Source organism: Ruegeria sp. YKSF070 (assembly GCF_059612725.1).
Genome location: NZ_JBXWRD010000028.1, coordinates 1 through 54,141, shown reverse-complemented (window position 1 = coordinate 54,141; position 54,141 = coordinate 1). Strand labels below are relative to the sequence as shown.

At 64.1% G+C, this 54,141-nt stretch carries 58 protein-coding genes (1 of these 58 only partly in view); 28 read left to right on the top strand and 30 right to left on the bottom strand.

All coding sequences use genetic code 11. The annotated features are described in order from the left end of the window. Both AC2FL1_RS14545 and AC2FL1_RS14540 read left to right on the top strand, forming a co-directional pair. On the top strand, nucleotides 1-565 hold the 3' portion of the coding sequence (locus AC2FL1_RS14545; RefSeq protein WP_496877423.1) for a PhzF family phenazine biosynthesis protein. The gene continues 314 nt to the left of window position 1, outside the view; 565 of the gene's 879 nt are visible here — the last part of the coding sequence; its start codon lies beyond the left edge, outside the window; it ends in the stop codon at nucleotides 563-565. A gap of 4 nt (nucleotides 566-569) precedes the next feature. After that, entirely contained in the window at nucleotides 570-1,430 is an 861-nt protein-coding gene (locus AC2FL1_RS14540) for a hypothetical protein (protein WP_496877422.1), read from the top strand. Between the two features lie 59 nt (nucleotides 1,431-1,489). Here AC2FL1_RS14540 and AC2FL1_RS14535 read toward each other — a convergent pair whose 3' ends face one another. The 4 genes from AC2FL1_RS14535 to trxB form a co-directional block, all read right to left on the bottom strand. After that, nucleotides 1,490-3,199: a bifunctional sulfate adenylyltransferase/adenylylsulfate kinase gene (locus AC2FL1_RS14535; protein ID WP_496877421.1), complete on the bottom strand. Its 1,710-nt coding sequence runs from the start codon at nucleotides 3,197-3,199 to the stop codon at nucleotides 1,490-1,492. Nucleotides 3,200-3,396: 197 nt separating this feature from the next. Then, a complete protein-coding gene (locus AC2FL1_RS14530) occupies nucleotides 3,397-5,088 on the bottom strand; it encodes an adenylate/guanylate cyclase domain-containing protein (RefSeq protein WP_496877420.1) in 1,692 nt (563 codons plus the stop codon). A gap of 59 nt (nucleotides 5,089-5,147) precedes the next feature. Further along, a complete protein-coding gene (locus tag AC2FL1_RS14525) occupies nucleotides 5,148-5,612 on the bottom strand; it encodes an RES family NAD+ phosphorylase (protein ID WP_496877419.1) in 465 nt (154 codons plus the stop codon). A gap of 4 nt (nucleotides 5,613-5,616) precedes the next feature. After that, complete coding sequence (gene trxB, locus AC2FL1_RS14520; protein WP_496877418.1) at nucleotides 5,617-6,558, bottom strand: thioredoxin-disulfide reductase; 942 nt, start codon at nucleotides 6,556-6,558, stop codon at nucleotides 5,617-5,619. 216 nt (nucleotides 6,559-6,774) lie between these two features. On the opposite strand from trxB, the gene AC2FL1_RS14515 reads away from it, so the two are divergent. Further along, complete coding sequence (locus tag AC2FL1_RS14515) at nucleotides 6,775-7,275, top strand: Lrp/AsnC family transcriptional regulator (RefSeq protein WP_234139334.1); 501 nt, start codon at nucleotides 6,775-6,777, stop codon at nucleotides 7,273-7,275. A 98-nt stretch (nucleotides 7,276-7,373) separates the two neighbouring features. On the opposite strand, the gene AC2FL1_RS14510 is transcribed toward AC2FL1_RS14515, so the two are convergent. The 5 genes from AC2FL1_RS14510 to lgt all read right to left on the bottom strand — a co-directional run bounded on the left by AC2FL1_RS14510 (nucleotide 7,374) and on the right by lgt (nucleotide 11,618). After that, entirely contained in the window at nucleotides 7,374-8,159 is a 786-nt protein-coding gene (locus tag AC2FL1_RS14510) for a Hint domain-containing protein (protein WP_496829564.1), read from the bottom strand. 343 nt (nucleotides 8,160-8,502) lie between these two features. Further along, nucleotides 8,503-8,643, bottom strand: a complete 141-nt coding sequence (locus tag AC2FL1_RS14505) for a hypothetical protein (protein ID WP_234143166.1) — start codon at nucleotides 8,641-8,643, stop codon at nucleotides 8,503-8,505. A gap of 271 nt (nucleotides 8,644-8,914) precedes the next feature. After that, nucleotides 8,915-9,670 (bottom strand): peptidoglycan editing factor PgeF, encoded by a 756-nt coding sequence (gene pgeF / locus AC2FL1_RS14500; protein WP_496829566.1) that lies wholly within the window; start codon nucleotides 9,668-9,670, stop codon nucleotides 8,915-8,917. Further along, the gene (locus tag AC2FL1_RS14495; protein ID WP_496877417.1) at nucleotides 9,667-10,734 is read right to left on the bottom strand and encodes a class I SAM-dependent methyltransferase; all 1,068 of its coding nucleotides are present in this window, start codon (nucleotides 10,732-10,734) and stop codon (nucleotides 9,667-9,669) included. Before AC2FL1_RS14495 ends, pgeF begins: the two co-directional genes overlap by 4 nt. Further along, nucleotides 10,731-11,618: a prolipoprotein diacylglyceryl transferase gene (gene lgt, locus AC2FL1_RS14490; RefSeq protein WP_496877416.1), complete on the bottom strand. Its 888-nt coding sequence runs from the start codon at nucleotides 11,616-11,618 to the stop codon at nucleotides 10,731-10,733. Before lgt ends, AC2FL1_RS14495 begins: the two co-directional genes overlap by 4 nt. A 96-nt stretch (nucleotides 11,619-11,714) precedes the next feature. On the opposite strand from lgt, the gene AC2FL1_RS14485 reads away from it, so the two are divergent. The 5 genes from AC2FL1_RS14485 to AC2FL1_RS14465 all read left to right on the top strand — a co-directional run bounded on the left by AC2FL1_RS14485 (nucleotide 11,715) and on the right by AC2FL1_RS14465 (nucleotide 14,924). Next, a complete protein-coding gene (locus AC2FL1_RS14485; RefSeq protein WP_011046658.1) occupies nucleotides 11,715-11,963 on the top strand; it encodes an accessory factor UbiK family protein in 249 nt (82 codons plus the stop codon). Nucleotides 11,964-12,284: 321 nt separating this feature from the next. Then, entirely contained in the window at nucleotides 12,285-12,785 is a 501-nt protein-coding gene (locus tag AC2FL1_RS14480; protein ID WP_496877415.1) for a type III secretion system chaperone family protein, read from the top strand. Between the two features lie 39 nt (nucleotides 12,786-12,824). Continuing rightward, nucleotides 12,825-13,640 carry a pyrroline-5-carboxylate reductase gene (proC, locus tag AC2FL1_RS14475; RefSeq protein ID WP_496877414.1) on the top strand — a complete coding sequence of 272 codons (816 nt, stop codon included), beginning with the start codon at nucleotides 12,825-12,827 and terminating at the stop codon, nucleotides 13,638-13,640. Continuing rightward, complete coding sequence (locus tag AC2FL1_RS14470) at nucleotides 13,633-13,971, top strand: tRNA-binding protein (RefSeq protein WP_496877413.1); 339 nt, start codon at nucleotides 13,633-13,635, stop codon at nucleotides 13,969-13,971. The genes proC and AC2FL1_RS14470 overlap by 8 nt, the downstream gene beginning before the upstream one ends. Nucleotides 13,972-13,994: 23 nt before the next feature. Further along, nucleotides 13,995-14,924: a 2-hydroxyacid dehydrogenase gene (locus AC2FL1_RS14465; RefSeq protein WP_496877426.1), complete on the top strand. Its 930-nt coding sequence runs from the start codon at nucleotides 13,995-13,997 to the stop codon at nucleotides 14,922-14,924. Between the two features lie 127 nt (nucleotides 14,925-15,051). On the opposite strand, the gene AC2FL1_RS14460 is transcribed toward AC2FL1_RS14465, so the two are convergent. Continuing rightward, complete coding sequence (locus tag AC2FL1_RS14460) at nucleotides 15,052-15,648, bottom strand: thymidine kinase (protein ID WP_496829578.1); 597 nt, start codon at nucleotides 15,646-15,648, stop codon at nucleotides 15,052-15,054. A gap of 370 nt (nucleotides 15,649-16,018) precedes the next feature. Between AC2FL1_RS14460 and AC2FL1_RS14455 the strand changes: the two genes are divergently transcribed. After that, the gene (locus AC2FL1_RS14455) at nucleotides 16,019-16,483 is read left to right on the top strand and encodes a hypothetical protein (protein WP_496829580.1); all 465 of its coding nucleotides are present in this window, start codon (nucleotides 16,019-16,021) and stop codon (nucleotides 16,481-16,483) included. A gap of 179 nt (nucleotides 16,484-16,662) precedes the next feature. On the opposite strand, the gene AC2FL1_RS14450 is transcribed toward AC2FL1_RS14455, so the two are convergent. Together AC2FL1_RS14450 and AC2FL1_RS14445 are read right to left on the bottom strand one after the other, a co-directional pair. After that, nucleotides 16,663-17,292: an MSMEG_1061 family FMN-dependent PPOX-type flavoprotein gene (locus AC2FL1_RS14450; RefSeq protein WP_496877412.1), complete on the bottom strand. Its 630-nt coding sequence runs from the start codon at nucleotides 17,290-17,292 to the stop codon at nucleotides 16,663-16,665. A gap of 166 nt (nucleotides 17,293-17,458) precedes the next feature. Then, on the bottom strand, nucleotides 17,459-18,586 hold the full coding sequence (locus tag AC2FL1_RS14445) for a beta-ketoacyl-ACP synthase III (RefSeq protein ID WP_496877411.1): 1,128 nt from the start codon (nucleotides 18,584-18,586) through the stop codon (nucleotides 17,459-17,461). 165 nt (nucleotides 18,587-18,751) lie between these two features. On the opposite strand from AC2FL1_RS14445, the gene AC2FL1_RS14440 reads away from it, so the two are divergent. From AC2FL1_RS14440 to AC2FL1_RS14430, 3 genes are read left to right on the top strand one after another with little or no spacing between them, the layout of a single operon-like run. Then, nucleotides 18,752-19,225, top strand: a complete 474-nt coding sequence (locus AC2FL1_RS14440) for a MarR family winged helix-turn-helix transcriptional regulator (RefSeq protein ID WP_234143176.1) — start codon at nucleotides 18,752-18,754, stop codon at nucleotides 19,223-19,225. Next, nucleotides 19,222-20,259 carry an efflux RND transporter periplasmic adaptor subunit gene (locus AC2FL1_RS14435; RefSeq protein WP_496877410.1) on the top strand — a complete coding sequence of 346 codons (1,038 nt, stop codon included), beginning with the start codon at nucleotides 19,222-19,224 and terminating at the stop codon, nucleotides 20,257-20,259. The genes AC2FL1_RS14440 and AC2FL1_RS14435 overlap by 4 nt, the downstream gene beginning before the upstream one ends. An 11-nt stretch (nucleotides 20,260-20,270) precedes the next feature. Beyond that, nucleotides 20,271-23,303 (top strand): efflux RND transporter permease subunit, encoded by a 3,033-nt coding sequence (locus tag AC2FL1_RS14430; protein WP_496877409.1) that lies wholly within the window; start codon nucleotides 20,271-20,273, stop codon nucleotides 23,301-23,303. 18 nt (nucleotides 23,304-23,321) lie between these two features. Here the strand turns inward: AC2FL1_RS14430 and AC2FL1_RS14425 are convergent, their stop codons facing one another. Together AC2FL1_RS14425 and carB are read right to left on the bottom strand one after the other, a co-directional pair. Further along, nucleotides 23,322-23,732: a VOC family protein gene (locus AC2FL1_RS14425; RefSeq protein ID WP_496877408.1), complete on the bottom strand. Its 411-nt coding sequence runs from the start codon at nucleotides 23,730-23,732 to the stop codon at nucleotides 23,322-23,324. A gap of 191 nt (nucleotides 23,733-23,923) precedes the next feature. Continuing rightward, complete coding sequence (gene carB, locus AC2FL1_RS14420; RefSeq protein WP_496877407.1) at nucleotides 23,924-27,277, bottom strand: carbamoyl-phosphate synthase large subunit; 3,354 nt, start codon at nucleotides 27,275-27,277, stop codon at nucleotides 23,924-23,926. Between the two features lie 194 nt (nucleotides 27,278-27,471). On the opposite strand from carB, the gene AC2FL1_RS14415 reads away from it, so the two are divergent. From AC2FL1_RS14415 to aspS, 3 genes are all read left to right on the top strand, one after another. Further along, complete coding sequence (locus tag AC2FL1_RS14415; RefSeq protein WP_496877406.1) at nucleotides 27,472-28,593, top strand: aminodeoxychorismate synthase component I; 1,122 nt, start codon at nucleotides 27,472-27,474, stop codon at nucleotides 28,591-28,593. Next, nucleotides 28,548-29,195, top strand: coding sequence for an aminotransferase class IV family protein (locus tag AC2FL1_RS14410; RefSeq protein ID WP_496829598.1), 648 nt, complete (start codon nucleotides 28,548-28,550; stop codon nucleotides 29,193-29,195). Before AC2FL1_RS14415 ends, AC2FL1_RS14410 begins: the two co-directional genes overlap by 46 nt. A gap of 196 nt (nucleotides 29,196-29,391) precedes the next feature. Then, nucleotides 29,392-31,173, top strand: coding sequence for an aspartate--tRNA ligase (aspS, locus tag AC2FL1_RS14405; RefSeq protein ID WP_496877405.1), 1,782 nt, complete (start codon nucleotides 29,392-29,394; stop codon nucleotides 31,171-31,173). Between the two features lie 7 nt (nucleotides 31,174-31,180). On the opposite strand, the gene AC2FL1_RS14400 is transcribed toward aspS, so the two are convergent. The 3 genes from AC2FL1_RS14400 to AC2FL1_RS14390 form a co-directional block, all read right to left on the bottom strand. Further along, nucleotides 31,181-31,894, bottom strand: coding sequence for a BglII/BstYI family type II restriction endonuclease (locus tag AC2FL1_RS14400; RefSeq protein ID WP_496877404.1), 714 nt, complete (start codon nucleotides 31,892-31,894; stop codon nucleotides 31,181-31,183). Nucleotide 31,895: 1 nt separating this feature from the next. After that, entirely contained in the window at nucleotides 31,896-32,528 is a 633-nt protein-coding gene (locus tag AC2FL1_RS14395) for an MT-A70 family methyltransferase (RefSeq protein WP_234170268.1), read from the bottom strand. A 305-nt stretch (nucleotides 32,529-32,833) separates the two neighbouring features. Further along, entirely contained in the window at nucleotides 32,834-33,553 is a 720-nt protein-coding gene (locus AC2FL1_RS14390; protein WP_496829604.1) for a response regulator, read from the bottom strand. A 137-nt stretch (nucleotides 33,554-33,690) separates the two neighbouring features. Between AC2FL1_RS14390 and mce the strand changes: the two genes are divergently transcribed. Further along, the gene (gene mce / locus AC2FL1_RS14385) at nucleotides 33,691-34,095 is read left to right on the top strand and encodes a methylmalonyl-CoA epimerase (protein ID WP_044029028.1); all 405 of its coding nucleotides are present in this window, start codon (nucleotides 33,691-33,693) and stop codon (nucleotides 34,093-34,095) included. Nucleotides 34,096-34,128: 33 nt separating this feature from the next. After that, nucleotides 34,129-34,404 (top strand): DUF1467 family protein, encoded by a 276-nt coding sequence (locus AC2FL1_RS14380; protein ID WP_234139361.1) that lies wholly within the window; start codon nucleotides 34,129-34,131, stop codon nucleotides 34,402-34,404. Nucleotides 34,405-34,436: 32 nt separating this feature from the next. Here the strand turns inward: AC2FL1_RS14380 and AC2FL1_RS14375 are convergent, their stop codons facing one another. Both AC2FL1_RS14375 and AC2FL1_RS14370 read right to left on the bottom strand, forming a co-directional pair. Then, nucleotides 34,437-35,132 carry an EI24 domain-containing protein gene (locus AC2FL1_RS14375; RefSeq protein ID WP_496829607.1) on the bottom strand — a complete coding sequence of 232 codons (696 nt, stop codon included), beginning with the start codon at nucleotides 35,130-35,132 and terminating at the stop codon, nucleotides 34,437-34,439. Beyond that, on the bottom strand, nucleotides 35,129-35,707 hold the full coding sequence (locus AC2FL1_RS14370; protein ID WP_496829609.1) for a nitroreductase family protein: 579 nt from the start codon (nucleotides 35,705-35,707) through the stop codon (nucleotides 35,129-35,131). Before AC2FL1_RS14370 ends, AC2FL1_RS14375 begins: the two co-directional genes overlap by 4 nt. Nucleotides 35,708-35,831: 124 nt before the next feature. Here AC2FL1_RS14370 and AC2FL1_RS14365 point away from each other — a divergent pair, with 124 nt between their 5' ends. After that, entirely contained in the window at nucleotides 35,832-36,038 is a 207-nt protein-coding gene (locus AC2FL1_RS14365) for a hypothetical protein (RefSeq protein WP_496829611.1), read from the top strand. Between the two features lie 43 nt (nucleotides 36,039-36,081). Next, a complete protein-coding gene (locus tag AC2FL1_RS14360; protein ID WP_496877403.1) occupies nucleotides 36,082-36,360 on the top strand; it encodes a DUF167 domain-containing protein in 279 nt (92 codons plus the stop codon). A 3-nt stretch (nucleotides 36,361-36,363) separates the two neighbouring features. On the opposite strand, the gene AC2FL1_RS14355 is transcribed toward AC2FL1_RS14360, so the two are convergent. Beyond that, nucleotides 36,364-36,603, bottom strand: a complete 240-nt coding sequence (locus AC2FL1_RS14355; RefSeq protein ID WP_496877402.1) for a DUF8831 family protein — start codon at nucleotides 36,601-36,603, stop codon at nucleotides 36,364-36,366. A 120-nt stretch (nucleotides 36,604-36,723) separates the two neighbouring features. Here AC2FL1_RS14355 and AC2FL1_RS14350 point away from each other — a divergent pair, with 120 nt between their 5' ends. The 4 genes from AC2FL1_RS14350 (at nucleotide 36,724) to AC2FL1_RS14335 (ending at nucleotide 38,415) form a co-directional block, all read left to right on the top strand. Then, nucleotides 36,724-37,440, top strand: coding sequence for a M48 family metallopeptidase (locus tag AC2FL1_RS14350; RefSeq protein ID WP_496829615.1), 717 nt, complete (start codon nucleotides 36,724-36,726; stop codon nucleotides 37,438-37,440). After that, the gene (locus AC2FL1_RS14345) at nucleotides 37,437-37,805 is read left to right on the top strand and encodes a YigZ family protein (RefSeq protein WP_496829617.1); all 369 of its coding nucleotides are present in this window, start codon (nucleotides 37,437-37,439) and stop codon (nucleotides 37,803-37,805) included. The genes AC2FL1_RS14350 and AC2FL1_RS14345 overlap by 4 nt, the downstream gene beginning before the upstream one ends. A 71-nt stretch (nucleotides 37,806-37,876) precedes the next feature. Further along, a complete protein-coding gene (locus tag AC2FL1_RS14340) occupies nucleotides 37,877-38,128 on the top strand; it encodes a DUF6455 family protein (protein WP_234170262.1) in 252 nt (83 codons plus the stop codon). Nucleotides 38,129-38,157: 29 nt separating this feature from the next. Next, complete coding sequence (locus AC2FL1_RS14335; RefSeq protein WP_496877401.1) at nucleotides 38,158-38,415, top strand: DUF6455 family protein; 258 nt, start codon at nucleotides 38,158-38,160, stop codon at nucleotides 38,413-38,415. Here the strand turns inward: AC2FL1_RS14335 and AC2FL1_RS14330 are convergent, their stop codons facing one another. Further along, nucleotides 38,416-38,658 (bottom strand): CDGSH iron-sulfur domain-containing protein, encoded by a 243-nt coding sequence (locus AC2FL1_RS14330; RefSeq protein WP_496829621.1) that lies wholly within the window; start codon nucleotides 38,656-38,658, stop codon nucleotides 38,416-38,418. Between the two features lie 199 nt (nucleotides 38,659-38,857). Then, nucleotides 38,858-40,249, bottom strand: coding sequence for a 30S ribosomal protein S12 methylthiotransferase RimO (gene rimO / locus AC2FL1_RS14325; protein ID WP_496877400.1), 1,392 nt, complete (start codon nucleotides 40,247-40,249; stop codon nucleotides 38,858-38,860). A gap of 97 nt (nucleotides 40,250-40,346) precedes the next feature. On the opposite strand from rimO, the gene AC2FL1_RS14320 reads away from it, so the two are divergent. Then, on the top strand, nucleotides 40,347-42,284 hold the full coding sequence (locus AC2FL1_RS14320) for an AsmA family protein (RefSeq protein WP_496877399.1): 1,938 nt from the start codon (nucleotides 40,347-40,349) through the stop codon (nucleotides 42,282-42,284). A 227-nt stretch (nucleotides 42,285-42,511) separates the two neighbouring features. Here AC2FL1_RS14320 and AC2FL1_RS14315 read toward each other — a convergent pair whose 3' ends face one another. From AC2FL1_RS14315 to AC2FL1_RS14300, 4 genes are read right to left on the bottom strand one after another with little or no spacing between them, the layout of a single operon-like run. Next, complete coding sequence (locus AC2FL1_RS14315) at nucleotides 42,512-44,008, bottom strand: phosphomannomutase/phosphoglucomutase (protein ID WP_496877398.1); 1,497 nt, start codon at nucleotides 44,006-44,008, stop codon at nucleotides 42,512-42,514. 20 nt (nucleotides 44,009-44,028) lie between these two features. After that, on the bottom strand, nucleotides 44,029-44,862 hold the full coding sequence (gene kdsA / locus AC2FL1_RS14310; protein ID WP_496829630.1) for a 3-deoxy-8-phosphooctulonate synthase: 834 nt from the start codon (nucleotides 44,860-44,862) through the stop codon (nucleotides 44,029-44,031). 4 nt (nucleotides 44,863-44,866) lie between these two features. Beyond that, on the bottom strand, nucleotides 44,867-46,582 hold the full coding sequence (locus AC2FL1_RS14305) for a KpsE/RkpR family capsule polysaccharide export protein (RefSeq protein ID WP_496877397.1): 1,716 nt from the start codon (nucleotides 46,580-46,582) through the stop codon (nucleotides 44,867-44,869). Next, nucleotides 46,560-47,219: an ABC transporter ATP-binding protein gene (locus tag AC2FL1_RS14300; RefSeq protein ID WP_234143197.1), complete on the bottom strand. Its 660-nt coding sequence runs from the start codon at nucleotides 47,217-47,219 to the stop codon at nucleotides 46,560-46,562. The genes AC2FL1_RS14305 and AC2FL1_RS14300 overlap by 23 nt, the downstream gene beginning before the upstream one ends. Before the next feature lie 261 nt (nucleotides 47,220-47,480). Between AC2FL1_RS14300 and AC2FL1_RS14295 the strand changes: the two genes are divergently transcribed. Further along, nucleotides 47,481-48,107 (top strand): uracil-DNA glycosylase family protein, encoded by a 627-nt coding sequence (locus AC2FL1_RS14295; protein ID WP_496829634.1) that lies wholly within the window; start codon nucleotides 47,481-47,483, stop codon nucleotides 48,105-48,107. After that, nucleotides 48,076-48,873 carry an SseB family protein gene (locus tag AC2FL1_RS14290; RefSeq protein ID WP_496877396.1) on the top strand — a complete coding sequence of 266 codons (798 nt, stop codon included), beginning with the start codon at nucleotides 48,076-48,078 and terminating at the stop codon, nucleotides 48,871-48,873. The genes AC2FL1_RS14295 and AC2FL1_RS14290 overlap by 32 nt, the downstream gene beginning before the upstream one ends. 15 nt (nucleotides 48,874-48,888) lie before the next feature. On the opposite strand, the gene AC2FL1_RS14285 is transcribed toward AC2FL1_RS14290, so the two are convergent. Continuing rightward, the gene (locus AC2FL1_RS14285) at nucleotides 48,889-49,896 is read right to left on the bottom strand and encodes a hypothetical protein (RefSeq protein WP_496877395.1); all 1,008 of its coding nucleotides are present in this window, start codon (nucleotides 49,894-49,896) and stop codon (nucleotides 48,889-48,891) included. Between the two features lie 261 nt (nucleotides 49,897-50,157). After that, the gene (yghU, locus tag AC2FL1_RS14280) at nucleotides 50,158-51,036 is read right to left on the bottom strand and encodes a glutathione-dependent disulfide-bond oxidoreductase (RefSeq protein WP_496877394.1); all 879 of its coding nucleotides are present in this window, start codon (nucleotides 51,034-51,036) and stop codon (nucleotides 50,158-50,160) included. 222 nt (nucleotides 51,037-51,258) lie between these two features. On the opposite strand from yghU, the gene AC2FL1_RS14275 reads away from it, so the two are divergent. Further along, nucleotides 51,259-51,783, top strand: a complete 525-nt coding sequence (locus tag AC2FL1_RS14275; protein WP_496877393.1) for a YHS domain-containing (seleno)protein — start codon at nucleotides 51,259-51,261, stop codon at nucleotides 51,781-51,783. 108 nt (nucleotides 51,784-51,891) lie between these two features. Here AC2FL1_RS14275 and AC2FL1_RS14270 read toward each other — a convergent pair whose 3' ends face one another. After that, the gene (locus tag AC2FL1_RS14270) at nucleotides 51,892-52,485 is read right to left on the bottom strand and encodes a GcrA family cell cycle regulator (protein ID WP_496859462.1); all 594 of its coding nucleotides are present in this window, start codon (nucleotides 52,483-52,485) and stop codon (nucleotides 51,892-51,894) included. A 150-nt stretch (nucleotides 52,486-52,635) separates the two neighbouring features. Here AC2FL1_RS14270 and AC2FL1_RS14265 point away from each other — a divergent pair, with 150 nt between their 5' ends. Beyond that, on the top strand, nucleotides 52,636-53,427 hold the full coding sequence (locus AC2FL1_RS14265; RefSeq protein ID WP_496829645.1) for an ABC transporter permease: 792 nt from the start codon (nucleotides 52,636-52,638) through the stop codon (nucleotides 53,425-53,427). A gap of 60 nt (nucleotides 53,428-53,487) precedes the next feature. On the opposite strand, the gene AC2FL1_RS14260 is transcribed toward AC2FL1_RS14265, so the two are convergent. Then, a partial coding sequence (locus AC2FL1_RS14260) for an MFS transporter (protein WP_496877392.1) occupies nucleotides 53,488-54,141 on the bottom strand: 654 nt, incomplete at its 5' end.

The following is a 54,141-nucleotide window of genomic DNA, read 5'->3' as shown; positions in this document are numbered from 1 at the left end:
GATCCGCATCTCGGGGGACGAGATCGAGATGACCCAGGTGGCGCCCCAATTCGGCGCGCTGGTGCCTGCCGAGCAGGTGGCAAGGGTCATCGGCCTGCCACCTGAGGCGATCGTGTCGCCGCCGCAGATGGTATCGACCGGGCTGCCCTTTTGCATCACCGTACTGCGCGACCGCGCCGCGCTCGAGGCCGCGCGGCTGGATGTGGCGGCGCTGACCCGGATGGCGGCGGGGCTTGGCTATGACGGATCGGACATGCTGGAGCCGTTTCTGGTCACGCTCGAGGGCGCGACCGAGGTGGGCGATACCTTTGCCCGGCTGCTGTTGGCGCCGCCCAGCCCGCCCGAGGATCCGTTCACGGGATCGGCGACAGGGGCCATGGCCGCATATCTGTGGCATCATGGGTTGATGCCGAAAGAGACGTTCATCGCAGAGCAGGGGCATGGCATGGGCCGCCCCGGTCAGGCGCGCGTCACGCGTCTGGGACCACCCGAGGCGATGACGGGGATCAAGGTCGCCGGGCAGGGCTATGTCCTGATGCGCGGCCAGGCCCACCTGCCGGGATAAGCGCATGTCCGATCCCTCCATTGCCGTTCTGCCCTATGGCATGAAACTTGGGCCGTCCCTGTCCGGCACACCGCTCGACCGGTTGAACTGGCCGCTGGGATGCCCCGAACGCCTGGCAGGGAAAACCGTGGGCGATCTGGGGCCAGGGGATCACCTGCTGGTCTATCCCCGCACCGGAACCCATTTCCGGCTGAACCGGGGGACGCGCGCGCGTATCTCGCTGATCATGGCGGAACCTGCGGTGATCCATGCCAAGCATTACGCGCTCTTGCGCCTCACCTGGCGGCGCTTTCACCGGGTCCTGACCTTTAACCAAGAGGCGGTGGACCGGTTGCCCAATGCGCGGCTGTTGCTCTTTGGGTCGACTTGGGTGCCCGAGTGGCGCGACCTGACACCCGAGAAGGTGGCGCAATGCTCGCTCATCGCCTCGGCCAAGCGGGACAGTACGGGCCACAAGCTGCGCCATGCGGTGGTGGATTGGGTGCGCGCCAGCGGTCAGGACGTAGCAGTGCTGGGGCGGGGCTATCAGCCCTTTGATAGCAAGGCCGACGGGCTGGCGCCCTATCGCTATTCCGTGGTGATCGAAAATGTGCAGGAGCGGAACTATTTCTCGGAGAAACTGCTGGATGCGGTGCTCTGTGAGACGGTGCCGATCTATTGGGGCTGTCCCAATATCGCTGATTTCGTCGACACCCGCGCGATGATCCTGTGTCAGGGCGAAGAGGATATTCGCCGCGCGGTCATGGCGATGAGTGCCGAGGACTACGCCGCCCGGCTGCTCGACCTGCGCGCGCTCAAGGACCAGCTTGCCCCCTATGCCGCGCATGAGACGCGGGCGGCGCAGATGATCCTGGACGACCTCTAGACAAGAATGACAAAGGCCCGGGAGCGATCCCGGGCCTTCTTGCGTTCTGGGATAGGCGTTCAGCCCGCGATCAGCCCCATGTTTTCCAGCTTCAGCAGCACCTGATGGGCGCAGTTGTCGACCTCGACATTTTCGGTCTCGACGCGCAGTTCAGGGTTCTCGGGCACGTCATAGGGGTCCGAGATGCCGGTGAATTCCTTGATCTTGCCCTCGCGGGCCAGCTTGTACAGGCCCTTGCGGTCGCGGCGCTCGCATTCCTCGATCGTGGTGGCTACATGCACCTCGACAAAGGCGCCAAACTGTTCGATGTCCTCGCGCACCGCCCGGCGGGTGGTGGCATAGGGCGCGATCGGTGCGCAGATCGCGATACCGCCATTCTTGGTGATCTCGCTGGCAACATAGCCGATTCGGCGGATGTTGAGGTCACGGTGCTCTTTCGAAAAGCCCAGTTCGGAACTGAGATTCTTGCGCACGATGTCGCCGTCCAGCAGGGTGACCGGGCGGCCGCCCATCTCCATCAGCTTGACCATCAGCGCGTTGGCGATGGTCGACTTGCCCGAGCCCGAGAAGCCGGTGAAGAACACGGTAAAGCCTTGTTTCGAACGCGGCGGCGAGGTGCGGCGCAGTTCCTTTACCACTTCGGGGAAGGAGAACCATTCGGGGATCTCCAGCCCTTCGCGCAGGCGGCGACGCAGTTCGGTACCCGAGATGTCCAGCACCGTGTCGCCCTCGGGGACTTCGGAGACGGGATAGTACTGGGCCTTCTCCTGCACATAGACCATGTGCTTGAAGTCCACCATTTCCAGGCCGATCTCGTCCTGATGCTTCTTGAACAGTTCCTGCGCGTCATAGGGGCCATAGAAGTCCTGGCCCTGGCTGTTCTTGCCGGGGCCAGCATGGTCGCGGCCAACGATGAAATGGGTGCAGCCGTGGTTCTTGCGGATCAGCCCGTGCCAGACCGCCTCGCGCGGGCCAGCCATACGCATGGCCAGGTTCAGCAGGCTCATCGAGGTGGTGGCGGCGGGGTATTTGTCCAGCACCGCCTCGTAGCAGCGCACGCGGGTGAAGTGATCGACGTCGCCCGGTTTGGTCATGCCGACAACCGGATGGATCAGCAGGTTGGCCTGGGCCTCGCGCGCGGCACGAAAGGTCAGTTCCTGATGCGCCCGGTGCAGCGGGTTGCGGGTCTGAAAGGCCACGATGCGGCGCCAGCCCACCTTGCGGAAATAGGCGCGCAGCTCGTTGGGGGTGTCGCGGCGGGCGCGGAAATCGTAATGCACCGGCTGTTGGATGCCGGTCACCGGGCCACCCAGATAGACCTTGCCCGCAACGTTGTGCAGGTAGTTGACCGCAGGGTGCGCCTGATCGTCGGCGCCAAAGACCATCTCGGCCTCGCGCGCCTTGTTGGGCATCCATTTGTCGGTCACGGTCATGGTACCGAGGATCACGCCCTCCTGGTCGCGCAGCGCGATGTCCTGGCCCAGTTCGATCCCGTCGGCGAACTCTTCCTTGACGTCCAGCGTGATGGGCATGGGCCAGAGGGTGCCGTCGGCCAGCCGCATGTTCTCGACGACATTGTCATAGTCGGCCTCGCCCAGAAATCCCTTGAGGGGCGAGAAGCCGCCGTTCATCAAGAGTTCGAGGTCGCAGATCTGGCGGGGCGTCAGGTCGTGGCTTTTCAGCTCGGCCGCCTCCATCTTCAGTTTCTGCGCCGAGTCGTAGGAGACATAGAGTTCCGGGATCGGAGCGAGGTTGCTCAGCATGGTCATGTCGATACTCTTGATCTGTAAGGTCACTGTGTTGAGGGGTCTGTGCTGGCGGTGCAATAGACCTGTGGGCCGCAGATTGTCTAGGACTGCGGCGCAACAAAGGACGAATTGTGCCATTCCGTGACAAATCAAAAGGTTTTTGCCGGATTTGACCAAAAAAGGTGAAACTTTTTCGGCTCATTCCCCGGTTTGCCGGGCTAATCGGAACGCTGTTCGTCACTGGGCTGCCCCAATGACAGCGTTGCGGCAGCGGTAACGGCCAGGGCGCTCACCGGTTGCGGCACCCCGCGCAAGGTGAATTCACTGAGCTCCAGCCCGTCTGTTTCGACCCCGGCCGCCTCCAGAACCGCATGGGAAATCAGCAGTTCAACTCCCAGCGCCTTGGTCTCCGCCTCTAGCCGGCTGGCGGCGTTCACGGTGTCGCCGATGATGGTGCGGGGGGCATGGCCCGCGGCACCGATCTCGCCCAGCACAAGATTACCCAGATGCAGCCCCATCCCGATCCGCACGGGCGGCGTACCCTCTGCGGCAAGGGTCCGGTTGAACACCTGAAGTGCGGCGCCGATACTGCGCGCGGCCTCGATCCCGGCACGGGCCGAGGTCTGGGCGTCGCGGGCCTCGAACACCGCCAGGAAGCCATCGCCCAGATACTTGTCCACCGTGCCGCCCGCGCCGACGACCGAGGGGACGATCGCATCGAAGAAGCGGTTGAGCAGGAACACCACGTCATAGGGCAACTGTCCGGTGGTGCGGGCGGTAAATCCGCGCATGTCGAGAAACAGCACCGCCAGTTGCCGTTCCTGTCCCTGGCTGGCATGGGCGCGGCTGCGGCCGCCTTCGGGGCGGAACACACGAAAGACGGTGGCCGGATCGGTCGGTCGTATCTGGCAGGCCAGCCGGGTATTGGGCGGCGCCCCGACAGCCCGCAACGAGCGCAGCTCTACCTCAGAGGGCGGGTGCAGCAGATCGGCCCCCTCCTCGATCACCACCCGGCAGGTGGTGCAGCGCCCCTTGCCGCCGCAAAGCGCGGTGTGGGGCACCCCGTGGCTGCGCGACATCTGAAGCAGGGTCAGGCCCCGCTCGGACACGATCTCGGGTCCGTCCACATAGCGGATGCGCACCGCGTTGCGCCGACGCATCAGCTTGCGCACAAGATGGATTGTCGCCGCCAGTGCCAGCAACCCCCAGAACAAGGCCAGCCCCCAGTCCTTGACCGCAAAGAGCTCGATAAAGGTCTCGGTATCGGGCCAGTTGAATGCCTCCATGTAACCGGGCCGTTGCGCATCGTCCGTGAAGATAGCGAACATCCGCCGACCCTCGGTCAGCAGCCCGGCCAGCGCGAAGGCGGGCACCAGAACCGCCAGCCCGATCATCCAGGGCACCCAGGCGCGCCACCAGCTGGTCAGTCGCAACCAGAAATGCAGACCGATGCAGCCGTGAATCCAGACCACCAGCAACAGCCCGCTTTGTTGCCAGATCGAGATATTGGGCCACATCAGGATGATGAGATAGCTCATCTCGTCATTGACGCCGTGAACCTCGTGGGCATAGCGGGTGTGGACCAGATGCGCGATCAGTTGCAGCGGGATCAGCAGGCCCAGCCCTAGCTGAATCACCTCGGCCGGCCGCATGCGCAAGGAGCGCCGCCGCGCCAGACCCGTCAGTGCCAGCCCGGCATGGATCAGCAGCGCGCCATAGAGCAGGATCGAGCCCGGCAGGCTGCGGGTGATGATCTGGCGGGCATCCTGAAACGCCGCCATCCAGACGGGGCTGATCAGGCCCAACCCGATATTGACGAAGTGAAAGAAGGCATAGGCGAACAGGATCAGCCCGGTTGCGATCCTGAGACGTGTCGCCAGACTGCCCCGCCAGAGTGCGCTTGTGCCCATGCCGCCCGTCTCTTGTGGTCCCGAACCCGAGTGTGTGGGGCCGGGGCCGGGCGGTCAAGTCAGCTGGTGGTGAGTTCGGGGCCAGGCCAGGGCAGGGGCGGCGCGCCTTCTGCCCTGACCGGGCCGTGGCCGAACAGCACGATATGGCTCAGCTCGGGACGCGAGCGCGAGGAATAGAGCAGGCCCTGCGCCCCTTCGGCACGGGCCGTGTCGGAATAGGCCCAACTGGGTGCGGGGGCGCCGGAGGCGCGGATATCCTGCCAGACCACCGAAACCTCGGGGCGGTCGCGCAGATCGGCCAGCCGGGCATCAGTCACCAAAAGCGGCACGATCGCACGGGGTGGGTCCTGTGGCCCCACATAGCGCCGGATCGCCACGCCTGCGCCCTCGGGCGTCAGCGAGGCATAAAGCGCCTTTTGGCCGGAATGATGAAACCGCCCTTCGGGCGCACGGGCCGGGGCGGTGGGCGCCCCGGCCTGATCGGCGAACAGTCTTCTCCAGACAGTGCCGGAGAAGACGATCAACGGATCACTCCTGCTCCGCCAAGAACCGTTCGGCATCAAGCGCGGCCATGCAGCCCATGCCGGCGCTGGTCACCGCCTGGCGGTATTTGTGGTCGGTCAGGTCACCGGCGGCAAAGATGCCGGGGATCGAGGTTTCGGTGGTGCCGGGTTTCACGCTGACATAGCCGCCATTGTGAAGTTCCAGCACATCCTTGACCAATTCGTTGGCGGGCGCGTGGCCGATGGCCACGAACACGCCCTTGCAGGGGATGTCGGTGATCTCGCCCGTCTTGACGTTGCGCGCCTTGACCCCTTCGACGCCCAGCGGGCTGTCGGTGCCATAGACCTCTTCCAATTGATGGAACCAGAGCGGCACGATCTTTTCGTTCTTGAACAGGCGATCCTGCAGGATCTTCTCGGCGCGCAGCTCGTCGCGGCGGTGGATCAGCGTCACCTTGGAGGCGAAATTGGTCAGAAACAGGGCCTCTTCGACCGCCGTATTGCCGCCGCCGATCACCACGATTTCCTGCCCGCGATAAAAGAACCCGTCGCAGGTGGCGCAGGCAGAGACGCCAAAGCCCTTGAATTTCTCCTCGCTCTCCATCCCCAGCCATTTGGCGCGTGCACCGGTCGCCAGAATCACCGCCTCGGCGGTATAGGTGGTGCCGCTGTCGCCCTTGGCGACAAAGGGGCGGGCCGAGGTATCGAGCGAGGTAATGATATCGCCGATGATCTCGCAGCCCATCGCCTTGGCGTGGGCCTCCATCCGCACCATCAGGTCGGGGCCCTGCACCTCGGTATCGCCGGGCCAGTTCTCGACTTCGGTGGTGGTGGTCAGCTGGCCGCCCGGTTCGATCCCCTGAACCAGGATCGGCTCCAGCATGGCGCGGCTGGCATAGACACCGGCGGTATAGCCCGCGGGCCCCGAGCCGATGATCAGAACCTTGGTGTGACGTGTCTCGGCCATGATATCCCCAATGCAGTTGGCTGGCGGCGCACCGCCCGTCGAAGAGGGGATATAGCCGTCCGGCGCGGTCTCTTAAACCCCTTTGCACATTCGCGTGTGTCGATCGGCCGGGGGCCGTGATCCGGCAAGGCACGGGAAGAAAATTGCGCATATGCGAAAGATTATTGCGCAGCCGACCGGGGCTGTTATAAGAACCGCAAAAAACGGGAGTTGTTCATGGTCGCGCACCGGCTGGACGAGATTGACCGCAAGATTCTGGCGGAGCTTCAGGCGGATGGCCGCATGACGAATGTCGAGCTGGCCAAGCGGGTCGGAATCTCGGCACCACCCTGTCTCAGGCGGGTCCGGGCGCTTGAGGATGCGGGGCTGATCCGGGGCTATCACGCCGAGGTCAATGCCCGCGAACTGGGGTTCGAGGTGCAGGTCTTTGCCATGGTGGGGCTGGAAAGTCAGGCCGAGGTAGAGCTGAGCGCGTTTGAGGCGCGCTGCCGCGAGTGGCCGCTTGTGCGTGAATGCCACATGCTGAACGGCGAGGTCGATTTCATGCTGAAATGCGTGGCCCCCGATCTGAGCAGTTTTCAGAGCTTTCTGACCGGTCAGCTGCTGACCACGCCGAACGTGGCCAGCGTCAAGACCTCGCTGGTCATTCGCGGGGCGAAGGACGAGCCGGGCGTTCCCTTCGACGTGCTCGAAGAGCGGTTGAGCCGGACAGCCTGATCCCATCGGGGGGGTGGTTCAGCCCGGACATCGGCGGCAAAAAAATTGTCGCCACGCAGCACAAACTCCAGAAAATCAATAAGCCCATTGTCCTTTCCTCAGGCTGGGATCGCGTCGATTTCACCTTCACCCGCGCGCGGAAATGCCTGCGGGCCGAAATCGGTCAATTGGTCAATGTGGTGGAACAGGTTCAAATAGAGAGACCGGATCGCCTGGCTAAGCACGCGCACGGCCTGAACGCCGGGATGATAGGTTTCGAACTGCAACCCGTCGACATTGATGACCGCATGGCGTCGCAGGCAGATGTGAAACACCTCGACCGGGGTCGGGGGGGCGGTTTCGATGATCCCCATGCCATCGACGAAATGCTGGGCCGGGGTCAGCATGGGTTGATCACCCGCCAATGCCCGCAGGTGGCCCGGTGTCGCCAGCAGACGGGCCGACGGGCCGGCGATGACGCCGGACATCGGGCGCTGCATGCCAAACGCATCGGCCATGATCCGGGTCAGCCGATAGTCACGACCGGTGGCCGAAACGCGGCCAGGCACGATCACGGTCGAGCCTTTCCAGACCACTTCCTGGGCCGATCCGTCCTGAGTGATGACCCGGTCACCGGGCAACAGGTCTTCGATCGCCATCGGGCCGCAATCGGTGTCGATGAGAGAACCGCGCGAAAAGGCGCAAAAGGCATCCTCGAACAGCGGCAGCGCCGGGGCGATATGGCGCGTCTGCACGACATTGCCGTTTTCAAGAAGGGTACTGACCTCGTAGCGGCGCATCTGTGGGCGCGGCTGCGGGCCGCGCAATGCAGCCGGATCCTGTAATAGCGGGCTGGTATGGACAGCATTTCGCGCCGCCCGGGCGAGCGAATGGGGGATAGACATGGCGATATCGGCCCTTTCCTACTTCGGGTCGCATCTGCGTCGGCCCCCACCGACGACGTCAGACGGACAAGATGTCCTTATCTGAATCGGTAGAAACATGCTGCGAAACGGTTCAAATTGTCAAAAAAAGCGACAGGAAAACCTGGTTTCCGTGACTAATGCAGCGTTCCCCTCAGAACTGTTTCCAAATGGGCGCTCAAACGCCCATACTCATTACTTTGCCCCCAAGTCCCGCCCCGCGATCAGGCGGGGCGGGCTCTTGTGCCGGGTCCGTCAGGGGCAGCATCCGGACCCGGGTCCCCGGAGAGGCAGCAAGAGGCCCTCCGCGACTAATCAAAAACCTTCAGGCCGATTTCACCTTGATATGTGGGGCATTGCGGCGGGCGATCATCGCCGTGCGGCGCGCACCACGCGCCCAGGGCATTTGAACTTCGGTCTTCGCGGCGGTTGCGATCACCGATTTGACAAAGCGGGTCTGGGTCATGGTTCATCTCCTGCCTGGGTGCCGACTTGACGGCGTCACGTTCCTGTTACTGTTTTAATTGCCAGCTGTTTGGGGCAGGTCTGCGGCGGTTCCTTGGAAAATGAGCGACATTCCGACATTGCTTAACCAGCGGTAAATTGCGCCGGGAAATCGCGTAAGCGGCTCACAAATATCGGGAAAAAATCGGGCAAGTTTCGGGTGCAACCAGAGGCTGCGCAGGGTGCGGCCAGAATGTGGCAGAACCGGCCCGTCGTTCGGCTCGTGATCGGTCTCAAAGCCGGATGACAGAGATCAGCCGCCCGTAATCGGCTTCGCCCGCGTGGGTCGCTCGCCGATAGGAATAGAAACGATCTGGATCTGAATAGGTGCAATGACGGGTCCATTCCGCGTGGCCGCAGCCCGCCGCGCGCAACCTGTGCAGCCCGTAGGCGGGCAGGTCGAACAGCATCCGGTCGTCGGCGCCATTGGCGAAGAACCGACTGTTGCCCGGGTCTTCGGCCAGGAAATCTTCCACAAACTCCGGGCCGACTTCATAGGCGCGCTGCGAGATCGACGGGCCAATGACGGCGATGGTTCCGGCGCGGGTGGCCCCCAGCGCCTCCATCGCGTCGAGCGTTGCCTCAAGCACCCCATCGCGGGCGCCGCGCCACCCGGCATGGGCGGCGCCGATCACCCCGGCGTCGGGATCGGCAAACAGCACCGGCTGGCAATCGGCGGTCAGGACCGACAGCGCCAGACCGGGCGTCGCAGTCACGATCGCATCGGCACGGGGCTTGGCCTCCAGCGGCCCGCTGATGGTCACAACGTTAGGGGAATGCACCTGGTGCACACCAATCAGGGCGTCGCTTTCGACCTCCATCGCCTGAGCCACGCGTGTGCGGTTCAATGCGACGATTTCGGTCTGGTCGCTCGATCCGTTGCCGCAGTTCAGCCCGGCGAACACGCCTGAGGACGCGCCGCCCCTGCGGGTAAAGAACCCGTGGCGGACAAAGGACAGATTGTCGGCGGTCAGGATTTCCAGCGTCATGATTCCAATCCGGGTGGCGGGGTGGCGTCGGCGGGATAGAGGCCCAGCACCTTGAACAGGTTTCCCATTTCCTCGGGATGCGTCAACCGGCGATGTGCGGCAATCAACTGATCCAGTATAAACTCGTCCGCTTGCTGCGCCAGCGCCTGCGCTCTTTGAGCGATGCCCAGACGTTCCAGAAACATGCCCTGAGTGCTCAGGCGGCTATGGGCACATCCGGTGGCGCGGGCAGCCACCGCCAGCTGTTCAAAATCCACATGGGCGGTCAGATCGGCCTGACCGGGATCCGCCAGCGGATCGGCAGAGGCATGGCCGCGCAATGCTTGAACGGTATCGCCCAGCGAACGCCAGTCGCCGTAATCCACGATCAGCGCGGCGCCGCCATGGGTGGCGATGCGGCTGGCCAGTTCGCTGAGAATGGGGGCGGCGCCGGGGCAAAGTTCGACCATGTCACCCTCGCGGGTATCCTCCAGCCGATGCGTCAGCGCCGGCTGCGGCGCTTCGGCGCCCAGCCCCCAACACAGGGCGCCATTGCGCGCGCCAACCAGACGCTCGCGCCAGCCCGCGCCCGCGCGCAGGAACTGGCGAATGGGGAGCGCATCGAAAAATTCGTTGGCGATCAGAAACAGCGGCTGTGCGGGCAGGGCGTCGACCGTGTCGCACCAATGCGGGTCGTACCCGGCCAGCGATTTCGCCTGCGCCGCGCGCAGCACCGGTGAGGCCTCGACCAGCCGGACCTGTGCCGCGGCATGGAAACCGGGCAGTGCGCGGGTCGCGCGCAGCGCATCGGCCATAAGCGTGCCGCGCCCGGGCCCAAGCTCGGCCAGGGTAAAGGGTGCGGGCCGCCCCTGATCGATCCAGGCCTGGGCCAGCGCCAGCCCGATCAGCTCGCCAAACATCTGGCTGATCTCGGGGGCGGTGGTGAAATCGCCCGCCGCGCCCAGCGGGTCGCGGGTGGTGTAATATCCGTATTCGGGATGCAACAGGCACTCGGCCATGTAATCAGCCAGGCTGAGCGGACCCTGAAGGGCGATCCGTTCCAGCAGCAGGCCGGTCAGGCTCATGCCGGTACCGCGCGGGCGCGAAGTGCGAACCACAGCCCCAGTGCGATCATCGGCAGCGACAGCAGCTGGCCCATGGTCAGCCCGTAGTCACCCAACTGCCAGGCCAGGCCCAGCGGGTTGCCGGGGGTGACGAATTGCGCGTCGGGCTGCCGAAAGAACTCGACCACGAAGCGCGACAGACCATAGCCTGCCAGAAACACACCGGTGATCAGGCCCGGCCGTTTCAGCGCCCCGCGCCGCCAGACCAGCCACAACAGCAGCGCGCCCAGCAGCAGCCCTTCGAGCGCAGCCTCGTAAAGCTGCGAAGGGTGACGGGCGCAGAGATCTACGATGCCCGGACAGTCTTGCGCCGCCTGACCCGGAAAGACCACCGCCCAAGGCAGGTCCGAGGGACGTCCCCACAGCTCGGCATTGATGAAGTTTGCCAGCCGCCCCAGCAGCAGGCCCGGCGGCACCGTATGGGTGATCAGGTCGGCCAGGCTCAGTTTCGGGATGTTGTGGCGCAGCGAATAGAGCCATGCCGCGATCACCACGCCCAGAAGGCCGCCATGAAAGGCCATGCCGCCTTGCCAGACCATCAGTATCTCGGCCGGATTGGCCAGGTAATAGGCGGGTTGATAGAACAGGACAAAACCCAGCCGCCCCCCCAGGATGACGCCAAGAATGATCCAGGTCAGCAGATCCTCGATCTGTGCGGGCGCCATCGGCGGGGTGTTTGTGGGCCAGAGCGTCGCGCGCCGGGTCGCCAACACCGCCAGCCGCCAGGCGATGATGATCCCGGCGATATAGGCAAGTGCATACCAGCGCAGCGCGAGCTCCATCCCGAACAGCGAGATCGAGAACAATTCGGGTGAAAGGTCGGGAAAATTCAGTACTGCCTGCATATGCGCCTCAATGCCCGGGGCCTGCGGCAGAAGTCAACCTTGAGCCTTGCCCCTTTGTTGCCCATATAGGGGGCAACTTCGACACGGAGAAGACAGATGCAGACCCGCAACAAGATACTGGACGACATTTCCCAGCTGATGACCAACGCGATGGGCGTGGCCCAGGGCGCGCGGGACGAGGCCGAGACCGCGATGAAATCGCTGATCGACCGCTGGCTGGCCGACCGCGACTTTGTCACGCGCGAGGAATTCGACGCCGTCCGCGCCATGGCGCAGAAAGCGCGCGAAGAGAACGAGGCGCTGGCCGCGCGGATCGCGGCGCTTGAGGCGCGTCTGAAGGACTGAAGCCCCGTTCCGGGAAAAACAATGCCGCCAGGGTGGGGTCCACCCTGGCGGCATTGCGTATTCTGAGCAGGGCCGACCGGATCGCAAGCGGAACCTGTCAGGGGCTGCCAATATTTTGCGCTGCGTGCTGCGTTTCCCACAACTTGTCGGAGCTGTCCCCAAATAATGTGGGTTTATCCCCAAATTTCCGGTTGCCAGATTGGTCGTTAGCCTCCACCATATCTAGTATGGACGCAGGGAAATCACCCGGTCTGTAGAAAAGGCGACTAGCGCTGGGGGCGCTGACAGCCCCTTGCAGCTAGACATCAGTGAGGTGGCAGCATGGCCCTTTCCGAGCAGTTCCTGGAAGACGACATCCATCCTATCGACATTGTCGAACATCTGGCCGAACACCATGATTGGGATTTCGACCGGATTGGCGATGACCAGATCGCCATGGCGGTCGAAGGACAGTGGCGGACCTATTCGCTGACGCTGGCCTGGTCGGGCTATGACGAGACGCTGCGCCTGATCTGTACCTTCGAGATGGAGCCGCCATCGGAGAAGCTGCCGCAGCTTTACGAGTTGATCAATTCGATGAACGATCAGTGCTGGGCCGGGACATTCACCTATTGGGCGGCGCAGAACCTGATGGTCTATCGCTATGGCCTCGTGCTGGCGGGCGGTCAGGTGGCGAGTGCCGAGCAGATCGACACGATGATCGGCGCCGCCGTGTTGAGCGCCGAGCGCTATTACCCGGCGATTCAGCTGATGGTCTGGGGCAACCGCAGCCCCGCCGACGCGATGCAGGTCGCCATTGCAGAGGCTTATGGCCGGGCTTAAACCTGTGCCCCGAACCGGATGACAGGAGAGGGGCATATCGTGGACATGTCTGATATCGCGCGCCGCGGGCTGGTTTTGCTGGGCTGTGGCAAGATGGGATCGGCGATGCTCGCCGGCTGGCTCGACGGCGGGCTGCCCGCAGGCTCGGTCTGGGTGATCGACCCCTATCCGTCGGATTGGGTCAAGGCGCAGGGCGTGCATGTGAACGCCGAGCTGCCCGGTGATCCGGCCATTGTCCTGATCGCGGTCAAACCGCAGATGATGGGCGATGCGCTGCCACGGATGCAGGCTTTGGGCAATGGCACGACCCTCTTTGTCTCGGTCGCTGCCGGAACCTCGATCGCCACCTACGAAGATATCCTCGGGTGCGACACGCCCATCGTGCGCGCCATGCCCAACACGCCCGCCGCCATCGGGCGCGGCATCACCGCGCTGATCGGCAACGCCCGCGCCTCTGCCGCCGATCTCGACCTGGCCGAGGCGCTGCTCAAGGCGGTGGGCCAGACCGTGCGGCTGGAGCGCGAGGAGCAGATGGATGCGGTCACGGGCGTCAGCGGCTCGGGCCCGGCCTATGTGTTCCACCTGATCGAAACGCTGGCCGCCGCTGGCACCGCCCAGGGCCTGCCCGCCGATCTGGCGATGCAACTGGCCAAGGCCACCGTCGCAGGCGCGGGCGCCCTGGCCGAGGCGGCAGCCGAGGACCCCGCCCAGCTGCGCGTCAACGTGACCTCGCCCAATGGCACCACCCAGGCGGCGCTTGAGGTGCTGATGGAACCCGAGACCGGCTTTCCCGGCCTGCTCAACCGCGCCGTTGCCGCTGCAACCAACCGATCCAGGGAGCTGTCGCGTGGTTGAGATTTCCTTTGACGACTTCCTCAAGGTCGAGATCCGCGTGGGCGAGGTGATCCGCGCCGAACCCTTCCCCGAGGCCCGCAAGCCCGCCATCAAGATGTGGATCGACTTTGGCCCCGAAATCGGCGAGCGCAAAACCTCGGCCCAGATCACCGCGCATTACGACCCGGCGACACTGGTAGGCAAACAGGTGATGGCGGTGGTGAACTTCCCCCCGCGCCAGATCGGCAAGTTCATGTCCGAGGTTCTGGTGCTGGGCCTGCCTGACGATAACGGCGAGATCGTGTTGATTGGCCCCGATGGCAAGGTGCCGCTGGGCGGGAGGATGCATTGACCCGCCTGCTTGTTGCCCGGCCCATGACGGCAGCGGTCGAGACGCGCGCGCGTGCCGAGTTCGACACCGAGATCCGGGACAGTACCGCACCGATGACCGAGGGGGAGATGCTGCGCGCCCTGCGCGAGTTCGACGTGGTGATGCCCACTCTGGGCGACATGTTCAGCGCAAGCGTCTTTGCCCAGGTACCCGAACCTCGATGCAGACTGCTTGCCAATTTCGGCGTGGGCTACAATCACATCGACGTGGCGGCGGCGCGGGGCGCAGGGGTGGCGGTGACCAACACCCCCGGCGCGGTGACTGATGCCACGGCGGATATCGCGATGACGCTGCTGCTGACGACCGCGCGCCGCGCGGGCGAGGGCGAGCGGCTGGTCCGCTCGGGGCGCTGGGAGGGTTGGCACCCGACCCAGATGCTGGGCCATCACGTGACCGGCAAACATGTGGGTATCGTCGGTCTGGGCCGAATCGGCCAGGCCATCGCCCGGCGCTGCCATTTCGGGTTCGGCATGCAGGTGTCCTATGTGGCGCGCAGCGACAAGAACGTGGATTTCCCGGCAACGCGGTTGGACAGCCTCGCGGCGCTGGCCGGGGCGGTCGATTTCCTGGTGGTGGCGGTGCCCGGCGGGGCCGAGACACGGCACCTGATCGACGCCGATGTGCTGGCCGCGATGAAGACCTCGGGCATTCTGGTCAACATCGCCCGGGGCGAGGTGGTGAACGAGGCGGCGCTGATTGCCGCGCTCTCGATGGGCCAGATTGCGGGGGCAGGGCTCGACGTCTACGAGTTCGAGCCGCAGGTGCCCGAGGCGCTGTGCGCGATGGAGCAGGTGACGCTATTGCCGCATCTGGGCACCGCCACGGAAGAGGTGCGCAGCAGCATGGGGCATATGGCGCTGGACAATGTGGCAGCCTTTGCCGCTGGGCGCGATCTGCCCAACCCAGTGGGCTGAAATTTCGAGGAACGGGTCCGTCCCGCCCGCCGTTGATACGTCCTCGCGGACGGGCCGCCTCTGGTTGGGCCCGGCAGCGCGGCCTGCGGCCGCGCTGCGGTTGCGACAGACGCGCCCCCTGTCCTGATCAAAGGGTGGTGTGGCCGGAGTCTCCGGTTGCCTCGCGCCAATGCTTTCGGCAGAGCGAGATATAGGTCTCGTTGCCGCCGATCTGCACTTGCGCGCCTTCGGTGATCGCCCGGCCCGAAGCGTCCTGGCGGATCACCATTGTCGCCTTGCGGCCGCATTTGCAGATCGTGCGCACCTCGCGCATCTCGTCGGCCAGCGCCAGCAGCGCGGCTGAGCCCGGAAACAACTTGCCCTGGAAATCGACCCGTAAACCATAGGCCAGCACCGGCACGTCCAGATCGTCCACCGCACGCGCCAGTTGCCACACTTGTTCGGGGCTGAGGAATTGCGCCTCGTCGACAAAGACGCAGGCCACCGGTCCATCGGCAAGCCTGTCGCGGATCATTGCGAACACATCGTCCCGGGGGGTAAAGACATCGGCCTCTGCCGCGATACCGATCCGGCTGGCGATCCGCCCGGCGCCTGCGCGCCCGTCGATGGCAGCGGTCAGCAGATAGGTCTGCATGCCCCGTTCGCGGTAGTTGTGCGACGCCTGCAACAGCACGGTCGACTTGCCGGCATTCATGGTGGAGTAGTTGAAATAGAGCTTGGCCATGAGGCCGGTCTAATCACTTGGCGATGGCGCGGCAAGCAGGCCCGAGCGGTCATTTACGTCGTTGCGGGACTTTGGTTGCACCGCCCCCGGTCCGATCTGTCCGAGGCGAACCTCTGGGGATGGACGTGGATCGTTCCGGTTGCGGTGCCCCTTGCCACGGTTGTGGCAGCGTGGTCGGAGATCGCGAATAATACTCTCCGAAACCTGGTAAAACCGGCAGACCTATTACCGGCAACTCGTTCAAATCCCTGAAAACCTGAGGGATAGCCAAGGTATGACATTTGACTTAGAACGGATTCATGGGAAAAACTCGATCCGTTTCCCCGACAAAAACAATGGGGCGGAAAAAGCGGTTCAGGAAAGGGTGAATATGGCCGACATTGGGGCATATCTGAAAAAACATACCGAGGCTTTGGTCAAGGATGTGGGCATCGAGGCGGCCTGCGCGCTGACTGGAAAGTCCAAGGCGACTTTAGGCCGGTATTATTCGGATAATGCTGAGCATGCCGACCGGTTCATCCCGGTGGATGCGGTCGCGCGGCTTGAGGGCGCGTCCAGCTATCCGCATGTCACCTCTGCGCTGGCGGAACTCAAGAACATCACGCTCAGCTATGACGGGCGCAACAGCGACAGCGAGACGCGCAGCGGTGGCGTCAATGCCGACGTGATCGCGCTGAGCCAGAGATTTGCGATGCTGATGACCGAATACCAGACCGCGATCGAGGATGGGATCATCACCGTAAACGAGGCCAAACGGCTGTTGAAGGAAACGGTGCAGTTGCAGCAGGTGCTGATCGACATGAAACTGCATCTGGAAGAGGAAAGCACTAACTGAGACCGGATGCATTCAGGCGCGCAGTACAGAGCATGATGGCGCGCTGGCCGCGTCATCGGTTGGCCCGGTCCCGCGGTCAATGCCTTGATTGTCTATGATCCATTGTTTCTAGGCCAGAGTTGAAGAGAGCGACAGGGCCTGCCTCGAGGCCAAGCAGGGTCAAGCGATCGAAAAATTGTTCAATAAAGCCGAGTGTTTTCGTCGTTCGTATGAATGGCCTGAACGTCTTCGACCGTTTGTTCCCTATCGATAGTTCCGACCACCCATTCCGCAAGCGTGGGCGCGGTTCCGCGTGCTGGCCAATGATCTGGATGCCAAAGGCGCGAGCGGATAAATGACTTGGAACAATGCATGAAGACTTCTTCCACATCCACGACCATGGCAAGCGTCGGGGGTTTGTCATTGACGGATAGGCGGTCGCTGATCTTCTGATCTTTCACGATACGGGCTTTGCCGGCCACACGCAGAGTGTCGCCATGTCCTGGCACGACAAAGATGAGACCAACATTCGGGTCGGTCAAAACATTCGCAAACCCATCTACGCGATGGTTGCCAAGCCGGTCGGGAATAATCAGCGTTTTTTCGTCGAACACTTCTACGAAACCCGCCGGATCCCCCTTTGGAGAGACGTCGATCAATCCCTGGGAAGCTTTGGTCGCGACGACCACAAAAGGCGATAAAGCTATAAATCTCTTTGCGACGGGATTAATATGGTCGGTCACCTTCAGAGCTGAGTTGGAGCCTTTGAACTCGGGAAGAAGCTCGCGAAGTCGTTTGATATCGGTAATTTCTTCGTCGACCTGCAACATCGTCCATTCCTTGAGTTGTATGGATCAAACCATAGAACAGGGTATTGAACCACACAACCGAGGCGCACGCTTTCGGTTGCCAGGCTATACAAGTCGCACAACCACGGTCGGTCGGCGCCGAGGTCCCGTAATTTTTGCAGCTAGCCGCCCAGATAGCGGGCTCAATTCAGGACATATGGCGCCGTAGGATGACCGAGCCCACGGAGTACCCCGCGCCGAAGGAGCAGATCAGGCCCAGATCGCCTTCGGCCAGATCGTCGGAGTTCTGTGAAAAGGCGATGATCGACCCGGCGGATGAGGTGTTGGCATAGTCCTGCAGGATGTTGGGCTGTTCGCCCGGCTCCGGCTCGCGGCCCAGCACCTTTTTGCCGATGAAATCGTTCATCGTCTTGTTGGCCTGATGCAGCCACAGCCGTTTCAGATCGGTATTGGCCACGCCCTCGGCGGCCATGTGATCGGCGATATGCTGGCTGACCATCGGCAGCACTTCCTTGAACACCTTGCGGCCGTTCTGCATGAACTGCATGTCGCGGCGGTCTTTCATCCCGTCCGGGCGCGAGCGGCGCAGGAACCCGTTGTTGTTGCGGATGTTGTTGGAAAACTGGGTGGCGCAGCGGGTCGAGAGGATCTCGAAATGCGGGCCCTTGGCGTCCTCGATGCGTTCGATCAGGGTGGCGGTGGCCACATCGCCAAAGATAAAGTGGCAATCGCGGTCGCGCCATTCCAGGTGGGCCGAGCAGATCTCGGGGTTGACCACCAGCGCCGAGCGGATCGAGCCCGAGCGGATCATGTCGGCGGCGGCCTGAATGCCGAAAGTGGCCGAGGAACAGGCCACGTTCATGTCGAAGGCGAACCCTTCGATCCCCAGCGCCTGCTGGATCTCGATCGCGACCGCCGGATAGGCGCGTTCCAGGTTCGAGGCGGCGCAGATCACCGCGTCGACATCGGCAGCCGTCTTGCCCGCCTGCGCCAGCGCCTTTTTCGCCGCATCCACTGCCATTTCGGTCATGATGCCCGGCTCGTCATCGTCGCGCTGACGCAGCAGGGGATGCATCACCGCCGGATCCAGAACGCCGGTCTTGTCCATCACATAGCGGTTCTCGATGCCGCTGGCCTTGACGATGAACTCTTCCGATGAATGCTGCATCGGTTCCATCTCGCCGGCGGCGATGGCTGGGGCATTCTCGGCATTCATCCGGTCGGCATAGGCGTTGAAGGCCGTGACCAGTTCGGCATTGGTGATGACGTTTGGCGGCGTAAAGACTCCGGTGCCGGTGATGGCGGGTCTGAACATGGCGGATTCCTTGAAATCTGGGATTTGCTCAAAATGCAGGCGATAGCGCGACCGATCAAGAGTGGATGACCCGAGGGAAAGCGGACAATCGAGTGAAATCAACCTTCACATCTTGAATGGTTCATATTTTGAAGTATATCGCGGAGCGAAACAGGGGGTTGCCCGATGACCGACCGCGATTCTTTGCCGCCAAAGACCTTTCCGCCCGAGATCGAGGCGATGATGGGGGTCTATGCGCTGTACTGGAAGCTGGAAGAGGTGATTGCCGCCGAGGTGGCCGAGACCGGTCTCAGCCGTCCCGAGGCGCATATGCTGATCAAGCTCGGGACGCCGATGCGCATGGGGGTACTGGCGCGCGAGATGCTGGCACTGCCCTCGACCATCACCGCCACGGCGGATTCGCTGGAGCGCGCGGGCTATCTGACCCGCAGCCGCGACCCCGATGACCGCCGCGCCTGGCTGTTGGAACTGACGCCCGAGGGCCGGGCGCTGCGCGCCGAGTTTGTCGCCGATGCCGGTGCGCTGTTTCACGAGGTGTCGGGGCTGGATGCCTGCGAGACCGAGGAATTTGCGCGGCTGGCGCGCAAGATCCGCCTGACCATCCTGGAAACCGGACTATCCGAAGGGTTCAAGACATGAGATTTCTTTTTGCGCTGGGCACCGTGCTGAGCCTTGCCGCGGCCCCCTTGGCGGCGGATGCGCCCGCCAAGCCGGTCAAGCTGATGCTGGTAAGCGAGGCCGCGCCCGGTTTTTCACGCCAGTTCTTTGGCCAGGTGGCGGCGCGGCGCACGGTCGAACTGGCCTTTCAGGTGGCGGGGCAGATCGTGGAATTTCCGGTGAACGAAGGCGTGTTGCTGCCCAAGGGCAGCCTGATCGCGCGGCTGGATCTGGAGCCGTTCGAGTTGCAACTGGATCGCGCCCGGCTGCAAAAGGAGCAGGCCGACCGGACGGTGGCGCGGCTGAGCCGGTTGAAGGGAACCACGGTCAGCCAGGTGTCGCTGGACGATGCGGAAACCAATGCGCAACTGGCGGCCATCGCGCTGCGCGATGCGGAATATGCGCTGGAACATGCGACGCTGACGGCGCCGTTTGACGCGCTGATCTCGCGCCGCAACGTGGCGGCCTTTACCACGGTGGCGGCGGGAACGCCGGTGGCGCGGATCCATGACATGTCGGAACTGCGGATCGAGGTGGACGTGCCCGAGATCCTGTTCCAGCGTGCGGGCGAGCCCGAGGATGTGACCATCACCGCGAAGTTTCCGGCCTCGGACCGGGAGTTTCCGTTGCAGATCCGCGAGTTCGATGCCGAGACATCGAGCGTCGGCCAGACCTTCCGCATCAATTTCGGCTTTACCCCACCGCCCGGTCTGAACGTGTTTCCTGGCTCGTCGGTGACGGTAAATGTGCGGGTGCGGGATGGCGAGCCGGGCATCGCGGTGCCGCCCTCGGCGATCATCGCCGATGCGGGCGGCGGTCCTGGCGTGATGATCTTTGAGCCCGCAGGCGCCGATGCGGGCACGGTGCGGCGGCAGGCGGTCGAGATCGCGCCGCTGCCGGATGGGTTTGTGCGGGTGCTGTCGGGGCTGGCCCAGGGCGAGGAGATCGTCAGTGTCGGCGGTGCCAGCCTGAACGACGGGCAAGCGGTGCGCCGGTTCACCGGCTTTGGCAACTGAAGGGCCGGGTCATGAACATCGCGCGCCTGTCGATTGAAAAGCCGCTTTACACCTGGCTCATCATCCTGATTTCGCTGGTTGGCGGCATCTGGGGCTTTGCCACGCTGGGCCGGCTGGAAGACCCGGCCTTTACCATCAAACAGGCGGTCATCGCCACGCAGTACCCCGGTGCTACCGCCGAACAGGTGGCGCTGGAGGTCTCCGAGCCGCTGGAATCGGCAATCCAGAAGATGGACGAGGTGGATATCATCACCTCGGTCAACCAGCCGGGCCAGTCGCTGATAGAGGTCGAGATCAAGTCCACCTATGACGGCAGCGAGCTGCCCGCGATCTGGACCAAGCTGCGCGCCCGTGTCAGCGATGCCGCGCGCGCCCTGCCTGACGGGGTCAGCGCGCCTTTTGTCGATGACAGTTTCGGCGATGTCTATGGCCTGTTCTATGCGGTGACCGCGCCCGGATACACCGACGCCGAACAGCACGAACTGGCCACCTGGCTGCGACGCGAACTACTGGCGGTGCCCGGTGTGGCAGGGGTCGAGGTGGCCGGGCTGCCCGACGAGGCGATTTTCGTCGAACCCGATCTGGCGCTGTCGGTCAACCAGAACGTACCGGTACAGGCGATTGCCAATGCCATTGCCACCGCCGATTCCGTGCGCGACGCGGGCACGTTGCGCAACATTGACGGCAAGACCGCGATCCTGCGGCCCGAAGGCTCGGACAGTGTCGATGCCATCGCGGGCCTGTCGGTCGGCACGCAGGGTAAGGTGATCAACCTGTTCGACATGGCGCAGGTGCATCGGGGGCGTCAGGCCGACCCGGACCTGATCATCCGCCATAACGGGGATGAGGCGTTCACGCTGGGCATCGCGGGGCTGGCGACCGAGAACATTGTCGAGGTGGGCCAACGGGTGGATGCCCGTCTGGCGGAACTGGACGGCGATATCCCGGCCGGTGTGACGCTGGAGCCGATCTATCAGCAGCATGTGGTGGTCGAGGAGGCGAGCAATGCTTTCCTCGTCAACCTGGCCATGTCGGTGGCCATCGTGGTGGCGGTGCTGGCGCTGTTCATGGGCTGGCGCGCGGCGGTTGTGGTGGGGGCGACCCTGCTCTTGACCGTGGTGGGCACGCTTCTCTTCATGGCGCTGTTTTCCATCGAGATGGAGCGTATCTCGCTGGGTGCGCTGATCATCGCCATGGGGATGCTGGTGGACAATGCCATCGTGGTGGCCGAGGGCATGCAGATCGCCATGCTGCGCGGCAAGCCCTCGCGCGAGGCCGCCGACGAGGCGGCAGGCAAGACGCAGATCCCGCTGTTGGGGGCCACCGTGATCGGGATCATGGCCTTTGCCGGGATCGGCCTCAGCCCTGATGCGACGGGCGAGTTCCTGTTCTCGCTCTTTGCCGTGATCGGCATTTCGCTGCTGCTCAGCTGGGTGTTGGCGCTGACGGTGACGCCGCTTTTGGGGCATTACTTCTTCAAGCAGGGCCATGCGGATGCCGCCGATGCCTATGGCGGGCCGCTGTTTCGCGCCTATGCCGCCACTTTGCGGGCCGCGTTGCGGTTGCGCTGGCTGGTGGTGCTGGGGCTGGTCGCGGTGACGGCGGCCTGTTTCGCGGGTTTTGGCCTGATGAAGCAGCAGTTCTTTCCCAATTCGAACACGCCGCTGTTCTTTGTACACTACAAGCTGCCGCAGGGTACGCCCATCGAGACCACCGCCGATGATCTGGCCGAGGTCGAAGCCTGGCTGAACAAGCGTTCGGACGTTCTGGCTTACACCACATTTGCCGGGCAAGGCGCGACGCGGTTCATGCTGACCTATTCGGCGGAAAAGCCGAACCCCTCTTATGGGCATATGATCGTGCGGACCGAAAGCATCGAGGACATCCCCGCGCTTCAGGCCGATCTGGAGGCGTTTGGCACCGCGGCCTTCCCCGAGGGCGAGTTCCGCACAAGGCGGCTGGTCTTTGGCCCCGGTGGCGGCGACCCGATCCAGGTGCGGTTCTCGGGGCCCGATCCGGCGGTGCTGCGGCAGTTGGCCGATACGGCGATGGATGAGATGCGCGCGGCCTCGGACAATATCACCGGCGTGCGGTCGAACTGGCACGAGCAGGAATTGGCGCTGCGGCCCATCTATGCCACCGAGCGGGCGCAGATCGCGGGCGTCAGCCGCGACGATATCGCCGACATGCTGCGGTTTTCCACCGATGGCATCACCAGCGGGGTGCTGCGCGAACGCGACCGGCTGATCCCGATCATTGTCCGCCGTCCCGCCGATGGGCCTTACTCCATCGTCGATCAGGTGGTCTATTCGCCGCTCTCCGAGAAATTCGTGCCGGTCGAACAGATGGTGGACGGGTTCGGGTATGAGGCGGTCAACACGCTGGTGCATCGCCGCGACCGGCTGTTGACGGTGACCGTGGGCGCCGACATTCCCGCCGACCTGACCGCGGCACAGGTGCATGCCGAGGTGCGCCCGGTCATCGAGGCAATCCCGCTGCCTCCGGGCTACCGGATGGAATGGGGCGGCGAGTTCGAGGATTCCGCCAAGGCGCAGGAAAGCCTGGGCCAGCAATTGCCGCTGAGCCTGTTGATCATGGTGCTGATCTCGATCCTCTTGTTCAACGCGATCCGGCAGCCGGTGATCATCTGGCTCTTGGTGCCGATGTCGGTGAACGGGGTGGTGATCGGCCTTCTTGGCACCGGGCTGCCGTTCACCTTTACCGCGCTTCTGGGTCTGCTCAGCCTGTCGGGGATGCTGATCAAGAACGGCATCGTGCTGGTCGAGGAGATCGACCTGGTCCGGGCCGAAGGCAAACCGCTGCGGGAAGCCATTGTCGAGGCCTCGGTGTCGCGGATCCGGCCCGTCATGCTGGCCGCTATCACCACCATTCTGGGCATGGCGCCGCTCTTGTGGGATGCGTTCTTTGTCTCGATGGCGGTGACGATCATGGGCGGGCTGGCCTTTGCCACCGTGCTGACCCTGATCGCGGCGCCGGTGTTCTATGACCTGTTCTTTGCCCGCGAGGCGCGGGCCGAGGGCTGAGCGGTTCGGGCGCGGGCGTCAGGCGCCCGCGTCCTCTGCCGCGTCGTAGTGGTAGTAAAAGCAGGAGATCTTGTTGCCATCCGGGTCGCGCAGATAGGCGACGTAGAAATCCGGCCCGTAATAGGGCCGGGTGCCCGGCGCGCCCGCATCGGTGCCGCCATGGGCAAGTCCGGCGGCGTGAAAGGCGCGCACCTGCGCGGCATTCTTGGCCGGAAAACCCACCATGGTGCCATTGCCGGTGCTGGCGGGCGAGCCATCGAACGGCGCGCAGACCCAAAAGCCGGTGCCGCTGTCGTAGTCCTGGCCCCAGCCGGCCCAGCCCTCGGGCCAATCGGGCAGGCGGGGCTGATCCAGCACCGCAAAGACCGCGTCATAGAACCGGACCGCGCGGGTCAAGTCGTTGGTGCCGAAGGTGGTGTAGATGTTCATTGGGGTGCCTCGCAGGGATCGGTTGCGCGATCATGCGTGGTGTCTGGCCCCGGCGAAAGCCTGAAAGACGAAAGTTGCGTCTGACAGAGAAAGGCCGGGGGACGCCGTCCCCCGGACCCCCTGGGAGTATTTGCAACCAGAAAGAAGCAGGAGAGACCGGGTTTTCGCTGGTTTCTCCTGGTTTTGGGGTGTCAGCCCTGAAGGCTGCGCACCTCGATATCCCCTTCGGCCTGCGCCTTGATCGCCAGCGCGGCGGCGTTGCTGCCGGCGGCGGTGGTGAAATAGGGGATCTTGTCATAGAGCGCGATCGAGCGGATCGCTTTGCTGTCGCTCACCGCCTGGGCGCCTTCGGTGGTGTTCATCACCAGATGCACCTGCCCGTCCTTCAGCATGTCGACCACATCGGGGCGGCCCTCATAGACCTTGTTCACCACTTCGCAGGGCACGCCGTGACCGGCGAGCCAGCTTTGGGTGCCGCGGGTCGCGACCAGGGTAAAGCCCTGTTCCACCAGCACCTGCGCGGCCTCGAGCATGGCGGCGCCCTTGTCGGCATCCCGGATCGAGATGAAGGCGCGGCCCTCGCTGGGCAGCACCATGCCCGCGCCCATCTGCGCCTTGAGGAAGGCGCGCGCAAAGGAGCGGTCCCAACCCATCACCTCGCCGGTGGAGCGCATTTCGGGGCCAAGGATAGTGTCGACGCCGGGGAAGCGGGCGAAGGGCAGCACCGCTTCCTTGACCGAGAACCAGGGCATGTTGGGGTCGGCCAGCGTCATCTGGTCGGCGATCTTGGTATCGTCACCCTCTTTGTAGGGGGGGCGCATCGGGAAGGCGCTGAGCTTTTCGCCCGCCATCACCCGCGCGGCGATGGAAGCGATGGCAGAGTCCGTGGCCTTGGCCACGAAGGGCACGGTGCGGCTGGCGCGAGGGTTGACCTCGATCAGGTAGATCTCGTCGTCCTTGATCGCGAATTGCACGTTCATCAGGCCGACCACGTTCAGGGCACGGGCCAGTTTGTTGGTCTGGTCCTTGATCTGCTCGATGATCTCGGGCGAGAGCGAATAGGGTGGCAGCGAACAGGCGCTGTCGCCGGAGTGCACGCCCGCCTCTTCGATATGCTGCATGATGCCGGCCACATGCACCGCCTCACCATCGCAAAGCGCGTCGACGTCCAGTTCCACCGCGCCGGACAGGTAACTGTCGAGCAGCACCGGGCTGTCGCCCGACACCACCACCGCCTCGGCGATGTAGCGGCGCAGTTGGTCCATGTCGCGCACGATTTCCATGGCGCGGCCCCCCAGCACGTAAGAGGGGCGGATCACCAGCGGGAAGCCGATATCCTCGGCGATGGCCAGTGCCTGGGCATCTGTCGAGGCAATGCCGTTCTTGGGCTGTTTCAGGCCCTGCCGGTTGACCAGATCCTGGAAGCGCTCGCGGTCCTCGGCCAGGTCGATGGCGTCGGGCGTGGTGCCCAGGATCGGGATGCCGGCCTGTTCCAGCGCATTGGCCAGTTTCAGCGGGGTCTGGCCGCCGAACTGCACGATGACGCCGTGCAGGGTGCCGTTCTGTTGCTCGACCCGCAGGATTTCCATCACATGTTCAAAGGTCAGCGGTTCGAAATAGAGCCGGTCCGAGGTGTCATAGTCGGTCGACACGGTTTCCGGGTTGCAGTTGACCATGATGGTTTCATAGCCCGCATCGGTCAGCGCGAAACAGGCGTGGCAGCAGCAATAGTCGAACTCGATCCCCTGGCCGATCCGGTTGGGACCGCCGCCCAGGATGACCACCTTTTTGCGGTCACTGGGGCGCGCCTCGCATTCCACCTCGCCCATCATCGGGGCTTCGTAGGTCGAGTACATATAGGGGGTCTGCGCCTCGAATTCGGCGGCGCAGGTGTCGATCCGCTTGAACACGGCGGTAACGCCCAGGTTGTGGCGGGCGCGGCGTACGTTGTCCTCGTCGCGGCCGGTCAGCTGGCCGAGGCGCGCATCGGTGAAGCCCAGCATCTTGAGCGCGCGCAGGCCTTCCTCGTTGGTGGGCAGGCCGGTCTTGCGCAGGGCGCGTTCCTCTTCGACGATCTCGCGGATCCGGGCGAGGAACCAGGGGTCGAATTTGGTGACGCCAAAGATCTCGTCATCCGACAGCCCGTGCCGCATCGCCTGGGCGATGGTGCGCAGCCGGTCGGGGGTCTGGCGGCTGATCGCCTTGATCACATGCGCCTTGTCGTCTGCGCCTTCGACCGCATCCCAGAGGCCGACGGAGAGGCCGGGAATGGTGACCTCGTCAAAGCCGGTCAGGCCCGATTCCATCGAGGCCAGAGCCTTTTGCATCGATTCGTGGATGGTGCGGCCGATCGACATCGCCTCGCCCACCGATTTCATCGCGGTGGTCAGATAGGGTTCCGATCCAGGGAATTTCTCGAAGGCGAATTTCGGGATCTTGGTGACGACATAGTCGATGGTCGGCTCAAAGCTGGCCGGTGTCACCTTGGTGATGTCATTGTCCAGTTCGTCGAGCGTATAGCCCACCGCCAGCTTGGCCGCGATCTTGGCAATCGGGAAACCGGTCGCCTTGGAGGCCAGTGCGGACGAGCGCGATACCCGCGGGTTCATCTCGATCACCACCATGCGGCCGTCATCCGGGTTCACCGCCCATTGCACGTTCGAGCCGCCGGTTTCCACCCCGATCTCGCGCAGTACGGCGATCGAGCCGTTGCGCATGATCTGGTATTCCTTGTCGGTCAGCGTCAGGGCGGGGGCCACGGTGATCGAGTCGCCGGTGTGGACGCCCATCGGATCGACGTTTTCGATGGAACAGACGATGATCGCGTTGTCCGCCTTGTCGCGGACAACCTCCATCTCGTATTCCTTCCAGCCCAACAGGCTCTCGTCGATCAGGATCTGCGCCACAGGCGAGGCTTCGAGGCCGGAGCGGCAGAAATGCTCGTAATCGTCACGGTTATAGGCCACGCCGCCGCCGGTGCCGCCCAGAGTGAAGGCGGGGCGAATGATCGCGGGCAGGCCGATTTCCTCGAGCGCGTCCATCGCTTGGGCCAGGCCCGCGCGGATGTCATACTTGCCCTTGTCGTTCTTGGGGGCCGACACGATGGTCGCCTTGGGGTTTTCCAGTCCGATCCGGTCCATCGCCTCGCGGAACAGCTTGCGATCTTCGGCCATTTCGATGGCATGGCGCTTGGCGCCGATCATCTCGACCCCGAACTTCTCCAGCACGCCCATTTCTTCGAGCGCCAGCGAGGTGTTGAGACCGGTCTGCCCGCCCATGGTGGGCAACAGCGCGTCGGGGCGCTCTTTCTCGATGATCTTGGCGACCACCTCGGGCGTGATTGGTTCGATATAGGTGGCATCGGCCAGGCCCGGATCGGTCATGATCGTCGCCGGGTTCGAGTTCACCAGGATCACCCGATACCCCTCTTCGCGTAGCGCCTTGCAGGCCTGCGCGCCGGAATAGTCGAATTCACAGGCCTGCCCGATGACAATCGGCCCGGCTCCAATGATCATGATCGACTGGATGTCGGTTCTCTTCGGCATGGCTGGCCCCTTTGATTTTTTGCGAGTCACGAGCGCCCGCCCAGCGCCCAAATTGTCGTGCGTTATAGGCGCCTCGGGGAAAGGTGCAAGAGGGATCGGAAAGCGGCGTGAATTTGCCGCTTTCTGCTCTTTCGCCCGTACACGAAATCTCTATACCCCAGCGGCACGCCAATTGGCAGGGGGAGCGGACCCAGATGCAGCTTCGTTTCGATCAGGGGCCTGCCGGGGCCGGAACCGGCTTCGACCGCCCGGTAAGGGTGATCCGGGCCGATACCGCCGCGCAGGTGCCCGCGGCGCTGGCCGATCTGGATGTGGCGCGGGCGGATGGCGCTTGGCTGGCGGGCTATGCCAGTTACGAGCTGGGCTATGCGCTGGAACCGCGCCTGACCCGGCTGATGCCCGAAGGGCGGCGGCTGCCGCTTCTGTGTTTCGGCGTCTATGACGGGCCAAAGGTGCTGCCGCTGCCGACCCCCGGCGGCGGGATCGACGATTTCGCCCCCCGCTGGGACAGCGCGCGCTATGGTGCGGCCTTTGACCATGTGCACCGCGCCATCGGCGCGGGAGAGTTCTATCAGGCCAACCTGACCTTTCCGGTCGATCTGCGTCTTCATGGCGCCGCGCCTGCGCTTTATGCCGCGCTTGCTGCGCGCCAACCGGTCGGACATGGCGTGCTGGTGACGCAGGACGGGCTGCCCGATATCCTCTGTCGCTCACCCGAGCTGTTCTTTCGCACCGACCCCGAAGGCTGGATCGAGACCCGCCCTATGAAGGGCACCCAGCCGCGCAGCGACGATCCGGTCGAGGATGCCCGCCGCCGCGCCTGGCTGGCGCGCGATGCCAAGAACCGCGCCGAGAACCTAATGATCGTCGATCTGTTGCGCAACGATATCAGCCGGGTGGCACTGCCCGGTTCGGTTCATGTGCCCGAACTTTTCCAGATCGAGACCTATGCCACGGTGCATCAGATGGTGTCGCGCGTCGCAGCGCGTCTGCGGGCGGATGTCACCCTTTCGGATATCCTGCGGGCGCTGTTTCCCTGCGGCTCGATCACCGGCGCGCCCAAGATCCGCGCGATGGAAACCTTGGCGCGCCTTGAACCCTGGCCGCGCGACATCTATTGCGGCACCATCGGCTGGGCGGCGCCCGATGGCGCCTGCGAATTCAACGTGGCGATCCGCACGTTGCTGGTCGATGGCGCGCGCGCCACGCTCAATGTCGGCGGCGGCGTGGTCTGGGACAGCACCGCCCGCTCGGAATACGAGGAGGCGCTATGGAAGGCCCGCTTTGCCCGCCAGATGATCCCGGCTTTCGCCTGATCGAGACGCTGGGCTGGCACCCGGACGAGGGGCCGCGCCGTGCCGCGCTGCATCTGGCGCGCATGGCCCGGTCCGCCGCCGCCCTCAGGATGCGGTTTGATCAGACCAAGGCGCAGCACCTGCTGGACCAGATCTGCGGCCCGGCGCCGCTCCGCTGCCGCCTGACCCTCGATCCCAAGGGCGTGTTGGCGCTGGAAACCGCCCCGCTTGCCGCGGCCGCGCCGCTCTGGCGTGTCGCGATCCATCCCGAACGGCTCGACGCAGATGATCCCTGGCTCCGCCACAAGACCACAAGGCGCGCGCTGTATGACCGTGCCCGCGCCATGCTGCCTGCTGGCATGGACGAGTGGCTGTTCCTCAATCGGGCGGGACAGCTTTGCGAGGGCACAATCACCACTGTCTTTGCCGCCATCCAGGACGATCTGCTGACACCCCCGCTTGCCGACGGCTTGCTGCCCGGTATCCTGCGCGCGGAGTTGCTTGCCACCGGTCAGGTGCGCGAGGCCACGCTGACCCCGACCGATCTGTGCGATGCCAGCGCACTGTATTGCGGCAACTCCCTGCGCGGGCTGATCCCCGCCCACCTTTGTTCGAACACGTGACAGCCCCCTTCATTTCGCCAAAAATACTCCGGGGGGCCGCCGTCAGGCGGTGGGGGCAGCGCCCCCTCCTGCGCAAACCCAAAGAAATCCGGGTGAATTGGCCACAAACCTCGGATGCGCGCGGCGCGGCCTTGACTTCCCCGGCCTATCGCGCTGTATCGGCGCGACGCTTTCTCCGCCCGAAGGGATATCACCGATGCACGCCTATCGCAGCCATACCTGCGCCGCCCTGACCGCCGCCAATGTCGGCGAAACCGTTCGCCTGTCCGGCTGGGTCCACCGGGTGCGCGATCATGGCGGGGTGCTGTTCATCGACCTGCGCGACCATTACGGCGTGACCCAGGTGCTGTGCGACGGCGACAGCGCCGCATTCGCGGCCCTGGAAAAGGTCCGCTCGGAATGGTGCATCCGCATCGACGGCACGGTCAAGGCGCGCGACGCGGACCTGGTCAACCCCAAGCTGCCCACCGGCGAGATCGAGGTCTATGTCCGCGAGCTTGAGGTGCTGGGCCGCGCCGAGGAACTGCCGCTGATGGTGTTCGGCGATCAGGAATACCCCGAGGAAACCCGCCTGCGCTATCGCTATCTCGACCTGCGCCGCGAGGCGATGCAGGCCAACATGACCCTGCGCTCGGACGTGGTGGCCTCGATGCGCCGCCGCATGTGGGGGCAGGGGTTCCGTGAATACCAGACCCCGATCATCACCGCCTCCAGCCCCGAGGGTGCGCGCGACTTCCTGGTGCCCTCGCGCCTGCATCCGGGCCGCTTCTATGCGCTGCCGCAGGCGCCCCAGCAGTTCAAGCAGCTGATCATGGTCTCGGGCTTTGACAAGTATTTCCAGATCGCACCCTGTTTCCGCGACGAGGACCCGCGCGCCGACCGTTCGCCCACCGATTTCTACCAGCTCGACCTGGAAATGAGCTTTGTCACCCAGCAGGATGTGTTCGACACGATCGCGCCGGTGCTGGCGGGCGTGTTCGAGGAATTCGGCGGTGGCCGCAAGGTCGATGCGCCGCAGGACTGGCCGCAGATCGCCTATGCCGATGCCGCCAAATGGTACGGCACCGACAAGCCCGACCTGCGCAACCCGATCAAGATGCAGGACTGTTCCGAGCATTTCCGCGGCTCGGGCTTTGCCATCTTCGCCAAGCTTTTGGAGCAGGAAGGCACCGAGATCCGCGCCATTCCTGCCCCCACCGGCGGCAGCCGCAAGTTCTGTGACCGGATGAACGCCTTTGCCCAGAAAGAGGGCCTGCCGGGCATGGGCTATATCTTCTGGCGCGATCAGGGTGATGGGATGGAAGCCGCCGGACCGCTCGCCAAGAACATCGGGCCCGAGCGCACCGAGGCGATCCGCCAGCAGCTGGGTCTGGGCGTGGGCGACGCCGCCTTCTTCCTGGGCGGCAAGCCCAAGTCGTTCGAAAAGGTCGCGGGCAAGGCGCGCGACGTGATCGGAGCCGAACTGGGTCTGACCGAGACCGACCGCTTTGCCTTTGCCTGGATCGTGGACTTCCCGATCTACGAGCGCGACGAGGAAACCGGCGAGATCGACTTTGAACACAATCCCTTCTCGATGCCGCAAGGTGGGATGGAGGCGCTCAATGGCGACCCGATGGCAGTGCGTGGTTTCCAGTACGACCTCGCCTGCAACGGCTATGAACTGGTGTCGGGTGCGATCCGTAACCACAAGCCCGAGATCATGCTCAAGGCGTTCGAACTGGCCGGATATGGCGCCGACGAGGTCAAGGCCCGCTTTGGCGCGCTCTTCAACGCCTTCCATTACGGCGCGCCGCCGCACGGGGGCTGTGCCGCCGGGATCGACCGCATCGTGATGCTGCTGGCGGACGAGGCCAACATTCGCGAAGTGATGATGTTCCCGATGAACCAGCGCGCCGAGGATCTGATGATGCAGGCGCCGTCCGAGCCCAGCTCGGACCAGCTGATGGAACTGGGCCTGCGGGTGATCCCGCAGGACTGAGCGTGGTTCAGTCCGGTGTGATGTTGCCGGGGCGTATCCCGAAGACCAGCACCGGACAGCCGCCGCTGCGCCCTGCCGCGATGCGGCTGAGCAGCTTGTGGGTGCCGGTGGTGCTGGCGCCGAACTTGGCCGCGACGGTGCTGGCGGTCTCGTTGCCGTCCTTGTCCAGGCAATAGCCCAGCGACTGAAAGAACTCGGGCGGCAGCGCCCGGGTCACGATGACGCCCACGTCGATCACGCCCGCCTCGAAGAAGCTGCGAAAGGCGTAGAGATCGCGGTCATAGGTCTGGTCCTTGCTGTTCCACTCGTAGTCGAACGCCACCCGGCCGCGCCAGAAATCGACCAGATGGTTGTGGATGTAATCGGCGCGCAGGATGCGGTCGATCTCGGGCGCGTTCTCGCCCTTGCCCTCGCGCAGGCGGACGGTCAGATCGGCCTCGATCCGGACCTCTTGGTGAAACCCCTCGGCCGCCGCCAGATCGGCAAAGCGGGTGGTGGCCGACATCCGGTTGCCGCCGGGCGAGCGGATTTCGGTGCGGCTTATGGTGAAGGCGTCGAGGATGCGCAGAATCGCGGCCAGTTCGGCGGGCGCGCGCTGGGCGATCACGGCGGCGGCACTGCGATAGCTGGCCACCGAATAGCGCGGGCCGAGAGTCCAGCCCAGCTGCGCCTCGACCGCGCCGCCCGGATCGAACACCGCATCGTCGATACTGCGGGCCATGTTACTCGGCCGCGACGCCGGAATTGTAGGAATAGGTCTTCCAGCTGGGCTTGTAATCGGCGTCGGCCTGATTGCCCCAGACGGTCCAGCCATCGCGCACGCCGCGCCCGAACATCTCCAGATAGGGGCCCCAGGAGCAGCTCTCGATCAGTTCGTATTGCTCGTCGGGCTTGCGCGAATGCTCGCGCTTGCGGGTCTGCATCATGTTGACCTGCCGCCGGCCCGGTGCCAGCGTGCGGGCATTCTTGCCCTTGGTGCCGAACAGCAGCAGCTCGGTCACGTTGCGGAAATAGAAACCCACGCCGCGCCCGTCCGAGCCGCCATCCTTGCGCACCTTGTGCCAGACGATGTTGGACTTGTACTCGAACCCCCAGGCGCTGAGCACCTGCAGCCCTTCGGGCAGCAGGGCGTTGGGCACCCAGAGATAGCAATGCGCCCTGTCCTCGAGATAGTCGGCCACCGGCAGGGCGCAGATATCCTCCAGCGTCATGGTCGGATAGCGCGCCAGTCGCTTGTGTTCGGGCGCAACCTTGCCGGTGCGGTTGGTGAACCGCCAGGGCGGGTCGGCCATCACGGTGGCAAAACGGTCGTCACCCAGGAAATCCGACAGATCTTGAGAGGCTGATTGAGACATGTCCAACATATTGCGGTCTTCCCCCCCGATTGTCACGCCCCTTTTGCGGGGATGTCCACTCTAGGTGGGTGAGAACGAAAGGTAAACACGTTTTACGGCCCCGAGGCGGTATCGACGCAGCTGGTGACCTCCACCGACTGTGCCGCCGGGTTGCGGCCGCAACTACGTGGCACCCTGCCAGGATGGCGCAAGGATCAGCGCGCCTCGACCCGCCTGCGTCGCGGACCGGGCGTCTCGTACCAGCGCAGGGCATAGATCAGCACGCCAGCGGTCACGATGGCGATCGGCAGCATTCCGGCCATATCTCAGATCGCCTTTCTGTGATTCAGACGCTCCTGCACCAGTCCCGCGATCCGCGCCGTATCCGAGGTAACGGGGGCGCCACTGGCGCGGGTGCGGGCCAGTGCCTGCGCGGCCGAGGCCAGCGCGTGATCCTCGGCGCTGCGCGCCAATCCCAGCAGGAATTGCGCAATATAGTCCAGCGTCTGGGGGTCGGACCTTTCGCTCAGCACATCGGCCACATGGGCCATGTCGTCCTGATAGGCGATCGGGTCGGGGCGGATATGCTCGTCATGCAGGATACGCGGGCCGGTGGGCTGGCGGTCTGCGGGCAGTCGCGACAGGATTTCGGCCTGGAAGGTCGCAAGCGAGGTTACCGGTTTGGCCAGGAACCCGTCGGCGCCGGCCTCCAGCGCCATTTCTTCGGCGCCATCGTCGCCCGAGGTGCCCAAGATCACCACGATCCGGGGCGCGGTATGGGCCATCTCCTCGATCAGGTCGGCGCCCGAGCCATCGGGCAGCCCCATATCGACGATGATCACCGAGGGGCGGTAGATCTGCAAATGCCTGCGTGCCGATTTCAGGCAATCCGCGCGCCTGATGCGAGCGCCGCTGCGCAGGCACAAAAGGCGCATCGCCTCACAGGCAAAGCGGCTGTCCTCGACCACGAGAATGGTCAGCCCCAGCAGCGGGCGGGTAACCGTCGGCAGCCGGTGCGGGGCGGCAAAGGGATCAGAATCATCCATGGCTGGCTCCTTCAGCAGACGCCTCAACGCTAGGTCACGCTGGCTAACAGGACGTTAATGGGCGATTTGGCGCACTTGCCCCGACAGGCCGCACACCGCATAAGACGCGCAACCCGATGAACCATTGGAGGATGATCATGATCGGCCGTTTGAACCATGTCGCCATTGCCGTACCGGATCTCGAGGCCGCGTCCGCGCAATATCGCAGCGCACTGGGCGCCAAGGTTGGCGCGCCGCAGGACGAACCCGACCATGGCGTGACCGTGGTGTTCATCGAACTCCCCAACACCAAGATCGAACTGCTCTATCCGCTGGGAGAGAACAGCCCGATCCAGGGCTTTCTGGACAAGAACCCCTCGGGCGGCATTCACCACGTCTGCTATGAGGTCGAGGATATCATTGCCGCGCGCGACCACCTGAAATCCACCGGCGCCCGCGTGCTGGGCACCGGCGAACCCAAGATCGGCGCCCATGGCAAACCGGTGCTGTTCCTGCACCCAAAGGATTTCAACGGCTGTCTGGTGGAACTGGAGCAGGTCTGACCCATATCAGGGTGAAACCCAAAGGGGACGAACATGTCGATCACATCCGCATTGGTGCTGTTCTCGGTCATCTGGTTCATGACCTTCCTGATCGTGTTGCCGATCCGCGTGCGCACACAGGGCGATCTGGGTGATATCGTGCCCGGCACCCATGCCGGTGCCCCCGAGCATCACCATCTGAAAACCAAGGCCTGGATCACCACCGGTCTTACGGTGGTGCTCTGGGCGATCATCGGGGGCATCATCCTGTCCGGGTGGATCAGCGTCGATGACATCAACCTGCTCAAGGTGATGCCGCCGCTGGAGTGAGAACAGGGCAGCCCGGTGCCCCTCCACAGCGTTCAGCGGGTCCCATTCACCGCGTGAAAGATATGGGTGAAAGTGGCCGCACCCAGGATCGGGATCAGCAGGTTCACCAGCGGCACCGACAGCGGGATCGCCATCAGGGCGCCGGCAAGCCAGATCGTCATCAGGTGTTTCGAGCGCAGTCGGCGTGCCTCGGCCCGCCCGACCCTGCGCATCGCGGCCAGGGTGAAATACTCCCGGCCCAGCAGGAACCCGTTCAGCCCCCAGAAGATGAACAGCGCAAAGGGCGCGAACATCGCATAGAGGACAAAGGCCGCCAGGTTGGCCGCGATCAGCACGCCCAGAAAGTTGACCGTGTCCTTGAGCGCCTCGCCAAACGGAACCGTGGTCGCGGCGGGCAGGTTCGGGTAATGCCGGTCCTCGACCGCCTGCGCCACTTCGTCCAGGAACATGGATGTGATGGCCGAGGCCACCGGCACCATCAGGAACACCGACAACACCAGCATGAAGATCAGCGATGAGACGCTGAGCAGACCGCCGACCCAAGTCACCTCTCCTAGAACCGGTAACGTGACCTCGGGACCGACCAGCCATTGGATGAGCCACAGAAAAAGCGCATAGACCGCCACCAACAGCGCCAGCGTGAGGCCCACCCCCAGGCCCAGCACCTTGCGAAAGCGCGGATCGCCGATCTGGCCCAGCGCGGCGAGGAAAGCGTTGACGATGATCATGCCGAGACCCAGGTGGTGATGGCCTCCAGATCCGGTCGGGGCCGGTCGGGCGGGGCGCTGGATTCGGTGGCGATATGGATCAGGCCGGCCACCCGTTCATGGGCTTCAAGCCCCAGCCCCTCGGCACAGAATGCGCGGTCATGCGAGGGCCAGCCGCTCAGCCAGTTGGCGCCCCAGCCTGCCGCCAGCGCCGCGTTCAGCAACGCCAGGCAGACCGCGCCAGCCGAATAGGTCTGTTCGATCGCGGGGATCTTGGGGCTGTCCTTCTGCACCTCGATCACAGCCACTGCCAGAATGCCCTGATCGAATTGCGACCGGCCCTTGGCGATATCCTCGTCCGGTTTGCCCAGCGCACGCCCCCGCGCCTCGGCCAGATCGGCCAGCCGCGCCATCGCACCCTGTTCCAGAACAATGAATCGCCAGGGTTCCAGTTTTCCATGATCAGGGCTGCGCGCGGCGGCGGTCAGGATCGGCAGCAAAGCCTGACGGTTGGGCGCCGGAGCAGTCAGGGTCTTGGCTGGGCGCGACCGGCGAGTTTGCAGAAACTCCAGGGCGGCATCGTTGCGCGGTGGCATATGTAAATCCCTTTCACATCAATCGCTCTCAGCTATCTCGGCGACCGGGCGTCGAGTTTCAAGGGTAAATCATGCGTGAAGGGTGGCTTTTGCCAGGGCGGGCGGAAGCAGACCGTGCTAGTTTATGTCCGTCCTTGGAGTGTTCTCGATGACCTCGCATGCTTTTCTGATTATGGCGTTGCTGGCGCTGAGCGCTTGCGCCGCGACTGAACCGCAGCCTGTGGCGCAATATCCCGGCAGCTTGCCGCCCCCCACCGCACAACGTGACAGCGAGGCCCGAAAGGCCGCTTCGGCCTATTACCTGGGGCCGCGCGGAGAAGAGTGGTACTGAGCACCATGCTGGGCTTTTGCGTGGAACCCTGTAGAACGGGGGCATGGCGAAGCCCAAGGTCAAATCCCTTCCCGATCTGTCGCACCTGGCCCGGCCGGGGCAAGAGATTGCCCTGCGTGTCACACCAAAGGCCGCGCGCGACAGCGTGACCCTAACTGATACCGGGTTGAAGATATCCGTCACCGCCCCACCCGAGGACGGCAAGGCCAATGAGGCGGTGCGCAAGCTGCTGGCGCGCGCCATGGGTGTTGCGCCCAGCCGGCTGGACCTCAGGCGAGGCCAGACCGCGCGTGACAAGACATTTGTCTATCTGGGGGGCTGAGGGTCAACCCGGCACCTCGCGCAGCTGATACACCCCCTCGGGCAGATCCAGCGCCGCCGCCAAATCGCGCAGCTGTTCGGGCGAAAGGGTGATCTTTTGCATGGTTTCAGTGCGTGGGTCGAATTGCTCGACCGTCACGCATTCGGCAAAGGAATTGATGACCACATCCTCCTGCAAGGGGGTCTCTCCCTCGTCGACAAGCGTGATCACGGTCGAGTCGAATTCATGTTCGATGGTAAACATATCGCCACAGTGGCGGCGGCGTCCGGCCAATGCAAGCCCGCGCGCGCGGCAGGGGCTGGAAGCCGCCCAGCGCGCAGGCTAAACTCTGACCCGAATGTCGAAAAACGATAAAGGTTTCCCATGCGGCGGTTTCTGTTTCTGACGGTTGCGCTTGGCTTGTTGTCTGCGTGCGAGGTGTCCGATCCCGGACCCGTCGCACCTCTGCCGTCGGTCCCGGACAGCCCGCCGTTGAGCGCAAGCGCGGCGCAATCGGCCTTTGCCAGCGTCTCGGCACGGGTGCGCCCGGTGGCGGTGCGCGAATGCCAGCAGCGCACCCAGGGGGCCAATTGCGATTTCAAGATCGAGATCGACCCCAACCCCAAGGCGCCGGTCAACGCCTATCAGACGGTGGACAAGAACGGCCGGCCGCTCATCATCTTTACCCGGTCCATGATTGCCACCGCGCGCAATGCCGACGAGCTTGCCTTTGTCATGGGGCATGAGGCGGCGCATCACATTCGCGGCCATCTGGCGCGTCAGAATGCCAGCGCCGTCGCCGGTGCCATCATCCTCGGCGGTCTGGCAGGACTGGCAGGAGGCGGGTCCTCGACCATCGACGCCGCCACACAGATCGGCGCCAGCGTAGGTGCACTCACCTACTCCAAGGAGTATGAGTTGGAGGCCGATGAGCTGGGTACGGTGATCACCCACAAGGCCGGTTACAACCCGCTGGTGGGGGCGCATTTCTTCTCGCGCATTCCCGATCCGGGTGACCGGTTCCTGGGGTCGCACCCGCCCAATTCGGCCCGGATCCAGACGGTGCAGCGGACCGCCAGCAGCCTGGGCCTGACCCAGTGACCGGGCTGACCCGGCTGGGCGTGGTGTTGTCCGATCGCGGTTCGAAATACGCGGTCAGCGGCGCACCGGCCCGTAGCCGGGAGGAGGTGGACGCGGTTCTTGCCGAACTGAAAGCGGACCGCGCCTATGCCAAGGCAACCCACAATACCTGGGCGGCGCTGCTGCCCACGGGCGCGCTCAAGGCCGATGACGGCGAATCCGGCGCCGCCATGGTGATTCTGCGGATGATGGAGCGCGCCGAACTGGCCGATCATGTCATCGTGGTCACTCGCTGGTATGGCGGCAAGAAGCTGGGTGGCGACCGGTTCCGCCGGGTGGGAGATGCCACCCGCGCCTATCTTGATCACCTGGGCTTGGGTGCTTGACCTGCGTCAAGGGCAGGGTGCGCGCTCTGCGCTAGTCTGATGTTATCGCCGCCGCGACAGTAGAGGACAATATGGCCGACCGAGACACGTTGAGAAAACACGCAGACCTGTTCGACCGAATGGCCACCACGTTGGGCCACGATCTGGAGGAATCGGCCTTGAAAGGCCAGTTGCGCATCGACGAGATCAGCGATGCGGTTCTGGCCTGCACCGGGTGCAGCAATCCCGCGCACTGTTCCGAATGGCTCGGCACCCGCGACACCGCGCTTCAGGCGCCGCAATACTGCCGCAACCGCGCATTGCTCGACCGTCTGCACCCCTAGACGGCCCGCACAGGTTCAAGGAGATTTCCATGGCTCAGATTCCACTGGGCGATATCGAGCGGCATTTCTGGCTGACCCGCTCGGTGGCCCGCACCATCGGCGTGTCCTTTACCGAGGCACTGGCCGAGAAACGCCTGACCGAGGAAGATTACGCCGAACTCGTCACTCGCTGCCGTGCCGCGGAATGCACGGAACCCTGCCAGCTCTGGCTCGCCTGCCAGCAGGGCCGGGCCGAGGCCGCGCCCGAGTTCTGCACCAATGCCGAGGCGCTCAACCGCCTGCGCTGATCACAGCTTGCTGTGGCTGCCATCGCAGAGCGGCTGTTTGCTCGAATGCTTGCAGCCGCAAAAGAACACCTTCTTGTCCGCTTCGGCGGTGTATTTCACCGGCGAAAACTCGGTCCCCTTGTGCGAGCCGTCGCAAAAGGGCTGTTTCTGCGATTTGCCGCAGGCGCACCAGAAATAGGATTTTCCTTCGGTCACCTCGACCGCAAAGGGGGCTTTCTGGACGATCTCGGGACTGTCGGACATGAGGCTGTTCCTTTGAGTGGCGTATGTCTGTCGATTGCACGATAGCGCGGATCGGGCGCAGGAAAAGGGTTGCCTTGTCGCGCATTGCTGATCCGCCTGATGGGCAGAGAGCATTTCGTGGTGCCGATCGTGGCCACAATGTCGGGAGGCAGGTGTCACTTGGGTTTTGGTGGTGTGTTGGCGCCTCAGGAGAGGGGGATCAGATCCGTGTTCCCCACAAATCATATTCCCCGGCCTCGTCCACTTCGACCGTCACGATATCGCCGGGCTGCAAGCCTTCGAATCCCTCGTCGATGAACAGGTTGCCGTCGATCTCGGGGGCGTCCGACTTGGTGCGGCAGGTGGCGGCCTCGTCGTCGACCTCGTCGACGATCACCTCGATCACCTGTCCCACCCGCGCGGCCAGCTTCGCCTCGGAAATCGCCTGCGCTTTTTCCATGAACCGGTCCCAGCGCTCTTGCTTGACCTCTGCCGGAACATGATCAGGCAGGTCGTTCGATCGGGCACCCGCCACGTTTTCGTATTGGAAGCAGCCCACGCGATCCAGCTGCGCCTCGTCCAGCCAGTCGAGAAGGGTCTGGAACTCGGCCTCGGTCTCGCCCGGATAGCCCACGATGAAGGTCGAGCGCAGGGTAATCTCGGGGCAGATCCCGCGCCAGGCCGCGATCTCGTCCAGGGTGCGCGCCGCCGCCGCCGGGCGGGCCATGCGTTTCAGCGTGTCGGGATGTGCGTGCTGGAAGGGAATATCCAGATAGGGCAACAGGTTGCACCCCGCATCTGCCATCAGCGGGATCAGCTCGCGCACATGCGGATAGGGGTAGACGTAGTGCAGCCGTACCCAGGCGTCGAGCTGTCCCAGCTCGCGCGCCAGATCGGTGATATGGCTGCGGATCTCGCGGTTTTTCCACAGGTTGGTGTCATACTTGCGGTCCAGCCCGTAAGCGCTTGTATCCTGAGAGATGATCAGAAGTTCCTTCACACCGTTATCCACAAGCTTTTCCGCCTCGCGGAGCACCGCATGGGCGGGGCGGCTGGCCAGCTTGCCGCGCATGTCGGGGATGATGCAGAACTTGCACTTGTGGTTGCAGCCCTCTGAAATCTTGAGGTAACTATAATGGCGCGGTGTCAGCTGGACGCCCGAGGCGGGCAGCAGGTCGACAAACGGGTCCGGATCGGGCGGGACCGCGCCATGCACGGCATCCAGCACCTGCTCGTATTGATGCGGGCCGGTGACGGCCAGAATGCGCGGATGATGCTCGCGGATATAGTCGGGTTCGGCCCCCAGGCAGCCCGTCACGATCACCTTGCCGTTTTCCTTGAGTGCTTCTCCGATCGCCTCCAGGCTCTCGGCCTTGGCACTGTCAAGGAAGCCACAGGTGTTGACGATCACCGCATCGGCGCCTGCATAGTCGGGCGAGATGCCATAGCCCTCGGCCCTGAGCCGGGTCAGGATGCGCTCGCTGTCGACCAGCGCCTTGGGACAGCCCAGCGAGACCATGCCGATGGTCGGCTGGCCGGGGCGGGTGGCGGCGGTGCCCAGTCGGGCGGCGGGGGCCAGGTCGGGGCGCAGGTTCGGAGGGTTCGTGCTCATGGCGCGCATATAGAGGGGAAAGCTTCCCCTTGCAAATGTTGCGCAACCGGAGTGGGCTGACCATATCGCAACAGGCAAACAGGCAGGGAGCGCACATATGCGGTGGATCGTGCGAATCGGGATCACTCTGGTAATGGCGGCGGTGGTTCTGGTGGCGGCGCTGCTGCTGTTGCCCGGTGACCGGCTGGCGCGGCTGGCCATCGAACAGATCCGCAAACAGACCGGGCGCGAAGTCACTGTGGCGGGCGAGGTCAAGCTCAGTTTCTGGCCGGTGCTCGGGGTCGAGACCGGACCGGTGACGGTGGCCAATGCCGAGTGGGCGAGCAGCGCACCGATGTTGCAGGCGCAGGGGCTGGCGATCGGCGTTGCGGCGCCTGCCCTTTTGGGTGGCGAGGTGCGGATCACCCGCATCCTCGCCCAGGATCCGGTGCTGCGGCTGGAAACTGCCAAGGGTCGGGTGAACTGGGAGTTCACACCCTCGGGTGTGACCGGTGGCGCGGCGGCGCCTTCGACATCCGGGGCGGGCGGTCAATTAGTGACGCTCGACGGGCTGGAGTTGAAGAACGCCCGGCTGATCTATGTCGAAGAGGGCAAGACCAGCTTCGATTTCGGCGGCGTCGATCTGTCGGCCAGCTGGCCCGCAAAAGATGCGCCGCTCAAGATGCAGGCGCGGCTGGAGCCGGGAACGGGGTCGATCTCGGTAGAACTCACCATGTCCGATCTGGGTGCCTTTTCGAACGGACAGGTCAGCGCGATGCAAATGACGATGGCGGCGCCCAGGACCAGCATCACCTTTGACGGGCGTGCCAGTATCGACGGTGCGCTGGCTGGAACCGCCACGCTTGATACCAGCGACAGTGCCGCGATGCTGGCGGCCTTTGGCCAGGCTGGTATTAGCCTGCCGCGCGGGCTGGGGCAGCGGGCCGATCTGCGCGCCCAGATCACCTATACCGCCGACGGGCGGCTGGCGCTGCGCGAGCTTGCGGCCGATCTCGACGGCAACCGGCTGAACGGCGCCGCCGATGTGACGGTGGCCGACCCGCCGCAGGTGACCGCGCGCCTGACCGCCGGTGCGCTGGATCTGACCGGGCTTGCCGCCGCTGGCGGGACAGGCTCGGGCGGCAGCGACGCGGCCTCGGGTTGGTCCGAGGCGTCCATCGACGCCTCGGCGCTGGCTCTTGCCAATGGCACGCTGCATCTGAGCGCCGGTTCCATCGCGCTGCCCGGGCTGGAACTGGGTCAAAGCGTACTCAGCCTGTCGCTTGATAACAGCCGCGCGGTGGTCGACATGGCGCCTGTCTCGCTGTTTTCGGGGCAATTGAGCGGTCAGGTCGTGGCCAATAATCGCAACGGCTTGTCGGTTGGCGGCGATCTGCGGGCCGAAGGCATCGAGATGCGCGAGGCGCTGGCGACGCTGGGCGGGATCGAACGGCTTTCGGGCGCGGCCTCGGGCGAGCTGAAGTTCCTGGGGGTTGGCCAGAGCGAGGCGCAGATCATGCGATCGCTCTCGGGCGAGGGTCGGCTTGCGATGGGTCGCGGAGTGATCTCGGGCTTCGACCTCGACAACCTGATGGGGCGCGGGGCCAAGGGCGGCGGCACCACCGTGTTCAACAGCCTCACCGCCAGCTACCGGATGGACAAGGGCAACCTCTTTAACGAGGACCTGCTGATGCTGCTCGACAATTTCAAGGCCAACGGCACCGGGCGCGTCGGTCTGGGCGCGCGGGATATCGACTACCTGTTTACGCCCGTCGCGCTGCGGGCCAATGCGGGGCAGGGAATTGCTGTGCCGGTTCGCATCGTCGGCCCCTGGGCCGACCCGGCGATCCGTCCCGATCTGAGCCAGGTGATCGAAGCGGCGACCGGCCTCGACAAGGAGGCGGTCGAGACCAAGGCCAAGGACGAGTTGCGCCGAAAGCTGGGAGAGGAGCTGGATACCGAGATCACACCCGATCAGGATATTGAGGAGTTGATCAAGGACCGGCTGGAACAGGAGGCCACCAAGGGCCTGCTCAAGCTTCTCGGCGCCGACTGACTTTGGCGGAAAGAGGGGGGCGCTGCCCCCGTCACCTTCGGTGACTCCCCCGGGATATTTGGGGCAAGAGGAAAGAAGAGGCTCCTGCTCCTTCATTCCGCTCCAAATACTCCGGAGCGCGAGGCAGCGCCTCGCAAAAGACCGCCGCGCCATAGGCGCGGCCCGGCCCAAGGCCTCGGGCCTCTCGTCAGAGAGGCGCGAGGGGGCGGGAGCGCCCCCTCCCTGGCTCAGATCGTCTGGTCGTAATCGCCCACAGACGGCTCGGTGCGGATCACGGCGTCGATCTCGGCAAAAATGGCGCGCATCTCGGCTTCGCTCTCGCTGCTTTCGCAGACCACCACCAGGTTCGGCGTGTTCGACGAGGCGCGCACCAGCCCCCAGGAGCCGTTGTCGAGGATGACACGGGCGCCGTTCACCGTGACCACCTCCTTGATGGCACGCCCGGCAAAGCTGTCGCCAGCGGCATGTTTGGCCACCAGCTTTTCCACCAGCCGTTCGAGGATCGCGTATTTCTCGGTATCGGCGGCATAGGGCGACATGGTGGGCGTCGACCAGGTGCGCGGCAGGGCCTTGCGCAGGTCCGACATCGACATCTCGGGGTTGCGATCCATCAGCTTGCAGATCTCGACCGCCACCCGCATGCCGCAGTCATAGCCGCGCCCGATGGGTTCGGCCAGAAAGTAGTGACCCGATTTCTCGAACCCCGCGAGCGCGCCAATCTCCTTGACCCGGCGTTTCATGTGGCTGTGGCCTGTCTTCCAGTAATCGGCCTTGGCGCCATGTTTGCGCAACTCTGGGTCGGCAGCAAACAGGCCGGTGGATTTCACATCCGCCACAAAGGTCGAGCCCGGAAAAAGCTTGGAGAGGTCGCGCGCCATGATCACGCCCACCTTGTCGGCAAAGATCTCCTCGCCCTCGTCATCGACCACGCCGCAGCGGTCGCCGTCGCCGTCAAAACCCAGCGCGAAATCGGCGCCGCTGGCTTTGACCGTGTCGGCCATGTCATGCAGCATTTCCATGGCTTCGGGGTTCGGGTTGTAGTTGGGGAAAGTATAGTCCAGCTCGTTGTGGCTCGGCACGATCTCGACCCCCAAGCGGGCAAAGATTTCTGGCGCAAAGGCCGAGGCGGTGCCATTGCCCGTGGCGCAGACCACCTTGAGCGGGCGCGACATGCGGAAATCGCCGACCAGATCGTCTATATAGGCCTCTTTGACGCCATCGACGAATTCGTAAGAACCACCCGGGCGCGCGACGCCTTCGCCGCTCAGAACGATGTCGCGCAGCTCGGCCATCTCGTCGGGGCCATGGGTCAGCGGCCGGTCAAAGCCCATCTTGACCCCGGTCCAGCCATTGGGGTTGTGGCTGGCGGTCACCATGGCCACGGCGGGCACATCCAGATGGAACTGGGCGAAATAGGCCATCGGCGATAGGGCGGGGCCGATATCCTTGACCTGAATCCCGGCCTGCATCAGGCCCAGGATCAGCGCATTCTTGATTGCCAGCGAATAGTCACGATAGTCGTTGCCCACCGCGATCACCGGGGCGATGCCGCGGCGGTGCATCTGGGTGCCCAGACCCAGGCCCAGCGCGGTCATGCCGGGCAGGTTGATTTCCTCGGGATATTTCCAGCGCGCGTCGTATTCGCGAAACCCGGTGGGCCGGATCATCGCGTCGCGCAGAAAACTCCACGTGTTAGGGGTCACCTCGGGCAGGGGTCTGGTCATTTCGAACACTCGAGCCTTTTTCAGATCTGGATCGGATTTGCCTTGGCGAGCGTGTCGAGTCGCATCAGCATGTCAATAAGGCCCGGCATCTGATCGAGATAGATCATGTTCGGGCCGTCACAGGGGGCGTTATCGGGATCCTGGTGCGTTTCCATGAACACGCCCGCCACGCCGACCGCCACCGCAGCCCGCGCCATGACCGGCGCGAATTCGCGCTGCCCGCCGGATGCCCCGCCAAGCCCACCGGGCTGGGCCACCGCATGGGTGGCATCCATGATCACCGGATAGCCGGTGCGCGCCATTTCCGGCAGCGACTGCATGTCGACCACCAGCCGGTTGTAGCCAAAGCTGACCCCGCGCTCGGTCAGCAGAATGTTGCCGTTGCCGGTGCTCTCGATCTTGGCCGCAACATTGGGCATGTCCCAGGGCGCCAGGAACTGGCCTTTCTTGACATTGACGACCGCACCGGTTGCACCGGCGGCTTTCAACAGCGCGGTCTGACGACACAGAAAGGCGGGGATTTGCAAGACATCGCAGACCTCGGCAACCGGGGCGCATTGCTCTTTCTCGTGCACATCGGTCAGAACCGGCACGCCGATCGTGTCCTTGACCGATTGCAGAACCGCCAGCCCCTTGTCGAGTCCAAGCGCGGGCGCGGCATTGACCGAGGTTCTATTGGCCTTGTCGAAGGACCCCTTGAAGACATATTGCGCGCCGACGGCGTCGCAGGCCTCTTTCATCGTGCCGGCGATCATCTGGGCATGATCGGCGCTTTCCAGCTGGCAGGGGCCCGCGATGATGGTGAGCGGGAGGTCGTTGCCGACCGTCAGGTCGGCGATTCGGACATGTTTCATGGGCTTACGAGGATACCTGTTCTCTGAGGATCGATGCGGTGAGCGAGATCATCAGGTAGATACCAGCAAACAGCAGGAATGCCAAAATCGTATTTTCGAAGCTGCGCGGATAGCTCGGTTCCTCGCTGGGCACCGGGTTGACCGAAACCGTCAGATAGCGCACCTGGCGGTTGGCCTCCATCCGGGTGGTTTCCATCTGTTGCAAGGCACCTTGCAGCATCATGTCCCGGCTGGCCAGATCGGCCTGGGCCATCTGGATGCGAACGCTCAGACGGGCCAGCGAGTTTTCTCCACTGGACGTGTCCAGCATCCGGGCATTCAGATCGTCTAGCACATCGTTGAGCCGCGCGATATCGGCGCGGGCGCCATCCACCTTGGCCTTGCTGGGGCGCGGGTTGTCGAGCAATGCCGCCAGTTGCAGCTCTTTTTCCTGCAACTGCACCTCGACGTTGTCGATGCGTCCGCGCAGGCTGGTGATCACGCTTTCGGGATCCAGCAGCGCGCCTTGCTGTTGCAACTCGACCAGTGCCTCTTGTGCCTTGCGGCGTTCTTTCTGGGCATCTTCAAAGCTTTTGCGGGCCTCGCGCATCTGGTCTTCGCGTTTCTGACCGGACAGGTTGTTGACCCGGCTTTCCGCATAGGACAGCAGGCTGTTCGAGAAATCGGTGGCGACCTGCGGATCGGGTGCCGCGACCTCCATCCGGATCACCCCCTCGGTCGGGTCGTAACCGATCGTGACGATCCGCGAATAGACCTTGTAGGCCTCTTCGTTGGTGGCGTCGGGGGACAGCCGCTGGATCGGGTCGATTTCTTCCCTCTGGAAATGCGCCTTGAAGCTCTGGTCGCGGTCCAGCAGCAGCATCGCCTCTTTCGATTCCAGGAACGACTGGACCGAGATCGAATCCTGGCTGGTGGCGAATTGCGTACCGGCAAAGAAGCCGCCGACCCCGCCCAGCGAGCCGTCGGCCTGAAGGATCACGAATTCCGACTTGCTGGCATACATCGGCGTGGCGACCACGTAGAAGTAATAGCCAGCAATCAGGGTGGGCAGGAACACAAAGAAGGCCAGCCGGGTCAGCAGCTGCATCATCTTGCGGCGGCGACGGCGCATGATGTCCTGCTGGATGCGACCGATTTCCATCTCGCGGCGCTGGGTCGGGCTCAGTTCGGTCGAGGGCAGCATCTGGCGCGGCTGCACCGTCTGTGGCAGTTGAACCTTCGGTTGTGCGTCGGCATCTTCGACATTGGCCGCTTCGGCGGTGCCTCCGCCACGCTGAACCACCAGGTCCAGCATGTTGCCGCGTTCCAGCGGATCGATGCCTCGGGCGCGCAACTGGCGCACCGCGTCATAGTCCGAGGTGACAGGCAGGTTGTGTTTCTGGGCCAGCCGCCGGGCCATTCGCAATTGCCGCCCGGTCAGGCCCTCGCGCTTGATGGCGTCGATCTCGGCCTCGGCACCGGTTTCGGCGGCCGAGGACACCTGTCCCTCCATCGCTGCCGGGGCAGCAGGCGCCGTTTCGGGTGCGGGGCGCTGCGGGCGGGCGGGCGTATTGCCGGGCTGCATCGCAGCCTCGGGGCGCGCTGTTGCCGCTTGTGGGCGCAGTGGCGAGACATTCGTCACCGGCTGGGGGCGGGGGGAAACCGAGGCTGTGCCTTCGGTTCCCGTGGGGGCGCCGGTCCGACGGATGCGGAATTTCTTAGCCTTGGGTTTGGTAGTCATAGAGCTGTTTCGCTTCTTCCAAGGAGTCGAATACATGCAGTTGGCCATTCATCAGAACAGCGGCCTGCCGGGCGAATTTTTCCAATGTCCCGGGCTGGTGCGAGACGATGACGATGGTGGTCGTGCGCAGCCGTTCTTCGAGAATGGCGCCGGCCTTCTTGTTGAACTCGACATCGGTCGAGGCGGGCATGCCTTCGTCGATGAGGTACATGTCGAAATCCAGCGCCAGCATCAAGGCAAACGAGAACCGTGCCCGCATGCCCGACGAATAGGTACCCAGCGGTTGGTCGAAATACTCGCCAAGACCGCAAAGCCACCGGCAATAGGCCTCGATATAGTCAGGATCCATGCCATAAAGCCGGGCGATATAGCGCGCGTTTTCCATTGCCGAGAGGCGGCCCACCACACCGCCCATGAACCCCAGCGGGAACGAAATGTTACAGCCGCGGCGGATCACGCCCTCGTCGGGTTTTTCGAGACCGGCCATCATGTTGATCAAGGTCGTCTTGCCGGTGCCGTTCGGGGCCAGAATACCCATCGACTTGCCCAGTTCCACCCGGAACGAGACACGGTCAAGGATCACCTTGCGCTGTGATCCCGTCCAGAAGGATTTGCTGACATTCTCGAATTCAAGCATCTGCTATCTGCTGCGGCCCAATGTCGTCTGTGTCGCATGACCCCGTGGCCACGCCCGTGCATCCCCCGTCGGGGCGGGAGTTGTCCACCGGCCTACAGGGGGAATTTGGCTACATTATGTCCAAATGTGAAACAAAAACTCAATCGCGGCCGGAACCTTTCAAGCAGGGATGGCGATCACGTGGGCGTGACCCGGCGCGGGGCTGGATTGGCGGGCGGACCCGGCTATCCTCTGGCCCGTCACCTGACAGGAGCCGACCTGATGACCGACCCCGTCGCTGTGCCTCTGACCGAGCGGATTCGCGCCTGCCGCTTGTGCGCCGATCGCTTTGCCGCCACGCATACGGCACATGAACCGCGACCGGTTGTCTGGTTTCGGTCCGGTGCGCGCCTGCTGATCGCAGGGCAGGCGCCGGGGGCCCGGGTGCATGCTTCAGGCCGGCCCTTCACCGACCCCTCGGGAGACCGGCTGCGCGACTGGCTGGGGATTGACGAGGAGACCTTTTATGATCGGTCGCGGGTCGCCGTGGTGCCGATGGCGTTTTGTTTCCCGGGTTACAACAGTCGGGGCGCGGACCTGCCGCCGCCGCCGGTTTGTGGAAAGACCTGGCACAGTCGGGTGATGGCCGAACTGGGAGAGATGCCGCTGACCGTGCTGGTGGGCGGCCATGCACACAAGTATCACCTGGGCGCGCGCAGCCCGGTGACCGAGACAGTGGCCGCCTGGCGGGACCATGCGCCGCGCGTCTTTGCCTTGCCTCACCCGTCCTGGCGCAATACGGCATGGCTCAGGAAAAACCCGTGGTTCGAGGCCGAGTTGCTGCCGGTTCTGCGCGCTCGGGTCAGAGAGGTGCTGAATGAGCCAGACCGGAGCGCAAACCCCGCTTGACCGTGCCCATGCCGCGATGGAGGCCGACGCAGGCGATGATGCCGCGCGGCTGCGTTTCTTTGAACGGCTGGGCGATGCCGAGCTGTTCCTGCTGCTGACCGAAGAGGCGCGCGGCGAGAACCTGTCGCCCGAACTCTTCGACCTGGCCGATGGCCGCTTCGTGCTGGTCTTTGACCGCGAGGAGCGGCTGGCCGCCTTTACCGGCCGTCCCGCCCCCTATGCGGCGCTGTCGGGCCGGGTGCTGGCGGCGATGCTGGCGGGGCAGGGGGTCGGGTTGGGTTTGAACCTCGATGTGGCGCCCTCGGCCATGCTGATCCCGGCCGAGGCGCTGGGCTGGCTGAGCGAGACACTGGGTCACGAACCCGACCAGATCGAGGCCCGGATCACCGAGGTGACCGCGCCGGGCGGCCTACCCGAGGCGCTGCTTTCGGCGCTCGATGCCAAGCTGGTCACTGCCGCCGGTCTGGCGCAAGGGGCCTATCTGGCCGGTGTCGTCTATCAGGATGGCGGACGCGGGCATCTCTTGGGATTTGTCGATGCGCGCGAGGGGGCCGAACCCGCGCTGGCCAAGGCCGCGTCCGAGGCACTGACCTTTTCCGGGGTCGAAGCGGGCGCGATGGATGTTGGGTTCTTCGCGGCCTCGGATGCGATGGCCGCCACCCTGTCGCGGGTGGGGCTGCGCTTCGAGCTGCCCGCGCCGCCCGCGCCGCCGCGCGGCCCTGCGGCGCCGGGCATGGACCCGGATGCGCCGCCCCGTCTGAAATAGGGCGGCGCCGCCCGGTCAGGCCGGGTATTGCGTGATCACGATCGGGCCGTCATTGGGCCCCAGCGCCTGGGTCAGCAGGCTGCCGTTGGCCTCGTATTGCAGGCAGAGCTGCCAGATTTGGAACGTTACCTTGTCCGACCCCGGCGGCGTGATGTTGACGCCATAGCTCGACGTCGTCTGCTGGCTGATTGCCAGACTGTGCGCCGTGGTCGAGGTATGGGTGAACGAGGTCGAGAGTTGCGCGCTGATCCCGAACAGCGCCTTGTCGATACCGCCGCCGCCGATGCCCACGGTCAGGCCCAGTGTCTCGGCAAAGCTGTCGGTCTCGGTATCGGTGCTGGTATTGCCCGAGGTCACGGCGATCGAGCGGTTATAGGTATTGCCGGGGTTCAACTCTCCGGCGCCGATCTGCTGCCAGAAATAGCTGGCGCTGATCGGCACATTGGCGGTGCTGACGCCCACGGCGGTGATCCACAACCCCTGCTGGCCGCTGTCCGAGATCACGATGGTGTTCTCGCCCTGCACCATCTTGGCGGCATCCAGCACAAAGGTCTCGTCATGCCAGTTCTGGTTGGCGACGAACTGGTTGGATGCCACCTGCTGCCCGTTGACCGAGACGCTGATATAGCTCTGGCTGCCGGTGGTATTCGGATTTGCCACTCCGGCGCAGGTGACGGTCAGGGTGACATTGGTCGCCTCGGCCAGTTGCAGCGCGAAATTGGCGCTGCCGCCCGATTGCAGGTTCCAGAACCCGGTTGAGGGCGCGAACCCGTTGTAGAGCGGCATGCTGAACAGCGCGGTACGCGACGGGTTGGCGGTGTTGAAGGCGATGGATTGCGGCGGCACCAGCTGCGAACTGGCGTTCTGGAGCAGCGCTGGTGTGGTCGGGCTCTGGGCAAAGATGCCATCGCCGCTCGGGCTGGGGGGCGGGGTCGTCACGGTCCAGCCAAAGACCGAATACGAGAAATCCGAACCCGCATCGAGCAGCATGCAGGGAAGGTCCTGCGTCATCGCCATGTTCATATGGTATCTCCTGAAACTCTTGACCAGCGACGCATCGTTGCGCCGTGCCACAGGGATGACCGGATCGGCCCCGCCGCTCAACGGCGGGCTGCGCGCGATTTTCGCCGATTTCGAAACGAAAAGATCGGACCGTGACGGGGCACGGTCCGGTCTTGTGATCTGACACACGGCGGGCGTTCAAAGGGTCGAGCCGCCGCGGGGAAAGACGCTGATTCTGCGCGGCATTTTAGGTAAATGCCACGCATTTTCGGACGCGCGCGATTAGCTGGCGTCCGGTTCCAGCTTGTCCTGGGTGCGGGTGTCGAAATCGCTGGCGTCATGGCGTTCGCGCAGCTGGAATTTCGGCTCGCCCGAGACGCGGTTGACCATGCGGCCACGGCTGACGCCGGGGCGGGCATCCAGCTCGCGGGCCCAGCGCATCACATGGGTATAGCTTTCGGCGTCCAGGAATTCGGCGGCATTATAGGCCCGGCCCAGCACCAGCTGCCCATACCACGGCCAGATCGCCATATCGGCGACGGAATAGTCGTCACCCGCGATAAAGGGGCGATGCGCCAGTTCGCGGTCCAGCACGTCCAGCTGGCGCTTGACCTCCATCGCGAAGCGGTTGATCGGGTATTCGAACTTCTCGGGCGCATAGGCATAGAAATGGCCAAACCCGCCGCCCAGATAGGGTGCGCTGCCCATCTGCCAGAACAGCCAGTTCATCACCTCGGTCCGGGCCGGGCCGGACGCAGGCAGGAAGGCGCCGAATTTCTCGGCCAGATGAAACAGGATCGAGGCGCTTTCGAACACCCGGACCGGTTCGGGCCCGGAGCGGTCGAGCAGGGCCGGGATCTTGGAGTTGGGGTTCACATCGACAAAGCCCGAACCGAACTGATCGCCCTGACTGATATTGATCAGCCAAGCATCGTATTCGGCGTCTGCGTGGCCTGCGGCCAGCAGTTCCTCGAGCATTACCGTCACCTTGACCCCATTGGGCGTGCCCAGCGAATAGAGCTGGAACGGGTGCTTGCCCACCGGCAGGTCCTTGTCATGGGTGGCACCCGCAATGGGACGGTTGATATTGGCGAACTGGCCGCCGTTTTCCTTGTCCCAGGTCCAGACGCGGGGCGGGGTATAGGATGTCTGTTCGGTCATGGCTTTCGTCTCGAATGTTACATCAACGGGCGGCGGCACCCGGTTAGGGAGAGCTAGGGGCCGGAAGGGCAAAGTCCAATGCCGGGGCGGGGAATGCAACTGAAACAATAGCCCGGTCCCACTCACAAATCGTCGATGTGGGGTCACAGCCGCGCGAGGTCCGCTGCCAAGGATGGGCAACAAGGATAATCTCGGGTCAACAGCAAACGGAGGAACCTCTTCATGAAACGTCTCGCTCTTGCCCTTGCCACCGCAGCCATGACCGCACTGGCCGCGCCGGTTCTGGCCGGTCCGCAATATCTTGACGGTACCGGTTATGCGGTTTCGGGCTATGATGTGGTCGCCTATCGCGCGTTGTCCCAGGCACCGGTGGGCCAGACCCAGCCAGAGGCGGTCAAGGGCCGCGCCGACATCACCGCCGAGTGGAACGGGTCGACCTGGGCCTTTGCCAGTACCGAGAACCGCGACACGTTTCTGGCCAACCCGGCCTATTACGCGCCGCAATATGACGGCCATTGCGCCTATGGTGTATCCAAGGGCGGCAAGGTTCCGGGCAACCCGAACCTGTGGCGCATCGTCGATGACAAGCTTTACCTGAACATCACGAAGAACGTTGTTGGTTTCTGGGAGGAAGACATTGCCGGAAACATCAACAAGGCTCAGGGGAACTGGCCGGGGATCGAGGATAAAGCGGCTTCCACCAACGTAATCCCCGATTTCACATCGGCGGCTCCGGTCAAGAACTGATCTGCGCGCGACAGGTGTCGGTAACGAGTGATGGGTCCGGAACGTCTGTCCCGGACCCTTTTTTGCAGTCTTCGTGCCTGCTGTGGAAGCGTTCGGTAAGCTACCGCCTCAGCGGCGACGATCGCGGCGCGAACTCATCGGCTGGAACGCCACGCCGACATGCGCCTCGCAATAGGGTTTACCCTGCTGGACCGGCAGGCCGCAGAACCAGAAATCCTCGGTCGCGGGGTCGCCCACGGGCCATTTGCAGGTGCGCTCGGTCAGTTCCATCAGGCTCAGCTTCTTGGCCTTTTTCTCGACCTCGTTGACCTTGGCCAGTGCCTCGGGGCTGATTTCGTTCGCCGAAGGCTGTGGCGGCAGCGGTTGGCCGGCCGGGATGATCTGTTTGCGCGCCGGGATCGGCTTGGCTTCGGCCGGTTGCGGTGCCGGTGCAGGCTCGGGGGCGGCACGAACCGGTTCGGGGCGCGGCGCGGGTTTGGGCTTGGCCTCTGGCCTGGGTGTGGCGGCGGGCTTTTCTTTTGCTTCGGCCTTGGTCGAGGCTGGCGCCGCGCCCGAGCTGCGGTTGGACAGGCCCAGACGGTGCACCTTGCCGATGACCGCGTTGCGGGTGACGCCGCCCAGTTCCTTGGCGATCTGGCTGGCCGACTGGCCCTCGCCCCACATTTTCTTGAGCAGTTCGACGCGCTCGTCGGTCCAGGACATGGTTTGCCTCTCAAAAGCGGGAAAGCGGCCCCAGAGCTGCGGCCGCCTTCGGAAATTGTCTCAGCGCCCTATTCTAGTCACTGCGGGCCGGGTTACAAGGCATTTCGAATCGGGAAAAGACCAGGGCGGTGGCAAGTGGGAGAGAAGGCGATGGAACTGGGTGTGCGGCGGTTCGGACAGGTGAACTGGCTGGGGCTTTATACGCTTGCCGCGCGCGAGGTGATGCGGTTTCTGGTGGTCTGGACCCAGACCCTGCTGGCGCCGCTCGTGACGGCGGGTCTGTTCATGATGATCTTCTCGCTGGCAGTGGGCGCTGGCCGGGGCGCGGTGATGGGGGTGCCGTTCCTGACCTTTCTGGCGCCGGGGATCCTGATGATGACGGTGATCCAGAACGCGTTTGCGAATACCTCCTCCTCAGTGGTGATCTCCAAGGTGCAGGGCAATATCGTGGATACGCTGATGCCGCCGCTGTCGGCGCTGGAGTTGCTCCTGGGTTATCTGGCGGGCGCCGTGGTGCGTGGGTTGCTGGTGGCGCTTGCGATCGCGGTGGCGCTGGTGCTGGTGCTGGGGATCGTGCCGGTGCACCCGCTGCTGGCGCTGGGATTTGTGGTGCTGGGGGCCGGGTTCATGGGCGCGCTCGGGCTGGTGGCGGGGATCTATGCCAACAAGTTCGACCAGATGGCCGCGATCACCAATTTCATCGTGACGCCGCTGGCGTTTCTGTCTGGCACTTTCTATTCGGTCGAGGCCTTGCCGCCGCTTCTGGGGCGACTGACCCACGCCAATCCGGTCTTCTATCTGATCGACGGGCTGCGTTTCGCGATGATCGGTGTCTCGGATAGTTCGCCCGCGCTGGGCCTGGCAGTTTGTCTGGGGGCCACGTTGGCGGTCTGTCTGCTGGCCTGGGCCCTGCTCAATCGGGGGTATCGGCTGAAGGCATGAGACAGCCGGAATTCTGCAAGAATTCCGGCCCGTTTTCCGTGCCGGAAAACGGCGCCCGCTTCAGGCATCAGCGAGCGAGCCGGGTTCGAAGCGAACCCGCGGGCGACCCAGGCGCGGGTGCATCCGGGCGGCGATGGTGAAAGCGCCAAACAGGCCTGCACCGCCGGCAACGAAGATGCCCGCCACCGGCGCGGCCAGCAGCACAAGCCACGCCACGCCCGGTGTCAGGATGCCCGACACGTCTCGGTAACTGGAATAGATCGCAGACATCTCGGTGCGCTCTGACGGTTTCACTGCCATCAGGAAGGGCAGGCCCGCGCAGATATCGAGCACGATCAGCCAGAACGATCCCAGCATCAGCAATCCGGCTGCGACCGGCGCCCAGCCCGACAGCAGACCGGCGGTCGCAAAACAGAACCCGGCCCCGGCGAAGCCGATCCGCACCGCGCTTTTCAATGAGCGCGCCTGCACCCATCTCAGGATCAGCGGTGCCGCGAACAGCATACCGTTGGTGATCGACAAAAGGATGCCGCCCAGCTGGTCTCCAAGCCCGGCCTCGATCGCGAAGATCGGCAGATAAACCACATAGACCCACCAGCCACAGGATCGGATCATCGCAAAGAGATAGCCCGCGACCAGCCGGGGCTGGGCAAAGAAGCGTGGCAGGAAAGCCAGCGGATTGCGTGCCGGGCGGCGGGCGCGGGCGATCATCTT

Coding starts and splice junctions, on each gene's coding strand:
- AC2FL1_RS14540 (WP_496877422.1), top strand. CDS start 570: ATGTCCGATCCCTCCATTGCCGTTCTGCCCTATGGCATGAAACTTGGG.
- AC2FL1_RS14535 (WP_496877421.1), bottom strand. CDS start 3,199: ATGACCATGCTGAGCAACCTCGCTCCGATCCCGGAACTCTATGTCTCC.
- AC2FL1_RS14530 (WP_496877420.1), bottom strand. CDS start 5,088: ATGGGCACAAGCGCACTCTGGCGGGGCAGTCTGGCGACACGTCTCAGG.
- trxB (WP_496877418.1), bottom strand. CDS start 6,558: ATGGCCGAGACACGTCACACCAAGGTTCTGATCATCGGCTCGGGGCCC.
- AC2FL1_RS14515 (WP_234139334.1), top strand. CDS start 6,775: ATGGTCGCGCACCGGCTGGACGAGATTGACCGCAAGATTCTGGCGGAG.
- AC2FL1_RS14510 (WP_496829564.1), bottom strand. CDS start 8,159: ATGTCTATCCCCCATTCGCTCGCCCGGGCGGCGCGAAATGCTGTCCAT.
- AC2FL1_RS14505 (WP_234143166.1), bottom strand. CDS start 8,643: ATGACCCAGACCCGCTTTGTCAAATCGGTGATCGCAACCGCCGCGAAG.
- pgeF (WP_496829566.1), bottom strand. CDS start 9,670: ATGACGCTGGAAATCCTGACCGCCGACAATCTGTCCTTTGTCCGCCAC.
- AC2FL1_RS14495 (WP_496877417.1), bottom strand. CDS start 10,734: ATGAGCCTGACCGGCCTGCTGCTGGAACGGATCGCCCTTCAGGGTCCG.
- lgt (WP_496877416.1), bottom strand. CDS start 11,618: ATGCAGGCAGTACTGAATTTTCCCGACCTTTCACCCGAATTGTTCTCG.
- AC2FL1_RS14485 (WP_011046658.1), top strand. CDS start 11,715: ATGCAGACCCGCAACAAGATACTGGACGACATTTCCCAGCTGATGACC.
- AC2FL1_RS14480 (WP_496877415.1), top strand. CDS start 12,285: ATGGCCCTTTCCGAGCAGTTCCTGGAAGACGACATCCATCCTATCGAC.
- AC2FL1_RS14465 (WP_496877426.1), top strand. CDS start 13,995: ATGACGGCAGCGGTCGAGACGCGCGCGCGTGCCGAGTTCGACACCGAG.
- AC2FL1_RS14460 (WP_496829578.1), bottom strand. CDS start 15,648: ATGGCCAAGCTCTATTTCAACTACTCCACCATGAATGCCGGCAAGTCG.
- AC2FL1_RS14455 (WP_496829580.1), top strand. CDS start 16,019: ATGGCCGACATTGGGGCATATCTGAAAAAACATACCGAGGCTTTGGTC.
- AC2FL1_RS14450 (WP_496877412.1), bottom strand. CDS start 17,292: ATGTTGCAGGTCGACGAAGAAATTACCGATATCAAACGACTTCGCGAG.
- AC2FL1_RS14445 (WP_496877411.1), bottom strand. CDS start 18,586: ATGTTCAGACCCGCCATCACCGGCACCGGAGTCTTTACGCCGCCAAAC.
- AC2FL1_RS14440 (WP_234143176.1), top strand. CDS start 18,752: ATGACCGACCGCGATTCTTTGCCGCCAAAGACCTTTCCGCCCGAGATC.
- AC2FL1_RS14435 (WP_496877410.1), top strand. CDS start 19,222: ATGAGATTTCTTTTTGCGCTGGGCACCGTGCTGAGCCTTGCCGCGGCC.
- AC2FL1_RS14430 (WP_496877409.1), top strand. CDS start 20,271: ATGAACATCGCGCGCCTGTCGATTGAAAAGCCGCTTTACACCTGGCTC.
- AC2FL1_RS14425 (WP_496877408.1), bottom strand. CDS start 23,732: ATGAACATCTACACCACCTTCGGCACCAACGACTTGACCCGCGCGGTC.
- carB (WP_496877407.1), bottom strand. CDS start 27,277: ATGCCGAAGAGAACCGACATCCAGTCGATCATGATCATTGGAGCCGGG.
- AC2FL1_RS14415 (WP_496877406.1), top strand. CDS start 27,472: ATGCAGCTTCGTTTCGATCAGGGGCCTGCCGGGGCCGGAACCGGCTTC.
- AC2FL1_RS14410 (WP_496829598.1), top strand. CDS start 28,548: ATGGAAGGCCCGCTTTGCCCGCCAGATGATCCCGGCTTTCGCCTGATC.
- aspS (WP_496877405.1), top strand. CDS start 29,392: ATGCACGCCTATCGCAGCCATACCTGCGCCGCCCTGACCGCCGCCAAT.
- AC2FL1_RS14400 (WP_496877404.1), bottom strand. CDS start 31,894: ATGGCCCGCAGTATCGACGATGCGGTGTTCGATCCGGGCGGCGCGGTC.
- AC2FL1_RS14395 (WP_234170268.1), bottom strand. CDS start 32,528: ATGTCTCAATCAGCCTCTCAAGATCTGTCGGATTTCCTGGGTGACGAC.
- AC2FL1_RS14390 (WP_496829604.1), bottom strand. CDS start 33,553: ATGGATGATTCTGATCCCTTTGCCGCCCCGCACCGGCTGCCGACGGTT.
- mce (WP_044029028.1), top strand. CDS start 33,691: ATGATCGGCCGTTTGAACCATGTCGCCATTGCCGTACCGGATCTCGAG.
- AC2FL1_RS14380 (WP_234139361.1), top strand. CDS start 34,129: ATGTCGATCACATCCGCATTGGTGCTGTTCTCGGTCATCTGGTTCATG.
- AC2FL1_RS14375 (WP_496829607.1), bottom strand. CDS start 35,132: ATGATCATCGTCAACGCTTTCCTCGCCGCGCTGGGCCAGATCGGCGAT.
- AC2FL1_RS14370 (WP_496829609.1), bottom strand. CDS start 35,707: ATGCCACCGCGCAACGATGCCGCCCTGGAGTTTCTGCAAACTCGCCGG.
- AC2FL1_RS14365 (WP_496829611.1), top strand. CDS start 35,832: ATGTCCGTCCTTGGAGTGTTCTCGATGACCTCGCATGCTTTTCTGATT.
- AC2FL1_RS14360 (WP_496877403.1), top strand. CDS start 36,082: ATGGCGAAGCCCAAGGTCAAATCCCTTCCCGATCTGTCGCACCTGGCC.
- AC2FL1_RS14355 (WP_496877402.1), bottom strand. CDS start 36,603: ATGTTTACCATCGAACATGAATTCGACTCGACCGTGATCACGCTTGTC.
- AC2FL1_RS14350 (WP_496829615.1), top strand. CDS start 36,724: ATGCGGCGGTTTCTGTTTCTGACGGTTGCGCTTGGCTTGTTGTCTGCG.
- AC2FL1_RS14340 (WP_234170262.1), top strand. CDS start 37,877: ATGGCCGACCGAGACACGTTGAGAAAACACGCAGACCTGTTCGACCGA.
- AC2FL1_RS14335 (WP_496877401.1), top strand. CDS start 38,158: ATGGCTCAGATTCCACTGGGCGATATCGAGCGGCATTTCTGGCTGACC.
- AC2FL1_RS14330 (WP_496829621.1), bottom strand. CDS start 38,658: ATGTCCGACAGTCCCGAGATCGTCCAGAAAGCCCCCTTTGCGGTCGAG.
- rimO (WP_496877400.1), bottom strand. CDS start 40,249: ATGAGCACGAACCCTCCGAACCTGCGCCCCGACCTGGCCCCCGCCGCC.
- AC2FL1_RS14320 (WP_496877399.1), top strand. CDS start 40,347: ATGCGGTGGATCGTGCGAATCGGGATCACTCTGGTAATGGCGGCGGTG.
- AC2FL1_RS14315 (WP_496877398.1), bottom strand. CDS start 44,008: ATGACCAGACCCCTGCCCGAGGTGACCCCTAACACGTGGAGTTTTCTG.
- kdsA (WP_496829630.1), bottom strand. CDS start 44,862: ATGAAACATGTCCGAATCGCCGACCTGACGGTCGGCAACGACCTCCCG.
- AC2FL1_RS14305 (WP_496877397.1), bottom strand. CDS start 46,582: ATGACTACCAAACCCAAGGCTAAGAAATTCCGCATCCGTCGGACCGGC.
- AC2FL1_RS14300 (WP_234143197.1), bottom strand. CDS start 47,219: ATGCTTGAATTCGAGAATGTCAGCAAATCCTTCTGGACGGGATCACAG.
- AC2FL1_RS14295 (WP_496829634.1), top strand. CDS start 47,481: ATGACCGACCCCGTCGCTGTGCCTCTGACCGAGCGGATTCGCGCCTGC.
- AC2FL1_RS14290 (WP_496877396.1), top strand. CDS start 48,076: ATGAGCCAGACCGGAGCGCAAACCCCGCTTGACCGTGCCCATGCCGCG.
- AC2FL1_RS14285 (WP_496877395.1), bottom strand. CDS start 49,896: ATGAACATGGCGATGACGCAGGACCTTCCCTGCATGCTGCTCGATGCG.
- yghU (WP_496877394.1), bottom strand. CDS start 51,036: ATGACCGAACAGACATCCTATACCCCGCCCCGCGTCTGGACCTGGGAC.
- AC2FL1_RS14275 (WP_496877393.1), top strand. CDS start 51,259: ATGAAACGTCTCGCTCTTGCCCTTGCCACCGCAGCCATGACCGCACTG.
- AC2FL1_RS14270 (WP_496859462.1), bottom strand. CDS start 52,485: ATGTCCTGGACCGACGAGCGCGTCGAACTGCTCAAGAAAATGTGGGGC.
- AC2FL1_RS14265 (WP_496829645.1), top strand. CDS start 52,636: ATGGAACTGGGTGTGCGGCGGTTCGGACAGGTGAACTGGCTGGGGCTT.